We start from the raw sequence: 57671 nt of genomic DNA, 5'->3' as shown, positions 1-57671 counted from the left end.
AGTAGATGTGAATAAGCTTACCCAACAAGTGACAGATAACTTAAGTTTAAATGCAATTGGTCGTGTTGAAGTTTCATTTGAAGAGCCATTAGTGCTTGATAATTATCAAGAAAATGCCGATATGGGCGGACTTATTTTTATTGATAGGTTAAGCAATGTCACGGTAGGCGCTGGGCTTATCCGAGAAACTCGAAACGCTCCGACGCACACGACTACGCAATATGATGTTTTTGAAGTTGAACTTAATCAGCTTATCCGTCGTCATTTTCCTCATTGGGGAGCAAGAGATCTTCTTGGAGGAAAATAAAGATGATAAGCGAAGATATTGTCTGGCATTCTCATACAATTGGATTAAACGATCGTGAATCACAGCAAGCACACAAAGGATGTGTGCTTTGGTTTACTGGGCTATCAGGATCAGGTAAATCCACGCTTGCTGATGCATTAGAGCAAGCACTTTATCAACACTCTGATTCGCCAATTCGCACCTATTTATTAGATGGTGATAATTTACGTCATGGATTATGCTGTGATCTTGGGTTTAGCGAAGAAGATCGGCATGAAAACATCCGCCGTGTTGGTGAAGTGGCTAAATTAATGGTAGATGCCGGGCTGATTGTTTTAACTGCATTTATCTCTCCTTATCGAGAAGACAGACAAAAAGTTAGAGGACGCTTTGAGCAAGGTCGATTTATTGAAATCTTCGTTGATACTCCACTTCATATTTGCGAAGCTCGGGATCCTAAAGGGCTTTATCAAAAAGCAAGACGCGGTGAAATAAAGCAGTTTTCAGGTATAGATTCGCCTTATGAACAGCCTATTGAACCTGAATTACATTTAGACGGCACACGCCCTATCAATATTCTTATTCAGCATATCCTTACCTATCTACAGCAAAATCATATCTACCGTTAATTTTAAAGTGAAATACAATTATCTCTACACAAACACCTCATAAAAGGGGGGAATGTGTAGAGACGCGAGAGTGTTATTTGTATGAAATACATTTATCATCACGCGAGTGTAAAATATTATTAAGACTTTTCACCCAGAACTGATTTATTTATCAATTAACCTTATTGAGCCTTATCTTTATAAGAAAAAATTAAGCCTTAATCTGAATATTACAGAAATTACCCACGTTTATAGTGAGGAGAATAGGAATAATAATGTAATATATTCCAGCGCTTTTGTGGCGTCTGTGGTTGAGTTGTGGGATGATTAGCCCATTAATCTTGGGGGTGGTAATGGGGAAATTAACAGTCTTACTTCTGATTTTACTTGGCTGGCTACAATACTCATTGTGGTTAGGTAAAAATGGTATCCATGATTACAACAAAGTAAGTCAAGAAGTTGCCTCTGCATTGGCGCAAAATACGCAGTTAAAAGAGCGTAATGATCGTCTATTTGCAGAGATTGATGACCTCAATGGCGGGCAAGAAGCCTTAGAAGAGCGCGCTCGTAGTGAATTAGGGATGATTAAACCTAATGAGACTTTTTTCCGTATTGTGAATGATAAGTCTCAACCACGTCGTTAATTTATTGAATTAATAGTGTGTCCTGATACAAATACTATAATGAATATAACAAACTCAACTCTTCCTATTGTTGCCGTTATTCCGGCAGCTGGTATCGGAAGTCGAATGCAATCAATCTGTCCAAAACAATATTTGAAGATTGGTGGATTGACTATTCTTGAACATACCATTAAAGCTTTATTAAAACACCCACGCATAACGCAAATTATTGTGGCCATTAGCCCTGATGATCATTATTTTAAAACTTTATCTTTAGCGCAAGATGAAAGGATCATTACGGTTAACGGTGGCGGAGAGCGCGCAGACTCTGTATTATCGGGTTTAGAGTATGTCACTCAGCATTTTTCTGAAAAGACTTGGGCGCTTGTCCACGATGCAGCAAGGCCTTGCTTACATTTTGGCGATCTTGATCATCTTATTAAATTAATTGATGAAAATTTCTCGGATCCTCATTTTTGTGGTGGCATTCTCGCCACCCCTGTTCGTGATACGATGAAGCGTAGTCATCAACAAGACAACCATATTGAACAAACAGTAGAAAGAACAACATTATGGCATGCTTTAACGCCACAGTTCTTTCCTGCCTCATTATTAAAACAAAATATAGAAAATGCACTCTCACAAAAAGCGACTATTACTGATGAAGCATCAGCAATGGAATTTGCTGGATATGAGCCGTTATTAGTGAAAGGGCGTGCAGATAATATCAAAGTAACTCAGCCAGAAGATTTGGCACTTGCAGAGTTTTTTCTGTCACGCCAAATCACCAATATAAGGAACACACAATAAAATGAGAATTGGACACGGTTATGACGTACATAAATTCGGTGGTGAAGGTCCTATTATTATTGGCGGCGTCAGAGTTCCTTATGAGCAAGGATTGTTAGCCCACTCTGATGGCGATGTCGTATTACATGCAGTAACTGATGCTATTTTAGGCGCTATGGCAATGGGAGACATTGGCACATTGTTCCCTGATACTGATCTGGCATATAAAGGGGCAGATAGTCGGGTACTACTTCGTGACGCTTTTTCACGTGTAAGAGCAAAAGGTTACCGAATTGGTAATTTGGATGTCACAATTATTGCTCAAACACCAAAAATGTTACCTCATACACCACAAATGCGTGTCAATATTGCAGAAGATCTTCATTGTCATGTTGATGATATCAATGTGAAAGCGACAACAACCGAAAAACTTGGATTTGTGGGTAGAAAAGAAGGTATTGCCTGTGAAGCTGTTGTTTTATTAAAAAAAGAGTCATTACCTGAATGAGTGAATTACCAGAACTCCATTGGTTACATGGAAAACCACAAGCAACAGGTTTATTGAAATCAATTCCTGAAGATTTTATTGTCTGTGAAGATCTTGGTTTCACTCTTGATGGTGAAGGCGAGCATGTCATGGTGAAAGTGAGAAAAACAGGGTGCAACACCGTTGTTGTTGCTGAAAAGCTGGCAAAATTTGTGGGTATTCACCCTCGAGAGGCAAGCTATGCTGGGCTAAAAGATAAGAATGCTGTTACTGAACAGTGGTTTTGTCTGCGTATGCCAGGCAAAGAGATGCCCGATTTTAGTCAATTCGCTTTAGACGGTTGCGAAATTTTAGAAACGACTCGTCAACAACGTAAATTACGTATAGGAACACTAAAAGGTAATCACTTTACATTGGTGTTGCGAAACATTTCAGACCGTACCTTTGTCGATACTCGATTAGCACAAATTAAAACTAAAGGTATTCCTAACTATTTTGGTGCACAACGATTTGGCCGTAATGGTGAAAATTTACGCCAAGCGATGCGTTGGGCAATGGATGAAATTCGTGTTAAAGAGCGTGGTAAACGCAGTTTTTATCTTTCAGCAGCACGCAGTGCCATGTTCAATCATCTTGTCAGTAAAAGATTGGAATGTGATTTATATTCAAAAGTGATGATTGGTGATGCAATGCAACTTCATGGACGAGGCAGTTGGTTTGTTGTGGATGAAACTGAAATTACGCAAACACAAACTCGTTATGAAGAGCACGATGTTCATATTACTGCGCCTTTACCGGGTAAGGGTGATTTAGGGACGCAAGCAAAAGCATTGGATTTTGAAACTGAAAATTTGGCAGAATATGAAACATTATGGTCATTGGCTCGACAAGAGCGAGTTGACAATACAAGACGTGCTATCAATGTGTTACCAGAAAATCTGTCATGGCATTGGGTAGACGACACTACTGTTTCTCTGTCATTTTTTTTACCCGCAGGAAGCTTTGCAACTAGCGTTGTACGTGAATTAATTTTATTAGGGAAGGATGATGCTGAAAATATTGGTGAGTAATGACGATGGTGTGATGTCGAAAGGGATACAGACCCTCGCTAAAGCATTACGCCAGCGTTATGATGTACAAATTGTTGCACCTGATCGTAATCGTAGTGCTGCTTCTAACTCTTTAACTATTGACCGACCATTACGTAAGCAAGAGCTGGAAAATGGTGATATCGCTATTGTTGAAGGAACACCAACAGATTGTGTTTATCTTGGTGTAAACAATTTAGTGCGTCCTCGTCCTGATATTGTTGTTTCTGGTATTAACCATGGCCCTAATTTAGGTGATGATGTTATTTACTCTGGTACAGTGGCAGCCGCAACAGAAGGGCGCTTTTTAGGCTTACCAGCAATAGCTGTCTCATTAGATGGTGAAATACACTTTGAGACAGCGGCTCAAGTGACTTGTGAAGTACTGACAATGTTACAACAAGTACCTTTAAGAGCGGGAAATATTCTCAATATTAATGTGCCAGATATTCCACTGGATGAAATCAAAGGTTTCCGTATCACACGTTGTGGGAGTCGTCATGCTTCACAGCACGTTTATACCCACACTGATCCTAGAGGAAATAACCTTTATTGGATTGGGCCTCCAGGCGAAAAAAACGATGTAGGCCCTGATACAGATTTTGCCGCTGTTGACGAAGGTTATGTGTCGATTACACCCTTACATGTCGATTTAACAGCATACAAAGCACTTGATTTACTACAAAATTGGTTAAATAAAGCAGAGGTCAAAAAAACATGTTAAGTCGGTCAATGAAAGACTTACTGACAATGTTAAAACAGCATGGCATCAAGGATGAAAGCTTGCTGGAAGCAATGAGTAAAGTACCCAGAGAGCTCTTCATTGATGAAGCGCTCTCTCATAAGGCTTATGAGAATACGGCTTTGCCTATTGGTAATGGTCAAACTATTTCACAGCCTTATATTGTTGCTAAAATGACAACACTACTAGAATTACAAAGTACGGATTCTGTTTTAGAAATTGGAACAGGATCAGGGTATCAAACTGCCATTTTAGCAAATTTAGTTCATCATGTTAGCTCTGTTGAGCGTATAAAAATATTGCAATGGCAAGCTAAGCGGCGTTTTAAGCATCTTGATTTACATAATATTTCTACACGCCATGGTGATGGATGGGAAGGATGGTCATCAAAAGCCCCGTTTAATGCCATAATAGTGACAGCATGTGCAACAGAAGTACCACAACAATTATTGATGCAATTAGCCGATGGTGGCAGGATGATAATACCTGTAGGCGAACAGCAACAAATATTGAAGTTTATCCGACGTTTAGGTAATGATTTTCACTATCAATCTATAGAATCGGTTAGATTTGTTCCTTTAATTTCGGGTGAGTTAGCATAACTTCCAGATAAATCTGACCGCTTTTTATTACAGCTTTTTAATAGCTTGTCGTAATCTGCACTAATATATGAAACATTTTCAAAAAATTGCAGTCTTTTTGTTTAACTCGACAAATTGCTAGACGCTAATGCCTTTTTAAAGGGAGAAGGAAGTATGAATTCAGAAAGCCCAATTAAGCATGTCCGCTGGGCAATCATGTGTTCGGTAATTGGATTTGCATTAACAGGCTGTGCAGATACACCTTATCGTCCTGCACCCATTACCTCTGTAAATGATAGCTCTTCAAATAATACGGCTTCGACCGCGCCTGTGATGACTAGTAGCAATGCAACACCGATTGAAAGAACAACTCCTTTACAATCGTCACCTCCTCCTTCCATTAAGGTGAATAGTACTGCATCGAATAGTGGCACATATCAGCCTCAAAATCAGCCTCGTGCACAAACATCAGTTGCATCTCAAAACGTGGGTACAGATGGTTCTGGCCGTATTGTATATAACCGCAATTATGACAGTATTCCTAAAGGGAATTACAGCGGTAATACCTACACAGTAAAACGAGGTGATACCATGTTCTATATCGCTTGGATAACAGATAGCGATGTAAAAGAGCTGGCTTCAATGAATAACATTCCTGAACCTTATAGTTTAAATGTGGGGCAAGTGCTGAATATAGGTAACCGTCAAGTCAATACGGGAACCAATACAAATATAAATAAATCCGTTATCGATCAACCAAGTAGTGCTGGTGTGCAAACAACACAAACGAAGCCGACTAATAACACCTCAATGGGGCCATTGATCACTAAGCCAGCAACGACAACACCGCCGAAGACGACGACTCCACCACCAACAACTAATACAAGTACTACAACGGCAACACCGACAGCCGTTTCAGGTAAGTGGATTTGGCCAGCACAAGGTAAGATCATCGAAAGCTATTCAAGTGCGCCAGGGGGAAATAAAGGTATCGATATTGCTGGTACTAAAGGTTCTCCAATTGTTGCAACTGCAGCGGGTAAAGTAGTTTATGCAGGTAGCGCATTACGTGGTTATGGTAATCTTGTTATCATTAAACATAATGATGAATATCTCAGTGCATATGCGCATAACGACACCATTTTGGTACGTGAGCAACAAAATGTGAATGCAGGTCAGCAGATTGCCACTATGGGGAGTTCAGGAACAAGCTCTGTCCGGCTACACTTTGAAATCCGTTATAAAGAAAAATCACTCAATCCAATGAGCTATTTACCTAAAAAATAAGTAAGTGATTTTTAACACGTATAGTGAATAATCCTAAAATTAAGCCCTCTTCTTTACAAAAGAAGAGGGCTTTTTGTTATCCGTAATTAATTAAAATATTGAAACAAAATACATTTTAACTAAGTAAAACTGCTTAATTAAAGATAAGTAAAAATGAGAGTTCTATATAAAATTATAGATAACGTTTAATTAGACGGTTGATTCTCAACCAATGAATGCGTATGCTAAAAATTGTTATATAAAAAATGAATAAAGATTCGCTGTTACTAAAGGATGAACTATAAAATAACCCCTTGTTTGTAAGGGTATTTTCTTTATTAGATTATCTTTTTAATAATAGTTAATAATATAAATTATTTGGTGTTATTTTATTATTCTGGATTTTTATTTGTTTTTTGAGATACAAATAGTTACAGCTAGCACATTAAATAGAGTAATTTTACACATAGATAAATATACGTAAAATATAATAAAAAAACTGTTAATAACCTGTACTCAATAGCTAAGTTATATATTGAATAAAGAATGATAAAATTAACAGTAAAATAGATTATGTTATCTTTTATTTTGTAATTCGTTACAAGGGAAAATCAGTAACCCGTTGTGTCGTGACACAGCGATAAACTGGTAAACAGACACTAATCAAACGTCGTTTACCTAAATTATCAAGGGTAGGAGCAGCTGATGAGCCAAAGTACGCTAAGAGTAGACGAGTTATATACAGATGAAATTGAAGAGAACATGGAAGAGTTCGATGAAGTTGCTGCAAAAGAGGCAGAAAATGAGTCTGATGCTCAAGACGAAATTGAACTTATTGAAGGAGTCAACCAGCGTGCGCTCGATGCCACTCAGCTTTATTTAGGAGAAATTGGTTATTCTCCGTTGCTGACCGCTGAGGAAGAAGTTTTTTTTGCCCGTAGAGCGTTGCGTGGTGATATTCCTTCAAGACAACGAATGATAGAAAGTAATCTACGTTTAGTTGTTAAGATATCTCGTCGTTATACAAACCGAGGTCTTGCCCTGCTTGATTTGATTGAAGAAGGGAATTTAGGACTAATTCGCGCGGTTGAAAAATTCGATCCTGAAAAAGGTTTCCGCTTTTCAACTTATGCGACATGGTGGATACGTCAAACGATAGAACGTGCCATTATGAATCAAACTCGTACCATTCGCCTTCCTATTCATATCGTTAAAGAGCTGAATGTTTATTTAAGAACTGCGAGAGAATTAGCACATAAGCTTGATCATGAGCCTAGTGTTGAGGAAATTGCACAAACACTTGATAAACCAGTTGAAGATGTGAGTAAGATGTTACGTTTAAACGAACGTATTACTTCTGTCGATACCCCAATTGGGGGCGATTCAGATAAGGCCTTACTTGATATCATCTCTGATGAAAATGAAGAAGGGCCTGAGGCGACAATTCAAAATAATAACCTCAAGGAAAATATCATAAAGTGGTTATTTGAATTGAATCCTAAGCAACGTGAAGTATTAGCACGTCGTTTTGGGTTATTAGGCTACGAAGCTGAAACTTTAGAAGATGTTGGTAGAGAGATTGGTCTGACAAGAGAAAGAGTTCGTCAAATCCAAGTGGAAGGATTACGTCGGCTAAAAGACATTCTGCAAAGTCAGGGGTTATGTATTGAAGCGCTTTTCAAAGCATAATTAGCCATCCTTGCTCTGTTTATAGCTTTAATTGACAAATTGTTATTACCAAAGCCGATTAGTGGATTTACTAATCGGCTTTTCTTTATCTTGTATTATGCGACTTAAAACGATAAAACAAGAACGCAGTCTTGCACCTTATTAGCCTGATGACAGTAATAAAGGAAGATATGAAAGATTATTTTTTAAACGTTAAATTAGAACGTTGCGATTTTAACCAAAGTAAAATCTCCCCGAATGGAATGGTGAGATTAATAGCATCAGGTAAAAACTTCTATCTTAATGAAGAGGATTTTTCTAATTCTCAAGATTTTCTTAAACGATTAAAACAAGGTGATGAGCTTAAAATCTGTGCTGAATTATTGAAGGATGGCAGTTTTTGGGTGCAATGGATTTATCATGATACTAAAGGAAGGCTTGAGCCTGAAAGAACATTCACGCTAACAGCAAAACAACAAAAATGGTTATTGCTTGCATTTATTCTGACGCTTGTTGGCGGTTATTGGAGCTATTTTTCGATCCTCTATCTTGAAGTGAATTTCTTTATCGTTGTTTCTATGGTTATTGCATGTGGTGCAGTGATGGCGGGGATCAGTTATATCGGAGAAAAAGCTTATCGCTATTTTCAGCGCACCAGACCCAAACATAGAAAGAGAATAAAGGCGTTAGATAAAGTTATCGCCAAGCAAGCCTTGATAGCGCCAGATGGCGAGCGCCTCATTATTACTGGAATAAAATCAGCACCATTACCTTCATTGCCTGTGATTAAAAAATCGTTTCCTCAAATAAAGCAAAGTAAAGTACAACGAGTTCGAGGAATAATACAAATTCATAGTAGTAATAGAATTAAAATGCATCACCGCAACGGCGAGACGGTGATAATGCAAGTATCCTGCCTGATTGATAATCATCCTTTCGTATTAAGTTATAGAGAGCGCTTATTTTATTCTGATCATAATCTGTTTCTTGCTGATGGTGATGATGTTGAACTGTTCTTTTGGCAAGCTGAAGATAAGCACTCAGGGCCTGTTGTTTTGGGGGTTTATAATCATACAGATAATGGTGCTTATACAATATCAGGACAAATATATATTGGTCACCAGCGTACATATCGTTTATCACTGTTAATAGTCGCATTAGTCAGTGTTTTTATTTTCTCAATGGTCGCAAGTTTCTCTATTTCTGATGTTTATGATAACGGCAATTATTGGGATAAATGGGATTGGTATTCTATTGGTGATAGCTTTTTAGGTATGGGAATTATCTATGGCTTAATCATGAGTGGCATTGCTTTTTTAACTGCCTTATTTTCAAATCTTTATATTTTGTTATCAGAAAAAGGTAATAGCAGTTATCAAACCTATTTTTTACTTCAGCAGCAATGTGTTGAAAGCAAACAACCCCTGTATATTACGGAGTTGCGCCAATGAATCCTTTTTTCCGTAAGCCTTTTATCATTATCACAAGTTTATTTATTTTAAGCTTACTGCTTTTTTATGGCGTGCTTTTTCATGGATTCGCCTCTAAATGGCAATGGAAAAATGAAAGCTCTTCTGAGTTATCTTCATACCCTTATTCTCACTATGATTGGCGTAATACTTTTTATGCTTCTAGCGGAATATTAATTAAAACTGAATCTGATCGTGGCCGATATGATGTAGATATTTATGGCAGACTTCACCGCCAAGATAACCAGAGAAAATATACGCTGTATTTTTCTGATAAAGAAGGCTTGCGCTTTGTATCACAAGGTCAAGGTAGCTTTTATAACGCATATTGTGTTGCCGATAAATGTGTTTTATTTACAGAGCAGGGACGGCAAACTATAGATTTAACAGAGTTTACAGTAGCAGACTTAATTCCTTGGCAAGAGGCTAACAATGGTTATTATCGTTTTCCTTTAGCGATTATTGGGGGAAAATTATTATATTCAGAGTCTACATCGCAATTAGTGTTAGTTGACAATAAAACGATAACGACAAGTTTAGATGAAGGGGAGAGTTGGGAATATTCAGTTAATACAGAAGATCTGGTGAAGCAATATTACGCTGAAGATTTCGGTGAGTTTACACAATTTCATTACGCTTTATCAGATGATTCCCTCATTATTTTTTATAACCACCATTACACAACAAATACCTTAGAAATCACACTAAATTTAGTGAATAAAGAAGTGACAAAAACACGCTGGCTTCCTTTGCGTGTTAAAGAAGTTGCCCAAAATGCTAATGGTGATATTTATCTTATTACTCAACATGCTTATCGAGATCTCTATTCTGTTGTTCGACGTCAATCTGATGGCAATTTAAACACTTTTTATGAAAGTGGTTATAAATATATAAATGATTTAATGGTAAGTAATGACAGTTTAATTCTAAATAAAGGTTATAACGATGATAAGGTCACACTAGTTTTTTCATTAAAAACAAATGGCTATACAATTTATGAGAAAATTACTGACGATATGATATTTAATCCTGCTTTATCATCATTTGTTCGCTTATTTGACAATTATGGTGATGAAGACACTTTATTGTTATTGGGTGAGCGACTGAAATATAGCCATGCTTCAATTAATTAATGTTGTATTTATCTTTGATTATCTTCATTTGAAAAATTAGAAAGTAAGCCATAAAAAAGCTCTGTGAATTCAAACAGAGCTTTTTTGCTGTCGGTATTTAGTATTTATGATGGTTTATTTTGACATCTCTTTTAATCGATAAAGTTGTTCTAACGCTTGTCGTGGCGTTAGAGTATCAGGATCGATTTTATCCAAAGCTAATTCAATCGCTGATGGTTCAGCTTCTGTTAATAGCATCAGTTGTGATGTTTCAACGTGACCTGATCCAGAGTGACCTGATAGCATTTCAAGCTCTTTTAACTTTTGTTTAGCTCGGCGAATAACTTCTTTGGGGACACCTGCTAATGCAGCTACAGCTAAGCCATAACTTTTACTTGCGGCACCTTCTTGAACGCTGTGCATAAAGGCAATAGTGTCACCATGTTCGACCGCATCTAAGTGAATATTTGCTGTACCTTCTAATTTTTCAGGTAATGTGGTTAATTCAAAATAGTGTGTCGCGAAGAGTGTCATTGCTTTTATACGATTTGCTAAATTCTCAGCACAAGCCCAGGCTAAGGATAATCCGTCATAAGTTGATGTACCCCGACCAATTTCATCCATTAACACCAAGCTATTTTCAGTCGCGTTGTGCAAAATGTTAGCTGTTTCGGTCATTTCCACCATAAAGGTAGAGCGACCAGAAGCAAGATCATCAGAAGCCCCTACACGGGTAAAGATCCGATCAATTGGACCAATTAATGCTTTTTCTGCAGGAACAAAGCTACCTATGTAGGCAAGTAAAGTAATTAATGCAGCTTGGCGCATATAAGTACTTTTTCCGCCCATATTCGGCCCTGTAATGATCAGTAAACGGCGCTGAGGCGCCAATTGTAATGGGTTAGAAATAAAAGGTTCACTAAGAACTTGTTCAACAACAGGGTGGCGTCCCCCTGTAATTTGGATACCGGCTTTCTCCGTTAATTCAGGGCGAATGTAATTTAATGATTCAGCGCGCTCTGCAAGGTTAGAGAGGACGTCTGTTTCTGCTAAAGCTTCTGCGCTGATTTGTAATGCTGTAAGGTGTGGCAATAATTTTTCAAAAATCTCTTCATAGAGCATTTTTTCAATTGCCAACGCCTTACCTTTTGAGGTTAGGACTTTATCTTCGTACTCTTTTAACTCAGGGATGATATAGCGTTCAGCATTCTTCAATGTTTGACGACGAACATAGTGCATTGGCACTAAATTGCTTTGCCCGCGACTGACTTGAATGTAATAGCCATGTACACCATTAAAACCCACTTTTAATGTATCAATGCCCCATTTTTCACGTTCACGAATTTCAAGTTTATCAAGATAATCACTTGCACCATCGGCTAATGCTCGCCATTCATCTAATTCGGCATTATAACCAGAGGCAATAACACCTCCGTCACGGACTAATACCGGGGGCGTTTCCACAATGGCATTTTCAAGTAATTCACATAATTCATCAAACTGGCTAATACGCTTTTGTAATTCTTTAATGTAAGGCATATCAGCTTGTTCAAGCACTTGATGAATATCGTGATATTGCTGAAAAGCATGGCGCATACGAGAGAGATCACGAGGGCGTGCAGAACGTAATGCTAAACGTGCTAATACACGTTCTAAATCGCCGATTTGGCGTAAAAAAGGCTGTAACTCAAAATAGAAAGGCTGTAATGCACTAATGGCATCCTGACGTTTAATCAGTTGTTCACGTTGGCGTAATGGCGTGTGTATCCAACGTTTTAGCATACGGCTTCCCATAGGGGTAACACAAAGGTCAAGTACAGATGCCAGTGTGTTATCAGTCCCACCTGCAAGATTTTGTGTTAATTCAAGATTGCGACGAGTAGCCGCATCTAAAATAATCGAATCTTGAGGACGTTCCATGGTAATACTACGAATGTGAGGTAAAGACGTCCGTTGTGTATCTTTTACATATTGCAATAAACATCCCGCGGCGCAGAGTGCGAGATGTGCATTTTCAACACCAAACCCCGTTAAATCACGAGTACCAAATTGTAGATTAAGCTGTTGTTTTGCTGTTTCAAGTTCAAATTCCCAAATAGGACGGCGACGCAGTCCTTGTTGACGCTCAATCAATGCCATTGATTCAAAGGTTTCTGGGTAGAGTAATTCTGCTGGGTGGGTACGTTGTAGCTCGGCGATCATGCTTTCACTATCTGGCATTTCAGTGACACGAAAACGCCCTGAAGTGATGTCTAACGTTGCATAACCAAATGCACCATTTTTATCTTGCCAAATAGCAGCTAACAGATTGTCTTGACGCTCTTCAAGTAAGGCCTCATCAGTAACGGTACCTGGTGTTACAATACGAATAACCTTGCGCTCAACGGGGCCTTTGCTTGTTGCGGGATCGCCAATTTGTTCACAAATAGCGACGGATTCCCCCAATTGCACTAATTTAGCGAGATAATTTTCAACGGCATGATGAGGGACTCCCGCCATAGGGATAGGTTGGCCTGCGGACTGACCTCGCTTTGTTAATGAAATATCTAATAAACGAGAGGCTTTTTTAGCATCATCAAAAAACAGTTCATAAAAGTCACCCATACGATAGAACAGTAAGATTTCAGGATGCTCTGCTTTTATCTTCAGATACTGCTGCATCATTGGTGTGTGGGAGTCTAAGTGTCGAATGTCAGTCATGTTGTTGTCTGTCTTAAGGTATTGAATTTTGAGTTATTTGTGAAAATTTGTTATTGCACGGAATGTCGTTTTATTTCACAAGCATGGTTCGATCATATCACAAGGTACAGTCCGTTGTTTTAATGATATAAATATCTTTTTAAGCCAAAAGCCAAATAGTTTTATTCACTAGGATAGGTAATTTTGATGATAAAGGAAACAGCGTATTAATTGGCGCTGAAGCGAACATTACCTTCTACAGCGTATTGCAAAAATGGGATATAACTATCAAAGGAATACCTCCTCGTCTATTATCACCATCACGTAAAACTATTTATACATTAAGGTGGGCTTTATCAGCAAATACACAATTATATTTAATACAACAACGAATAATGATAGCAGCGTGATTTACCGGTTTGTTGATGATTATTTAGGAAACAGGACAAATTAGTACTCAATAAAGTAGTCACTATTATATTCATGCAGTAGGTAATAAAGAACGCAAGAGAACATGGAATATTCGCGCTGACATTATTGGTGTGATTAATCAACAAGCAATAGAAGCTCATTCATATTGGTATTAAAGTTTATAGGTTTGACTTAATAAGTATCTTAACGCCAAAATATTAATGTCTATCGTTATCTTATTCTAACTATTATTACTCTATATTGTTGCGATATAATTATTAGGTAAAATACTGAAAAATTTATTTTATCTTGTGAGCAAGGAAGAAATAATCAGTATGAAAACTCGAATTGTAAAATTAGCTTTATTAGGTGTATTAGCATTTCCGTTAGTAGGATGTAGTGATGCAACACCTAACTGTAATAGCACTGAAGCTAAAAATTTAGTGATTGATATTACAAAAGATGAATTACGTGATCAAAAAATGGCTGCGTTGATTGATCAAGTTAAGATCAAAGTAGAAAGCGTACGTACTCGTGAGCATGATGAAAAAAGAGATACTTACTCATGTGCAGCTGAACTTTCTTTTGAGGGCAAAGGTGGTAAAAATTCGATCCCAATTACCTATACCATTGAAAGTACTGATGACGGCAAAGAATTTTATGTTAATGTATTTGGTTTGTAATTGTGCCTGAAATAAAGCCATCATAGATGGCTTTTTATGTTTAGTGAGTAAAATATCTGGCTAATTCTTTATAAATTAAGAGAATTTTGATTTATTTCTTATGTTAGGTTAAATCATCTAAAAATTCGGCTGATGGAACAAAGAATAATGTGCCTGTTACAGGGGTACTGAATTTAAGTAATTTATCCGTATGACCTTCAGGTGTGCCTGTAAACATATTTTCTAGCATACGATTGGTTGTCGAAAAATAGCGAGCATAGCCAATAAAATAAGTACCATATTCATTTTTTGATGGGTTAGAAAAAGGCATATTGGCTCTGACAATTTTTAAATCTTCGCCGTTTTCATCTTGAATATTGGTGACAACATTATGAGAACCTGGCTCTTTTTCTTCATCGGTTAATTCCACATCATTGAATTTATGTCTACCAATGACTTTTTCTTGTTCGATGAGGGGTTGCTTTTCCCATTCTTCCATATCGTGAATATATTTTTGTACAAAAGCGTAACTGCCACCGCTGAATTCAGGATCTTCATCACCAATTACAGCATAAGAAACACGCTCATCTTCATATTCAGGGTTTTCAGTTCCATCGACAAAACCAATTATAGAACGCCCATCAAAATATCTAAATCCATGCACTTCATCGACAGGTGTAACAATATTCTTTAGCTTTTGGCTGATGATAGACGCTAATTCGTAACAAGCAGAAACTTTGAGAGCTCGAATATGGAAAAAGAGATCACCAGGTGTAGAAACAGCGGTATAAGTCTCACCTTTGATTTCTTTAAACGTATTCAGCTCTTTTGGCTTGGATTGATTAGGGAATAATGCTGTCCATGCATTTGCACCAAATCCTATTACACAACTGGTTTCTAATTCAGGAAAGCGCGTTCTCATACTACGTATAAGACCAGAAAAATTATTACAAAAATCGATCAGAATCCTGCGGCTTTCAGGTAAAAGGGTGAGATTAAAAACTAAAAAATAAGCATTCTCGCAGGGTGATTTCGTGACATCTTGGTATTTCATAATGATCCCTAAATGACGAACAATGAATGAATAGTAATTAAGTCATATTTAAAAAATATTATTTTTTAGTTTTACACCAAAACGCTCTCTATTACAAAGAGAGGGGCTTTTTGTTTTGATTTTTATGAATAAACAGTATCGAAAAGGCGATTAGTTTCTCTGTTTTTATAATGCTAATAAACTATATTAATTAATATTTTCATGGCGTTGATAAACTAAAGAGAGAGCAGGATGTTGCCATAAACTTGCTGGTGTGACAGTGGTTCTCTCCCATGGTATTAGTCCAATAAACCATAGTTTCCAAAATTGTAATTTAGCATTAGGATTTTTACTTAATAATTTTTGGAAGGTTTCGATTTCTCCGATACGAATAGAAAGTGCTGATTTATAAATGTCGAAAATAAATTTAGAGCAAAACTGGCGGGGAGAGTCGTATTTAAAACCCGTGTGATAAAGCTTATTTAACTTTTTGGGAACTTGTACGATAAGTGTATTTTTTTGTTCATCAGATAATTGTGTCGTTAAACGGCGTATTGCATAGCACTTATCTGATGAGCGATTAATAAAACGTGTTAATGACGTTGTTGTTGAGAGTGGAATACGGCTTTCTGCCACTAAATAATCTTCCCCATTATGGTCTATGATAATGCCAACATGATTACTCCAGCATAAAGAAGCGGAGGAAATTTGACGAAATAAAAAGGTACCAATACAGGTAAATACGATATCACCAACTTCTAATCTTTGTGGATAATCAATTTTTAACATCATTATATTACCTATTTAATAGAAGTAATAATTATCATTCTTTGACTCTAATAAATAGATAGGATTTCTATTTGATAACTCAATGACTTTAAAATAAAAGTGACTTCTAATTTAATGTAACCTTAATTTTTAGAAGGATGTTATTCATAATTAGAGTATTAAAAATAATGACTTGATTAATTTAATTGTTCATCTGGAATATTATATTTTACGACAACACTATTTTTATAAAGTAATTCAGACGTCAGTAACTTAGGGAAAGCACCCACATTATTTTTAGTATAAATGTCTCGCCAGATTTCATTGCAGCGATATACGTGCTCTCCTTTTTTGATAAAAGCAGAGGATTTTTCGTAGAGATGGTAACGGTATTTCCTCACTTCATCACAAAGGAGTTCACCTTCTAACTGATGTTCAGCGACATGTAATCTAATTTGATAATCATAAGGTGTTGGATTATATAAAACTAAATCCACATAATTATAGAAGATAGCCGCACCGGATCCGAAAGGAAGAACTCTTCCTTCATCAGGGAAGGGATCAAAACTGTGATTAGCTTTTTCAATTACTTTTAATTCAGAATGTAGTGCTAACCAATGAATTAAATTACTTGCCTGACAAATTCCTCCACCAACACCTTTTTTGGCTTCACCGTAAGAAAGTTGCATACCATCAATAAAACCTCGTTTATAACTCGGTTTTCCAACTAAATAACAAAAAGAGAAATATTCACCAGGGCGGATGATGACACCATCAAGCGCTTTTTCAACTAGTTTAAGATTTTTTATCTTATTGTATTGTAATTGAAGATCAGTATCGCCACGACGGCTAATTAATTTAGATGTGTGTTTGATATAACGGAAAGGAAGCCGTTGTTCTTGTTGAACATTTTTGCTGTATTTTCGTCCAGAAAACCGCCAGCTCAGCGAACGAAATAAACGTCGCTGAGCCACTCTCAACATATAAAGAATAGGGTGATAAGATGAAAGTGTTTTGCGCATAAAATCCTTTTAAATGATGTTACAGAAAGGAGGAAAATAGAGGGTGTATCATAACGATTTAACAAAAATATTGATACGCGAATATCCCTAAAATAGAGTAAATAAGAGATTAGATAATCAATTTACTTATTGATATCTTTAGTTAAAATTTTGGCTTGAGATTGTAAGACAGATAAAAAATTCTTAGTGGCAGGAGAGATATACTTTTCTTTATGATGAAAATAACGAATGCCCCGACTAAATTGAATATCATCAAAAGGAATCTCACATAAAAGGCCTGATTCTAATTCTTGCAAAATAGATAAGCGAGATAAAACGGAAATTCCTAATCCATGAATAACACCTTGCTTGATCCCTTCTAAACTATTTATTTCCATTACATTTTTAATCTCTTTATTATTTTCTTTGATCCTATCTAATAAAAAATCACGAGTGGCAGAGTGCTCTGGTTTGATCAGAAAAACTTCGGATGCAATATCAGAAAATCTACAATGTTTCTTTTGAGCTAACCAATGTTTTGGAGAGCAAATAAGTACGAGAGGATCGATAAGAAAGGTATCAAGGTGATATTCAGTCGGATCTAAATAGATATGATCTGACATGATTAAAAACTCTAATTCTTGAGTATCAAGTTTATGGATAAGTTGTGTTGAACTTGAAATATCCATGCTGAGTTTGACGTCTGGATACTGTTTTCTAAATTGCGCCATAATTTGTGGTAATAGGTAAACACCAACAAAATGGCTAGCACCAAACTTAATTTCACCTTTAGAGGGATCATCAAATTGTCGCATATGCTCGGCAGAGGATTTAACTAGATTAATAATCTGGGTTGCGTATTGTTGATACACCTTACCTTGCGGCGTTAAATAAAGCCGGTTGTTGATCCTTTCAAACAATGTTGTTTGTAACTCTTCTTCTAATTTTCGAATTTTAATACTCACACTGGGCTGAGTGCAAAATAGGCGCTCTGCGGTTTCGGTAACATTAAAACCGTCTGCGAGTAAGAGGAAGGCATCAAGTTGGCTTAAATTCATAGCAAGACCATAAATTATTTTTATAGTTATAATATAATAATACAATTATCTTTATACCTCAATATTTCTATACTGAACTTCCCACCCTACATATTAAGAGGAATCGGTTATGGAAAAGACTGCGAAGCGAGATGATATCGCTAAACCAGCGCCATCATCACCAAAAAAAAATGGTAAGAAAATCACATTAAAAACAATAGGAATACCTTTAGCTTTATTGGTATTACTGGCTTTGTTTTTTATGCCAACGCCTGATGGATTAAGTATTGAAGGACAAAAAGCGATTGCTATTTTCTGTGCTGCATTAATTCTATGGGTCTGTGGCTCTTTACCCATTTATTTAACATCAATGCTAGTGATTGTGTTACTGCCAATGACTGGCACGGTAACAAAAGAAAAAGTCGTTTTTGGTACATTAGGTTATGACGTTATTTGGTTAATGGTCTCCGCATTTGTTTTAACCTCAGCCATGATCAAATCAAATATTGCTAGACGCTTTGCGTTATGGATGATCACCAACTTTGGTCAAACACCTAAAAAAGCGCTCTTTGTTCTTGTATTAATAAATTTTTGTATTGTGTTTTTTGTTCCTTCAACAACGGCAAGGGCAACGTTAATGGTGCCTATTTGTATGATTTTGCTTGAAGTGCATAAGGCTATTCCAGGGAAAAGTAATTATGGAAAATTAATGATGTTACAGGGAGTTCAGGCTGATGCTTTAGCGACATCGGGTGTCATGACAGGAACTGCTGCTAATATTATTGCGGTTGGATTTATCAATTCACAAGCGGGAGGATCTATTGGTTATATTGATTGGTTAATTGCATCCTTCCCATTAGCTTTAATAGGGATGACTCTTTCATTCTTTGTCGGATTAAAGCTTTTCTCTTTTAAAGGCGAAGTTGATTTTGAAGGTTCTTTGAAAAAATTAAAAAAAGAGCGTTCAGAACTTGGCTTTTTAACACTTAATGAGAAAAAAGCTATGTATATCTTCTTGATGACAGTCTTTTTATGGGCAACAGAAAGTTATCATCAGGATGTCGTAGGGTTTAAAATTAGTGTCTATATGACGGCTGTTATTGCCGCTATTCTTTGTTTAATGCCCCGTATAGGTTTATTAACTTGGAATGAAGCCAATATCAAATGGGATCTAATGATATTTGCAGCAGGGGCTTATGCGGCAGGTAATACTTTAGAGTCAACGCAAGGAGCACAATGGTTAATCGGTAAAATGGTTTATGGACTTGGGCTCGAAAATATGAGTACTACCATGGTCTATATTGTGGTTGTCTTTATCTGTATGTACAGCCATTTGATTTTTACCAGTAAGACGGTGAAAACAACCATTTTAATTCCAGCTATTATTGCACTTGCTAAAACATTAGGTATGGATCCCGTTACATTAGCATTAGCAGCATCATTTACACTGACTTATACCATTACTTTACCACCTCACTCAAAAGTAAATACCATCTATTTTTCAACAGGTTATTTTAGTGTATTAGAGCAAATGAAATACGGGTTAATTACGTGTTTTATTGGAGCATCAGTAATTTCTATCGCGATATTTACTTGGTTCCAAATTCTTGGATATGGCTTATAACCCATTAAATTAAGGAATAATAATGAGACTAATTTTATTAAGACATGGTGAAACCTTATGGAATATGGAATCGCGCTTACAAGGACATGCTAACTCGTGTTTATCGCCAAAAGGTATTAATCAAGCAATAGCGATAAAAGAGAGTATTAAATTATTATCACCCGCTCGGATTATTACGTCAGATTTAGGCCGAACAGTTCAAACAGCCGAAATTGTTGGTCATCCAGAAGCTGTAAAAGAACCGTTATTGCGTGAATTAAATATGGGAGAATGGACAGGGCAACGAAAACCAGAACTCATAAGGCATCAGGCTGATAAATATAAAAATTGGCGAGCTGGGACATATACGCCACCTAAAGGTGAAAATTGGTTTGATTTTTGCGATCGTATCGGTACCACCTTACAAAGGTGGGTACATAAAGAGGATAGTGATTTATTAGCTGTCGTGCATAGTGGTGTTATTCGAGCAGCTTGCAAAGTATTTTTAAATCTATCACCTGAATTCTTATTACCGGCAACACCAGGTACAATAACAATATTAAATTTTGACTCTAATGCGAGTAAGGCACCCAAATTAGAAGCTTATAACATTGGCTCTTATATGCCAGATAAGAATGTCGCTGATTAAATATTAATAAGAATTGATTATCAAATTAATTGTAGTGTTTTAATTTTATAAATATATTTAAGTGAATTACTCAGATATTAAATCAGAGCAAGGGGAACCTTGCTCTTTTTTTATGTAAAAAATTTGAATCATATATTTTATATACAATATTTTTTTATTCTTTTGACGTTCAAGTTGTAACTGATAAGTTAAATCAAATTTTGTTCAAAAATAATACGTTAAGGTTTTAAAGTAATCAAAATTGAATGAAAAATATCATATATTATTAAGCAAAAATAATATTTTTTTAATTCACACTATATGAGTTACAAAATAAAATAAAAAATTCTTTATTAATAAAAAATAGTGTTTAACTTTTATTTTGATTTAACAATGTTGTATCAAGATATGAAAATTTTAAATAATTAAAAATAAAGTTCATTAGTTAACTAATAAAGAGTTTATCTAGTTTTAAATCCTGATTTAAATCAAAATATTGAATATTATACCGCTATAACCAAAACTTGTTTATTGTAAAAAACAATTAGATAATACTCATATATTGAGTTAATTGCTTATTTGATGTTGATGAGTGGATTAATCAATATATTAAAATAATATTAATAAATATATTAAGAATGACCTATTGGAGAAAAATAAATGAAGAAAAGTTTACTTGCAATGTTTATTGCTAGTAGTTCTATTTTTGTAGTTAATAATGCATTAGCTGCAGATGGCACTATTGATTTTACAGGTGAAATTATAGATAACGCTTGTGAATTAGCTGCGGGTTCTGATGCATTAAAGGTGAATTTAGGTAAGGTATCTAAAACAGCATTACCAAGTACAGGTAGTACCGCTGCAGCAACAAAGTTTACAATTAAATTAATTAATTGTCCTGCTACAGTGAGTAGTGCTGCTGTAAAATTTGATGCGGAATCTTATTCTGGTGACGATAGTGTTATCGCTTTGAAAAAAGAAACAGGTGTAGCTTCAGGTGTGGGTATTCAAATTACAGATGATACAAATACGGTCGTTCCATTATTTACTGCTTCTAAAGTTTATCCATTAAAAACTGGTGCTGGTGTAGTAAATAATTTGGATTTCCGTGCTCGTTATATCGCAAAATCCGATACTGTAACTGCAGGTCCTGCAAATGGTAATGCAACATTTACTATTAATTATAATTAATATTATCTAAAAAATAAAAAGGTTTAAAGGGAATTGAACCTTTTTACTCTATTGATGGTGAAGATATGAAGTTTATTATCTATTCTTTTATTTGTTTGTTTGTTTTTTTTAATACAGCAAATGCTGGTGTTGTTATTGGTGGTACTCGCGTTATTTATGATGAAGGGAAAAAAGACGTCAGTATTAGTGTGGAAAATCCTGATAATATTCCCTATTTAATTCAATCTTGGGTTGATGATATTAATGAGAAAAAACAATCAAACTTTGTTATAACGCCTCCATTATTCAGATTAAATGGTAGTAATACAAATGCATTAAGAATATTTTTAACTGAAAATAATTTGCCTAGTGATAGAGAATCACTATTTTGGTTAAATATAAAAACAATTCCAGCGACAGAGAGAACAGAAAATTCTTTACAAATTGCATTTAAGACTCAGATGAAATTAATTTTTAGACCTAAAGAGCTAAAAAATGTCAACTTTGTAGAAGAGCAGAAAAAGTTAGAGTGGTCAAAAGTGGGAAATAAAATAAATGTAAAAAACCCAACCCCTTATTTTTTTAATTTTCAAATGATTAAGTTTAACAATAAGGCTGTTGAGGATGTTTCTTATGTCGCCCCTTACTCAGTAAAATCATTTGATATTAATAGTGAAGAGGTACATGGCACTATCAATTGGGAAGTTATTAATGATTATGGTGCGATTACTGATTTATCAGAGATAAAAATATAATCTTCTATAAACTTAGGTTTTAATATGAAAATGAATAAGATATGTATTAGCCTATTTTTATATTTAGGCTATACAGCCTCGTTATATGCAAATAGTTCTAATTTAGATAATGTTTATTTTGATCCTGATTTTTTAGAATTACCCAATAAAAGTACGATTGACTTATCTCACTTTGAAAATAATGAACAATTAGCGGGTACGTATTATGTTGATGTTTATGTTAATACTGATTTAATTTCTACTGAAAATATTAAATTTGAAAAGAAAGATAATGGTAATTTAATACCTTGTTTATCAGTAAATGATCTTACTAAATTTGGCATTAAAACTGAAGATTACTCTGGTTTAAATAAAGAAGAAAATAGTTGTGTAAATTTATCAGTGATCCCTAATGCAAAAAGTAATTTTGAGTTTAACTCTCAACGTTTGTATTTAAGTATTCCTCAAATAGCATTAAATAAAAAACCTAGAGGGTTTGTTGAACTGAGTAATATAGATAATGGTATTACAGCGCTATTATTAAATTACAGTTATAGTGGTTCAAAAAATTATGATCGTAAAAGTAATGGGTCAGACACAACATCAAATTACATTAATTTAAGACCAGGAATAAATATAGGCCCTTGGCGTTTGAGAAATTATACCACCTGGTCTAATAGTGATGAAAAATCGAGCAAGTGGGATACTGTTTATACTTATTTATCGCGAAGCATTAACCGAATTAAAAGCCAATTAATTTTAGGGGATGGTGTATCACCTTCATCTGTTTTTGACAGTGTGCCTTTTAGAGGGGGACAGCTTTCTACAGATGATGATATGTATCCTGAGAGTTTACGTGGATACGCACCTGTTGTGCGCGGTATCGCACGTAGTAATGCTCAGATAACGATTAGGCAAAATGGTTATACGATTTATCAAACAGAAGTCGCCGCAGGGCCTTTTGAGATTAATGATTTATATCCCACAGGGAGTAGTGGAGATTTATACGTCACAATAAAAGAATCTAATGGGAGTGAACAGCATCAAATCGTACCATTTGCTTCTTTGCCTGTTTTACAGCGTGAAGGTTATTTATCTTATAGCATCACAGGAGGTGAGTATCGTGCTTATGACAGCGATATTGAAAAACAGAAATTTGGCCAATTTACATTAATTTATGGTTTACCTTATGGAACAACAGTCTATGGGGGAAGCCAGCTGAGCAATAACTATCAATCATATTCTATTGGTGCGGGAAAAAATTTAGGGGCATTTGGTGCAATATCCATTGATGTTATACAGGCAAATTCAACATTAAATAATGGTAACACATCACATGGACAGTCTTATCGTTTTAGATATAACAAAAACCTAAATACGACAGGAACAAATATTGCGTTAGCAGGGTATCGCTATTCGACTGACGGATATTATAGTTTATCGGAGGTTTTTGATGAATATCGGAATGGCGCCAATGCGCCAGAAATTGAACGCCGTCGTAATCGTGCGGAAATTACGATTAATCAAAATCTGGGTGAGCGGTACGGCTCTCTTTCTGTAGGGTATGTAAGAGAAGATTATTGGAATAGCGATAGAAAAACGCAGTCAGCGACGCTGGGTTATAACAATAGTTGGCAAGGGATTAGTTATGGTTTGAATTATACCTATAATAAAAATACAAATACTTATTCTTATAAATCAAGTAACTATTCTAAAAGTGAGAATGAGCATCAATTAGCGCTTTCAGTAAGTGTGCCGTTTAGTGTCTTTGACGATACTTTTTATTATAACTTTAATACAAATAATAGTAGTCAGAGTTCGAGTACGGGAAGTGTGGGATTATCCGCATCTCAATTAAATAATCGATTAAATTGGAGTCTACAGCAAGCATTTACGAATCAAGATCAAGGATCTTCTGGTAATTTAAACGCATCGTATAAGGGTAAATACGGTGAAGTGACTGGAGGCAGTGGATATAGTAAGGATAACTATAATTTATATTATGGCATTAATGGTAGTTTAGTTGCTCATTCAGGGGGGGTAGTTTTGGGTCAACAACTTGGTGAAACTGCTGCTATTGTTGATATTCCTGATGCAGGTAATGTGACAATTTTAAATCAATCTGGGGTAGAAACTAACAGTTATGGTTATGCTTTAGTGCCTTATATTACTCCATATCGTAAAAATGCAATTGATATTGATACTACAGCATTACCGGAAAATACAGAAATGGCATTAACGAGTCAGACCGTTTCCCCTAGTCGTGGTGCATTAGTAAAAGCAAAATTCTCTGCGAATGTCGGATATCGTGCATTAATTACGTTAACACTAGAAAATGATGAGTTAATTCCTTTTGGAGCGCAGGTGATTTTTAAAGATAATCCTCAATTGAATAGCATTGTAGGTAATGATGGTGAAGTTTATTTATCTGGATTAAGTGGAAAAGGTGAGTTTATTGTTAAGTATAATGATAAACAATGTAGTGCAAATTATAATTTATTAAATGATTCTCATTATTTAGGTCTCTATAAGACTACCGTAGTTTGTCATAAATAAATAACATAAATATTTTATTCATCCAATTATAGTATTACAGCTAATTAAAATATAGCTGTCGATATCTGCTACGTGTAGGAAATAAGAATGGAAAAGATAATTAATCAGTTATTTTTAATAAACGCTCTAATAATAAGCCCTATATCTTGGGCTTCAGACAGTGTTAATTTAAATTTTACTGGCAATATTAGGATCGCTACATGCAATGTTTCGAGTGGCGATAATATAAATGTTGATTTGAAAAATATACCAGCAGCTAATTTTGAAAAGGCAAATTCAGCTTCTAGCTGGAATATGTTTAATATAGAGTTTCAAAACTGCTCCACGGCAATTAATCAAATAAAGCTTACGTTTTCAGGTATATCTGATGTGGCTGACTCGAGTAGTTTATACAAAAATCAAGGAAGTGCTGAAAATATCGCAGTGCAATTAGAGAATTGGACGGGTACGATAAAACTAGGGAATCAACAATCGCTATTCCTTACATTAAATGGGCAGACTAGCATTAAATTGGGATTACGAACACGAGCGTTTAGTCCATCAGGAAAGGGATCGCCAGGCACAATATCAGCAAAAGTGACTGCAAATATTATCTATTTATAAAAGAGAAATAATATGAAAGCGATAATTTTTTTACTTCTATTTTTTTCATCTTTTACAATGGCGAGTACTGTAAATATTAATATTTATGGAACAGTGACAGTATCGCCTTGTGAGATTGAGAATAAGAACTATTTAATTGACTTTAAGAAAGTAAATATTAGAGAGTTACAAAATAATCAGAACACAGATTGGATCGATTTTTCAATAAAATTAAAAAATTGTCCAGTAAGTACAAAAAAAGCAACGATAACGATAGCTGGTACTGCTGATCCTAATAATGGAAATTATTTTATCAATAATGGAACTGCAAAAAATATCGCATTAAATTTAATAGAAAATAAAAATAAAACGATAGTAAAAAATGGAACTAAATTAGAGGCAATAATTAATAGCCAAACCAAAATGGCTGAATATCTTTTAGCAGCAAGATTAATTAAAACCGGCAATGGAATGAGTACAGGAACATTTAAAAGTCATCTTGAATTTACATTAATTTATAATTAAAAACTACTTAACCTAGGAGTAGAAAGTGATTAATCGCTATCCTGTATCAAAAGTAATAGGTAGGAAAATTACTTATTATAGGAAAATGAAGGGGATTTCGTTAGATGAATTGGCATCACTCATTGGAGTTAGCCAACAGCAACAATCAAGATATGAACGGGGGATTAATAGAATTAGCCTGGATAGACTTAATCAATATGCAGAGATATTTAATATCCATATAAAAGACTTTTTTATTTTAGATGAAAAAGATAATTGTGAAATTAAAACTATTCTTTTAAAAAAAGAATGAGGCTAAAAATGGGAAATATAATAATTAAGCCATTATTATTAAGTGGAGTGTTAATTTATTCTACTTACTCTACTGCTGCATGCATACAGAATCCTAATTATAAAAATATTATTGTTAATGTACCCAATCGAGTTTTTAATATTCAATATGACGATCTGACGACAAGAACACTTGATACAATTAAACTTTCGTATCTTCCACCCTACACAGCATCATATGAAGGGGATAATGGTCTCTGTGGAAATGCTATTATTACTGGGCGTTTTATTAATGGATGGACACCTAATTCTAATAAGATAGCAGCAACCAATATCCCTGGTATTGGAATAAGAGTAAAAATGACTAATATTGGTCATATAAATACTAGTTTCGTCAAAGATAATGAAAGACAAAAATATATAATTAATAACCCAACTTGGGTTGTTGAGATTATAAAAACAGGCAGAGTAACTCAATCGAATACATTAATGGGAGGGAATTTAGCACGTATGGAGCAAAATAATACATTGCCTAATACTAGTCGATGGATTTTATCAACATTGAGAATACCAATTGGTTCAATAAAAGTAAATTCACTAAAGTGTACAACAAAATCAAACAATTATAATATTAATTTGGGAACATGGTATGACACTCAGTTTAAAAATATCGGCGATGTTAGCCAAAATGTTAATATTCCAATTACGTTAAGTTGTGCCGCGGGAACCAATATTAAAGCAACGGTGACAAGTAGTGCCGGATATATTGATGCAAACACAGGAAAATTAAATTTATCGGGCTCTAACCGTGCAACAGGTATTGGCATTCAAATAGTCAATAGTAATAATACCCCAATAAAATTAAATACAAAACTTAATTTACAAAACAATGTTTCTTCTGGTGATTATATTTTTAATTGGAAAGCGCGTTATATCAAGACGAGTAATAAGATAACAGCAGGCACTGCAAATTCAGTAGCAACAGTAAATATTTTATATGAATAATATATTTTATTTATTTTGAGGATGTTTTTATGAATAAGAAAATATCAAGATTAGTTGGAAAAAAGATCCGAAAATTGAGAGAAATGTATTGTATGACTGGAGATGAGCTCGGTGCATTACTTGGCGTTAGTCAGCAACATCAATCTCGTTATGAAAATGGAGATACTAATATTCATGCTGAAACACTGTATCGTTTGTCTTATCTTTTTGATGTTGAACCGGAATATTTTTTAAGTGATTTGCTTATTGAAGATAATAAGCTTGATAAAGATAAAGTCGATAATAAAAAAAATCACTATATGGCTGAAGTATTATTCATACAATAAATTTATTAATAATGCCTAAGATGATTTATCATTTGGATAAATGGTGTAATCATGAGTACTTAGGCATTAATGCTCCTATAGTGTAGATATTTATTCTTACCAATATCCTAACAGTTTCCACCATACACTACCCAACGTTATCCAAACGATAAGGTTAACAACACTCATCACAAAGCCAGTTTTCCACCATTCGCCCAATGTGGCGTAACCTGAACCAAAAATAATGGGCGCAGTACCTGTACCATAATGGGTTAATGACATCATTAATGAAGATGAGAATGCCAAAATAAGCCCTAATAACATTGGTGGTGCGCCAAGTGCTAAACCTGCGGCATAAAACGCGGCAAACATTGCGGTAATATGCGCGGTGGTACTGGCAAAAAAGTAGTGAGAATAAACATAAATTAGTACCAGTAATATCATGCCACTGACCCAACTTATTCCCATACTATCAATACTTGCCCCTACGCTGAGTGACAACCATTTAATCAATCCTAATTTTCCTAAGAAGGATGCCATCATTACTAAGGCAGAGAACCAAACAACGGTATCCCATGCACCTTTGTTTTTTAAAATATCATCCCAATTTAAAACACCTGTACATAATAAAATCGATAAGCCAATAAATGCGGCTGTTGTGGCATTAACACTGAACGCATCACCAAATAACAATGCAGGTACACCCGCCCACATAATTAATAATAAGGCGAAGACTGCAAGGGTTATTTTCTCAGGTAATGAAATAGGCCCTAATTGCGCTAAACGCTCTTTAGCAAAATGGGGGGCATTTGGGGTACTGGTTATTTCTGGCTTATAAAGCAGATAAATAACGATAGGCATTAATATTAATGAAACGATAGCGGGTACAAAAGCCGCAATTGCCCACATAGACCAACTAAGCTCATGTGTAGGATCAGTTTCACTGATAATTAAACTCACAATTAGTGGGTTAGGAGCTGTTGCCGTAATAAACATGGCAGAAGTAATTGGATTTATATTGTAGTTCACTAAAGAGAGGTAACGACCTATTTTTCCACTTGTGCCATCTTCTGCTTTAGAGTTAAAACTGTCTGAAATAGAACGCATAATTGGGTGAATAATCCCACCACCACGTGCGGTATTACTTGGAGTTACAGGGGCTAATATTGTTTCAGCAATAGCCAATGAATAGGCTATTCCAATGGTTCTTTTGCCAAATAGTGAAATAAAATAATAACCAATTCTAGCACCGAGTCCGGTTTTATTTAGGCTCATTGAAACCATAATGGAAATACCAATTAACCAAATAAGATCATTGGAAAATCCACTTAATGCATCACCGATAGCGGCTTTAGTTGAATTAGGATTAGTAACACCTGTAACAGCGACTAATGCGATAGCAATAATAGAAACAGCACCGATAGGAAGTGCTTTACCAATAATGGCGGCGATAGTACCAACAAAAAGGGCTAATAAATGCCAAGCATTGGGATCAACGCCTTCTGGAATGGGAATAAAAAACCAGATAACCAGGGTGATAGAGATGGCGATTAATGTCGGTATGGGTCTTAATGGAGTCAATTTGTTCATCAGGTTATTCCATTAGGTTGCAGGTTAAATAAATAATCGGAAGTAAAAGGTAAAGCTAATAAGTATTTTTATTAAATACGATGTTATTAACATATTATTAAATATTCATTGATTGATGTCATAAAAATAAAATTATTTATTAACTTATTTTTAAAAATAAATTTTTTATGTAACCTAGTGTTATTAAAATACAATGTGATTATGTATCTTTATGTTTTTATAAAATATTTTCTTTATGGGTATTACTCTATAAAAATAGATTAGGGAATTATAATGAAATTTATTTTACCTGCCGTATTATCTTCATTATTACTTGTGCCAGCAGTACAAGCCAATGAATATAAACTTGAACCAACGCATACTAAGGCAATGTTTTATATTGACCATTTTGATACTTCAACTAACAGTGGTGGTTTCTATGAAATTGAAGGTGATTTAACATACTCACCAGAAAAGAATATAGGAAAAATAAACGTTTCTATTCCAGTTAAAACACTAAATACGGGATTAACGGCATTTGATAATCATGTGAAAAGTGTAGATATCTTAGATACAGATAAATACCCAACAATTCAGTTTTCTTCAGCAAAATGGTATTTCTCGATAATAAACCCACATCCATTGAAGGGCTATTAACGATGAAAGGAAAAACATTGCCAGTTAAATTAACAACAACCAAATTTAATTGTTATGAAAGTCCTGTATTTAATGCGCCAGTCTGTGGTGGTGATTTTGAAACAACCATTAAACGTTCAGATTGGAGCGTGGATTTTTTGGTCAAAGAAGGGATGGCTGATAATATGACATTAAAAATTCAAGTTGAAGCTATTAAGCAATAAATTAAGTCATATTTTATAGAAAAGACCTTATTAAATATGAGGCTTTTTTGTTTTTTTATAATAATAAATATAATTTAAGTTAAAGTGTTAAATTCTAAAAATAGGGATGAAAAGAGGTTTATTTTTAATTCTTGATAATAATGATTTATTGCTGTATGTTATAAAATTGTTGCTTCGTTTTTATTTCCTATTGTTTTTTATAGCTTTTATTGAACTAGTTTTGTTTCCTATCCGTTAAATTCTACTTTTTATTTTTGATTTTATTTTTAGAATAATAAAATTTCCTCATAATAATTTATTTAATAAATATCGTCATATTAAATAAAAATTTTTTACAATAAATAAGTGTGACTTCAATCACTCTACATTTCAATATTTCTTCAGTATGTTTATATGCAGAGATTCAAAATTAATAAATCAGACATTTATTTATATTGCTTAATAGTTTAAGCAAATAGGCTTCTTATTATCAAAAAAACGAAATGCAAATAGATATGTGTTGTTACATATATTAAATGCGTTAAGGATATCATAATGATCCATGCTTTTATTAAAAAAGGGAGCTTTCAGGATTCCGTTAGCCTGATGATTATTTCCCGAAAATTAAGTGAAGCCCCTGAAGTGGAAGAAATTTCCGTCATGATGGGAACACCAGCGAATAAATCTCTTCTTGATGTCACCGGTTTTTGGCATGACATGTTTAACGAAGCAACGCCGAATGACATTTGTGTTTCGATTAAAGCGGAATCAGACGATCCTGCGATTATCGACATGATTTCTACTGCGTTAGAAGAAGCACTAGCAGAAATTGCAAGCGGTCAAAAAGGCGGTAACAAATTAACGACAGTACGTAGCTGGCGTACCGCTAAACAAAAAAGCACTAATGCCAATATGTTACTTATCTCTATTGCTGGTGAATATGCCGCGGAATTGGCTGACACGGGCTTAGATGATGGTTGTAACGTCATGCTGTTCTCTGACAACGTTTCTATTACAGATGAAAAAGCACTAAAAGAAAAAGCTGCAGCAAAAGGTTTGATTGTGATGGGGCCTGACTGTGGTACGGCAAATATTGCAGGCGCACCTCTTGCTTTCGCTAACATTGCACCTAAAGGCTCTATTGGTATTGTTGGCGCATCAGGTACGGGTATTCAAGAAATTACCTCTCAAATCGTTTTACAACGCCAAGGTATTTCTCATTCAATTGGTTTAGGTGGACGTGATTTAACCGAGGAAATTGGTGGTATCAGTGCTGTAACTGCTATCAATATGCTAGCGGCAGATCCTAATACGCGTGTTATTGCTTTTGTTTCTAAGCCACCCGCGCCTGCTGTTCGTCAAAAAATTATTGCTGAAATGAAACGCCATAATAAACCGATTGTGGCGCAATTCTTAGGCACAACACCTGAGAAATTCCAAGACGACAATATTTATTTTACTCGCACGTTAGATGAAACGGCGCGCATTGCGGCTGAATTAGCGCGTGTTGAAGATATCGCGGCTGAGTTACCAAAAGTTACAGGTAAGAAAATCATTGGTCTTTATGCCGGTGGTACGCTAGCGGCTGAGTGCGCCATGTTGTTATCCGAAAAACTTAATGTTGAAGTCGATAATGAACATAAGCAAGGCACAATGCTAGATGCTGATGGTCATAAAATCATCGATATGGGTGATGATTTTTATACACAGGGTAAACCACACCCAATGATTGACCCATCTACACGTAACAAATTTATCAGTGAGCTAAGCAATAAAACAGAGGCTGGCGTGTTACTGGTTGATTTTGTTATTGGTTATGGTGCAACTCAAGATCCTGCCGGCGCGTTAATTCAAGAAATCAAAAAACTGAATGAAAAACGTGGCGAAGCCAATCCATTAATCACCATCGCAACCATTACTGGTACTGAAGATGATCCGCAAAACCGTAGCGAACAGCAAAAACAGCTAAAAGAAGCGGGCATTATTGTCATGGATACGTTGCCAGAAGCGGTTTTATTAGCAAAAGAATTAATCCAGCCACATCCAGCAGAAGCACATGCTGAAGTGTCACCACTGCTTAACGGGATCTCTGTGATCAACGCTGGTCTACGTAGTTTTGCAGACGATCTGCAATCAAGTGGGACTCCTGTTGTGCATTATCAGTGGGCACCTGTCGCAGGTGGCAATAAAAAACTGGCTGAAATATTAAAGAAATTGAAATAAGGAATTGCAGATATGTATTCAACTATCGAACAAGCGAATGAAGCAGTTATCGAACGTATCCGTGAAGCCCGTCCTCACTGGTGTGATGTTAATTTAGCTAAAGAAATTGTACCAACTTTAGAGACAGGTAAAAAATTACTTCATGCAGGCCCTCCTGTAACTTGGGAGGAAATGAGTGGCCCTGTTCGCGGTGCATGTATTGGTGCTTCTTTATTTGAAGGCTGGGCAGAAACTGAAGAACAAGCATTAGTGATGTTAGAGGCGGGGGAAATTGAGTTTATTCCTTGCCATAACGTAAATGCAGTAGGCCCTATGGGAGGGATTACTTCTGCTCATATGCCAATGTTAGTCATCAAAAACCACATTCATGGTAACTATGCTTACTGCAATATGAACGAAGGTATCGGTAAAGTGATGCGCTTTGGTGCTTACGGCCCAGATGTGCAAGAGCGCCTACATTGGATGAAAAATAGCTTAGCGCCAGTATTAAAAGCAGCGATTGCTACTTTTGAAAATGGTATCGATTTGACTGCAATTATGGGGCAAGCCATTACGATGGGGGATGAATTCCACCAACGTAATATTGCAGCTTCAGCCCTGTTACTGCGTCAATTGGCACCAGTATTAAGCACATTAGATTTTGAAGATGCTGAAATCACAAAAGTAACTAAATTCCTGAGCATTACAGACCAATTCTTCCTGAACTTAGCAATGGCTTATTGTAAAGCTGCGATGGATGCAGGTGCTCAAATCAAACAAGGCACTATCGTTACCGTTATGACCCGTAATGGTAGCAACTTTGGTATCAAAATCAGTGGAATGGGCGACCAATGGTTTACGGCTCCAGTGAATACACCACAAGGTCTGTTCTTCTCTGGTTTTAGTCAAGCAGATGCAAACCCAGATATCGGTGACAGTGCAATTACTGAAACTTTTGGTATTGGTGGCGCAGCCATGGTTGCAGCACCGGGTGTGACTCGTTTTGTTGGTGCATCAGGAGGTATGGATGCCGCGCGAGAAGTGACTGAAGAAATGGCTGAGATCTACCTTGCGCGTAACATGATGTTGCAAATTCCAACTTGGGATTTCCAAGGTGCGTGTTTAGGTTTAGATGCTCGTCGCGTTGTTGAAACGGGGATTACGCCACTGATTAATACGGGGATTGCGCATAAAGATCCGGGTGTCGGTCAGATAGGCGCAGGAACGGTACGCGCACCTTTAGGTTGTTTTGAGAAAGCGATTGTTGCACTGGCAGAAGAGTTAGGTATCGATGCTTAATCGTGCGTTGTAACGATAAATCACAGCAATAAAGGGGGCATTATGCAAATTCAAGCACTTCAAACCAGCCAACATATTACTGACTTTGAAAGTGAGATTAAATGTGTGGGCATTTATGATCATGCTTTGAATTTCATTTGCCCTCAACAACGTTTAATCACTTTTCATCGTGAAGGAAGAGGATTAAGCCCGATGGGATGGTTACTGAAACAAGATGATTTTGACTATTTTGCAAAACAGTGTCATCCCTCGGTCATGATGAGTCTAAAAGATCATCAAGCAATACTCGCCAATAAACTTACTCTACTAGCAGGTCAAGGTGAGAATTTGCGTTTACAAGATAAAGCGGAATTAGATTTGCGTTGGTTAGAAAGTTTTTTTTCTCTGCTTTCACCCTCAATTACAACAGGGTTATATGGACCATTGAAAAATTATCGCCAAATCGCGCAGCTCAGTGAAATTAAATTATTAATTAAGCTATTTCATAATCAGTTAGTGGGCAATGCTGTTAACTGGGCTATTTTTACAGGGAAAGGCCCCGGATTAACGCCAAGTTCAGATGATATGCTAGTAGGAATGTTATTTGCACATTATTTAGCAGAACCAGAAAAAAAACTTAATTATTTTTTTAATAGCACTCCTCCTTTATCTGAATTGACCACCGTTGTCAGTAAGCATTATTTGGAATATGCCACCCAGGGAATATTTTCTACCTATCTCATTCAACTAGGTAAAAAAATAAAGAATAAAGAGATTATTTTTAAGGATATGTTGGAAATACTCTCTATTGGTCATCATTCCGGTGCAGATACATTACTGGGATTATGGATTGGTTACCAAACTAAAAAACAACAACAGCATATTGGTTAATTTTTTTTAATAAAAGAATTTATATAAACATTCGGATACGGATAATTATGAAAACAATTGTTATTGCTTTAGGCGGAAATGCATTATTGCAACGCGGAGAAATTTTATCTGCTGAAAATCAATATAAAAATATTGAATTAATGTCAGAGACAATTAATAAATTAGCAAAAGAGTACCGTGTTGTATTAGTACACGGCAATGGGCCTCAAGTTGGATTGCTTGCACTACAAAACCTGGCATATCAAGATGTTCCTGCATATCCGTTGGATATTCTAGTGGCTGAAAGCCAAGGTATGATTGGTTATATGATGATGCAAAAAATTAATCAAAATAATCCAGAACAAGCAATTACAACGGTAATGACGCGTGTTTCTGTTGATATTAATGATGAAGCATTTAACGATCCAAGTAAATTTATTGGCCCTATTTATGATGAGGCAGATAAAGAAGAATTGATTGCGAAGTATCAATGGACATTTAAACAAGACGGTAAACATTACCGCCGTGTTGTACCGTCACCAACACCGAAAAAAATTATTGATATCGAAGCGGTAAGACTTTTATTAGATAAAGGTCATGTTGTTATTTGTGGTGGTGGTGGTGGTATTCCAGTTAACAACACAAATAATGAATTTATTGGTAGTGAAGCTGTTATTGATAAAGATTTAACAGCGGCTTTAATTTCTCGTGAATTAAATGCAGAGCACTTTGTTATTTTAACAGAGGCTGATGCTATTTATAAAAATTGGGGTACACCAGAACAAGCCGCAATTCGTGAAGCAACACCAGAAGAACTTGCACCAATGGCTGTCGCTGATGGCGCAATGGGACCAAAAATTATGGCGGTGAGTGATTTTGTTAATGCAACTGGGCAACAAGCACATATTGGTGCATTACAAAATATTCAACAAGTTATTGAAGGTCAGTCTGGCACTTTAATTTATAAGTCTTAATAAAAATGCTTTCAGGAGCGTCATTATGAACGATGCACAAGTGAATGAGAAAGGCAAAGTCCCTTATTGGGTCAAACTGACCATTATCTTCTTCTTTGGTTGGATTGCACTTTATGGTAGCCGCGCCATTGTCGGCCCATTAATGGTAAATATTGGTGCTGAGTTTGATCTTACTAAAGCTCAACTTGGTTCTATCATGAGTATTTTCTTTATCGGATATACTGCACTCAATATTCCATCAGGCATGATTGGTGACTATTTAGGTAAGAAAAAAGTATTAGTAACAGGGGTTGTGCTCTTTGGTGGATTTACCATTATTGCGGGGATGATGCCAACTTACGTGACCTTTATGTTTGCATGGGTCATGGTGGGGATCTTCCAAGGTTTCTATTATGGTCCTCAATATGGTTTATCTTCAGAAGCGATACCGAAACATCGTATCACGTTAGGTAGTGCAATTATCAATAGTGGTATGGCATTTGGTCTGTCTATTGGTTATTACATCTCAAGTATTTCTGTTGGTGAGATGGGAATGAGTTGGCGTGCGCCATTCTACATTATTGGTGTTCCTATTATCATCATCGGTTTGGTGATGCTATGGATCATTAAAGATAAACCCAAAGCACAGCCTGCAACAGAAGCGGGTGCACCAAAACAGAAAGTTAAGCTGACATTTAAAGATTTATTCGGCAACCGTAACATTAACCTTGCATATGTTACCATCTTCTGTTCAATCTATGGCTTCTTCGTATTAGTAACTTGGTTGCCGTACTACTTAGAAACTGAGCGTGGAATTACAGGGACACAAATTTCAACTATCGCATCATTAATGCCGTGGTTTGCTATTCCTGGTTCACTTCTTTTTAGCTGGGTTTCAGATAAAATTGGTCGTCGCAAACCTGTATTACTGGTCATGTTACCTCTGTCATTAGTCGCTATTCTTGCTGTGCCAATGTCAGAGTCAATGCCTGTGTTAATTGGTGCTCTGATCCTTTATGGTATTGTGGGTAAAATCAGTACAAACCCGGTTCTTGTTGCTGTTGTTGCTGATAACTCACCACGACACGCACTAGGTACATCGTTTGGTGTTTATAACTGTATTGGTATGCTAGGTTCTGTCTTTGCACCGACATTAACTGGTTTCTTATCAGATAAAACAGGTAGCATGGACTCTGGTTTCTACTTTGCCGCTATTCTGATTTGTATTGGTATTGTGGCAAGCCTCTTTATTAAAGAAAGCAACAACAATAATGAAGAAGTAAAAGCGTAATTTAGTATTAGATCATTTTTGAATAAATAATAAAAGGGCAAACTTCGGTTTGCCTTTTTAATTTAAAGGATCGTAAAACGATTGTACGCTGGGATGATTCTGCTTGAACAATTCCACTAAATAACTTACCACAGCGCCTTTTTTATCTTCACACCATGCTAAAGAAAGTGGTGAATTATGGCGACGGTTTTTTACTTCTTTAGCAATTAGCTGTCCACTATCAATAAGCGGTTTGCATAAACTTAATGGTAAAAATCCGATACCGACGCCTTTTAAATGACAAGCTAATTTTGTGTGTAAATCAGGTACACGGATTTCATGCTGACCTGATAAGCGCCATGCTGTGCGTTTAGAAAGATGTCGGGAAGTATCTTCTACATTAACTGCGGAATACATTCGCATTTGATCATCACTTAATACCCCACTGATATTGGCTAAAGGATGATTAGGTGCGACAACAAATTGCCATTGAATTTCGCCCATGGCACAAATATTAATATTATTCTTAAGGGATTCATTACCAGTAACCCCGATAGCAAAATGATAATCCTCGTTAATAAGCGCATCCCAAACGCCCATATAAACTTGGCGAGTAATATGAAATTGTGTTGAAGGGAAACGTTGATGAAGGCAAGCCAGCATACTGGCAACAGCAGTGCGATCATAAAGTAGATTATTAATAACAATATTCACTTGGTGTTCGACACCTGCATTCATTTGTTGAAGCTCAACAGGCATCGATTCTAACCATACAATCCATTGGCGGCATTTTTCTAGTAAGTATTCACCCGCTGGCGTTAAGGTCACGGTTCTTGTTGTACGATTAAAAAGTTGAGTACCAATATTTTCTTCTAATGTTTTAATACGGTAACTAATGGCCGCTGATGTTTTATGAAGCACATCGGCCGCTTTCGTAAAACTTTGGCAATCGGCGACCTGTATAAAAGTACGGATCATTTCTTGGTCTAACATATTTTTTGTCCTGGTGGTGAAAAAGGTAAAATTTCAGCAGATAATGCTGAACTAAACAAAGCTTACCTATTTTTTCTAAGGTCTATACTGCAAAGTAAGACAATTTCTTATCGTGTTAATGGATGTTATTATTTTTGGCTTGTTGTTGTGTGCCGTATGAAATTTTGATTATTTATAGATAAGCGATAAAGCATACTAACAAAAATTTCACCAGATGATGGGAGCAAATAAGAATATCTATATTCCATTTGTGTGATTGCTTTCACGTTTCACTCATCCTTTTACCGATGGCCTTAAGATATCAGTAAAAGGTGGTGAAAGTCAGGACAAAAAATCTTTCAATAAGATGTAGAAAAGGAGATTAAGCTACTTTAAATGGGTAAGTAAAAAAGAGTAGATGAGTCAGATTAAGCGTAAAATGAAACGCAGTTGAAACCCAAATCCGACCACTCCACATCCAAGCCAAGCCATAAATAACCCCCGCGAGAGATGCGAAGATAACCAACAGTACCCCTCCAGCAAAGTGTGCAAAGCCAAAAATAATGGCTGCTATTAACAGAGCAACATAAGGAGGAAGGTAACGTGATAAGGTTTGTTGAATAACACCTCTAAATAATGCTTCTTCAGCAAGAGAGACAAAAAAGAGGTTTGCCAGAATAAATGCAGGTAACCAGTGTGGTAAGTGAAGCTCAATAGCTAACCCCCCTAATTTTACGGCAACGAGTAATAATACAGGGATTGCAATAAGCAACATTAACCATTGCAATTTATTCGCTTCTTTTAATGGATTACAGACAAAAAGGGTAGGAATAAAAATGAGAAAAATAAAAGGCAACAATGCTTTATCCGCATTGAAGTAAAACGAAAAAGGGACGCTTTTTATTCCTATAGGGGTATGTGAAAGGTAACGTAAATTGTTAAAACCAGGAATAAGGTGAAAAGCTAAACCACTGGCAATAATAATAAGAGCAAGAATGATAATTGCCCGAAGCAGTGGTTGTGTTTTATAACGGGAATAGGCAAGAGCTAGTAACAGAATACTAAAGATAATTGGTAAAGTTTGCCATGCAATAATGCCTGTTATAAATGCGCTAAGTGTTGTAACTGCAAGTGTAATAAGTGCAAGTGTGCGATTAAAACCCAAAAATGACAAAGATAAAGCAAGAAGTAACCAAGTGATCATAATTATAAAGGATCTAAAATGAAAAGGGGCGCTAGGGTAAAAGATAGCAGTCTTCTAGGCTATCATTATAAATAAAAAAGTAGAGAAATCAGACCTCTTTAATTGCTATAATTTTATTTAATCTATTGATTTATATGTAATATAAATAATATTGATTTTTGCTCTAAAATTAAAACAAATGTTTAATTTATATAATGATAATCAATGATTGATATTAAATGGGTATGGAGAAAAAAGAGAATATCAAATGCCGATAGCTTTAATATCGGCATTTTAGTCTATATTGGGCTAGTTTATTTTTGATTAAACCAAGTAGAACTAAACGTAAAAATAGCGAATGACATGGAAGAAAATAGGCGCTGCAAAACAGAGGGAATCCATTCTATCCATCATACCACCATGACCTTCTATCATTGTGCCAAAATCTTTTACGCCACTGTCCCTTTTTATTGCCGACATACATAAGCCACCTGCAAAACCCGCCAATGTAATCGCTAAAGAGAGTAAAAAGGCTGCCCACCATGAAAAAGGTGTTGCCCACCACAACATCATTCCGATTAGGCTGGCGGAAATAATGCCACCGAAAAAACCTTCAATGGTTTTATTTGGACTTAATTTAGGCACGATAGGATGTTTGCCAAATAATTTACCAAAGACATATTGAAGTACATCAGAAACTTGTACCACTATCATTAAAAAGAGCAGTAAGTTGATATTACGGCCTTCAAAACCTTCGATTGGTAACATTAACAGTGCGGGGGCATAACTTAGGCAATAAATTGCTATCATCACACTCCATTGCACTTTTGCCATACGCTCTAAGAAATGGCGGGTATCACCGGAAAGCGCCATACGTGTTGGGATTAATAAAAAAGCGTAAACAGGGATAAATACAGCCATTAAATTATACCACTGCACGCCAACAAGAACGTATTGGATAGGCAAGATCACGAAGAAGCACCAAAATAATGCTTCATGATCGCCTCGGTGTGTTGGGGTTAATGTAATGAGTTCACGAAGAGCAAGCCATGAAATAATTGTAAACAGTATGACAGAGCCAATTACACCAATACCGATTGCAACGCCTGCAATAATACACATTACCCACCAAGCGTTGATCCTTGAATTAAGGTTAGTAATTGTTGAGGTAGGGCCTTTAATTGCTGCGAGAATAGCCCCAATGATGCTGGCAACAATTAAGAAAGAGAAGAGTCCGATAAATATCCAGAGGACTTCATTATTAATACGTTCCATTGTGTAACTCCTCTAATGCACTTTTTGCTCTTATCAGAAACTCTTGTTTACTTTCATTTTCATGAGTGGATGCTATGGGGGCACCAAAAATGGCACTGCAAATAACAGGAACAACTAAGTGAGAACCTTTCGGGAGTACTCGATTTAAGTTTTCAAGATAAATAGGGACTAATTGAACATTGGGATTTTTACGAGAAAGATGCCAAAGACCTGCTTTAAAATCTTGAATAGATTCGCCATTGCCCCTTGTGCCTTCAGGGAAAATAATTAGGGATTCACCTTGATCTAAAATATCTTGCATGATAGCCAATGCATTGACTTTATTCGACGTTGATGATGTGTTTCTGTCCATTATTTGGTTAGGTATCTTTTCATCTTGGCTATTTTCTTCTGTGAAATTCATTTTAGTCGCATGACGAGGAATAAGGATCGCTCTAAAAATACGGCGAGATAAATAACGTCGTAGGCGATTTTTATTCCAGTAATCTTCAGCTGCAACGGGATGTACATAAGGGCGAATATTGGGTGTAAGACAAGACCAAATGACTAAGCCATCAAGATGGCTAGAGTGGTTAGCGTAATAAATACAAGGTGTATCCTTCGCAATGGGAGAGGTCTGTTTTGCACGAATTCCAGTTAGAAAACGGCAGATAGAAACTAATACAGATGAGACCACTTTTGCGTCTAAAGCAAGTTTTCCATTTTTCATTAATTAGGCACCTTGTGCTAAATCCCGTAAAATTCGACGGGTTCTGAAAATTGTAGTAAGTGTTGAACCTAAAATAATAATCCATAATGCAATAAAAAAGAGCCATATTCCCCAAAGGTTAGGAATCAAAGCGGCAATAACAGCAACCGAAGTGAGTAAAGCCATTCGATGTTGTTTCGCCATGGGGCCTGTAAAGTGTTGATCTAATCCACAGCTTCCACCTAATACTCGAACATAAGCGGTCATGACCGCAAAAAACGCACCTACCCAGCCTAAAGTTATCGCCATCGAAAAGTCAGCGGATAATCCATAGCCCACACCTAAAATAATCAGAGTATCTGCAATTCTGTCTGGTAATTCGTTATAAACAGCCCCAACAGGGCTTTTCATTCCGCCTTCAACAGCAACCATACCATCTAATAAATTACAAATAAGACGACCTTGGATCATTAATGCACCAAAGATCAACAAAAATGAGCGTAATAGACCATGAGAATAAGAAAGGGCAAAGAAGAGTAATAAGCTAGCAAGTAATGCAAATATAATGCTAAACACCGAAATACCATTGGGTGTTGCTCCTTTTTGCTGTAAGTAGCGACTACATTTTGTTGCCCAGTTTGTTTGTCTTGCTTTTATAGGACGGCGATTTTTATCTTGGTTATTCATTTTTTTTGTAAAAAAGCGAGTTAGGTGGATATAGCATAAGACTATTTGTTCAAAGTGAGAATAAGAAAAAACGTATAAGTTTATCTTATATTTCAAAGATACGAATTTATTCCATATTTAATAATCAAATTAAGACTATACATAAATTATCAATAAATATTTACTTTTCTAAGGGTTAGTACTTATCCCATGATAAGAGGTTATACTTACCTTGAGAGATCATTTAATGATAATCTTTATTGGAGTATTATTAAGTAGAAATGATAAATAATGTATTACATTAATTAAACTATAAAGAGAATAAATTTCTTAAGTAAGAGGGAGTATAAAGGGTAATAATAATTATTATTTCTTATTTTACTGCTAAAATGACGGTAATTAAAACACACTAGTTAGAATTTTCTTATTAAAAAAATTTTGTTTAAGTCAAAAATAAAATCGCATAAAAAATCTTTAAATGAACATAAAAAAAGAGACAAGGATTTCTTTTGTATTATTTTTTAATCGTTAATAATTTTCTTCGTGAAATAAGAATAAAGAATAATAAGAATTAAAAATGAGAAGATTCATATTTATAAAAAGTAAAAAATGATTTATATCAAATGAAATGCTTCATCTATTCTTATATTACTATTATTAATAAAAAACAGTGATTATAGTTATTAATAATAGCGATTATGAGAATAAAATATACAAGTGTTTTAAATTGAAATTAAGCGAACACTAATGAAAGGGTGGCATCAAAATAAGTTGCCGCCCCTTCTATCGTAGAATGGAGTCTAACGTATTAATTATTCCCATATTAGGTACAAATCATCCAAAATAGAATGTTTTTAGAAGTACAGTTTTCTCTCATTAATAGAAAATAATGAAAATTGAACAGGCTATATCGTTATATCGTAGATATTAAACCTATTGATAAATAAAATTCACATGAGTAAATCAGCCAGCTTTTAAGTCATATTTCTTAAAGAAATCATATTCTTGAACCAATTGTGGTAGTGATCTTATTTTCAATTTTGTATACATATTTGAGCGATGTACTTCAACAGTACGAGGTGATAGCGAAAGTTTTTCTGCCGCTTCTTTACTCGTATTTCCCTCAAGGATCATCTCCATAACTTCTTTTTCTCTATTTGATAACTTACCAAATTTATCTTTTAAAGATATATATGTTCGAAATTGCTCTACTTCACTTTCATAATGTAGAAAGGATTCAGAGACAATATTAAGAAGCTCATTTACATTCAAAGGGCGAGTTAAATATTCAAAAGCGCCTGATTTAAATGCACTACGACAACTCTCAATGGAACTATCCCCAGAAATAATAATAACAGGGATGATGTTTTTCAATTTGTTGAGTTCTTTAATCAGTGCAATTGATGGTGCAGCACTGTTTTTTGTATTAATGATGATACACTCTTTATGCGCTCCTTTTGTTGAAGAAAAATAGTATTTCAAGAAAGCCTGTTCATTTGAATAGGTTTTCACATTAGCTGCTAAAGAAGAAAGAACAGCTTTAAGTTGAACTTTTGTACTGTCATCTTCAAAAGTGATTAAGTGGATTATTGATTCCATATGTTGCTCCTGGTTTTACTCAGCTCTTAACTAAAAAGTGAATAAGTAACGAAATTTGACTAATTTATAAGTTTTTTGTGTAGGGTAACATTCACGTAACGGAGCCATATTCAGAATATATCAAATTAAAAATGATTAATACTTCTGTATTATATTATAGATAAAATATCAGAACTTTGTTTTGTTTCAATATTTGTATTTTATAGATAAGAATAATTTATTTCTATAATGGATTTTCGGATAACTATTATTAATTGTAACTAAGTTTTTTACCGTAAGTGATTTTAACTATATTAAACGCAGTTAATAAGTAAAAAAATAATATATTTAGGTGCTTATTGGTAACGAATTTAATCGTAGTATTTAGTTACAATAAAATTCCTTTTGTGTTTGGTTGACTTTACTTCTTGTAAAATAGAACTTTATTTATATCTAACCTTGTTAATAACTTCATCGATCCAATACTGGGGGGTATCACTGAAAAAGGTAGCCCGACCTGAATCTATTTCTTTTATGATAGTCTTAAAGGCGATTAATAATCCTGCGTTATTAATACCAAAGACACTGAAATTTAATCAAAATACTATTGATCAATGTATCTATGTTCCAGATTATTCTGCATGAAAAATTTATGATGAGACACAACGTCTCTTCAATTGATGATGTTTTGAAAACAGATACCAGAGAGATATCATTTCTTATTGAAATAATCCCCCCTTAATCGAATGACAAGAAAATTTAGGGAGCGTTCATTTGTTGTCAATCTGATGGCACAGGATTGTTACAAAAAGACCCTTTAGTAACTTTTAGATCAGTGTTTTGACGCTATTATCTACACTATAATGGGGTTACGTATTCTATATCTGGATCTGGTTGCTGTTTTAGGATATGGCAATATGATGGAGTGCTGTTTTATTCGCTATTAACAACGATTCAATTACCTTGCTAATTAGCTGAACACGACGTTCTGTCAAAATTATGTTTTGTCATCGAGATAGCACTAGTATTTTTTTAAGTAGTCGATGCTATTTAACCGCGACTATTTACCTGATAACAACGTTACTTCACCACTCATAGCAAAAAGGTAAAAAACATGTGTCTTGTGGTGAAAAGACAATTACACATTCCTTTTCTTGATTAATGGAGAAGAAATCCAGGCACTCACTTATAGAGGTGTTATTAGTATGGATTGATGTGCAATATCTTCCTTTAATCGTTATGAATTGTGATAAAAACAGAATATAGTGAAGAAAAATAAATGCTTATCTTCAGGAGAGATTATGAAAGTCTGGTCTTTAGGTGATGCTGTTGTTGACCTGATCCCATTACAAAATATGCAATATGAGGCGTGTGCAGGTGGTGCTCCAGTTAATGTTGCTACTGGTGTAGCCAAGCTTGGTCAACAAAGTGGTTTTATTGGACGTGTTGGGGAAGATGCGTTCGGCCATTTTATGCAAAAAACATTGTTTGATTTGGGGGTTGATACTCGTGCAATGGAGTTTGATGAGTTTCACCGAACCAGTACTGTTCTTGTTTCTTTACAAGAAAATGGTGAGCGTGATTTCACCTTTTTAGTTGCCGAATCCGCTGATCAATTTTTAACAGAAAAGTCATTACCAATATTCGAAAAAGATATTTTGCATTTTTGTTCTTTGGCATTAGTGAATCCTATTTGTCGCTCAACCTTGGATACAGCAATCAATCGCATTAAAGAGACAGATTCATTGTTAAGTTTTGATATTAACTTACGTCCTCAAATGTGGCGTGATCACGAAGAAATGCGCAAAGTTATCGATGATTATGCACATAAAGCCGATATCTTGAAACTATCGGAAGATGAACTTACGTGGATGACTCAAGAAGTAACATTGGATCATGCACTAAAAAAATTAGAAGGTTATCCTGCGCGTTTAAAAGTGATCACACAGGGCTCTAAAGGATGTTTAGTGTTAACTCCAAACACTCAGGTCGCATTTAGTGCCTTTACCGTTGAATGTATAGATACAACTGGGGCGGGTGATGCTTTTATGTCTGGTTTGTTAGCCGCACTTGCTGAATATGGTTTTGCTGAAGATGAACAATACTTATCAAAAATAGTGACGCAAGCAGCTGCTTGTGGCGCTTTAGCGACAACTCAAAAAGGGGCAATAGCCGCTGCACCGAGTCGTAAAAAATTACAGGATTTTGTTCAGCAACAACCACCTTTACATGTCAGGGACATTTTCTAACAACGTACTGATTTTTTCTGGTTGCGGTTTACAGTGGTTTTCCTTAATCGTATTTTCTTTCTCGCCATTAATAATTACTTTTTTCGAAGTGGTTATTAATGGCGTTTTTTATATCTTCTATGCGGTAGGGCGGATGTTTAATCAATCAGCGATGCTGATCATATTGTTTTATCTATTTTAAGCGTATGATATTAAATCATATCGACTTTTATTAATGGAATATTAAATGTGGGCTCAATCGGGGGCAGTATTAGCCATTTTTTCTTATATTCTTTGGGGGATCACACCTCTGTTTTATCGGCTTTTACCCGGCGCTCAACCGTTAGAAATGTTAGCTCAGCGTTTAATTTGGTCTATTCCTTTATTATTGCTGGTACGACTTTTTATTAAGAATAGAACTCAATGGCGCGCGATTTTCCAGGATAAACGTTCTGTTTTTATGTGTTTATTTAGTTCAATGGCTATGGCGGTTTCTTGGTGTACGTTTACTTATGCATTAACACATCAACAAGTATTAGAAGCGAGCTTGGGGTATTTTATTAATCCTCTTTTCTCGATTTTATTAGGTGTGATATTTCTTAAAGAAAAGCTTAATCCAGCAGAAAAATGGGCTGTTACCTTAATTTGTGCGGGTGTGGGATATCAGTTGTGGATGTATGGTGAGTTACCTATTTTAGCTATTATGATGGGAGGTGCATTTGCTGTATATGGGCTAATTCGTAAGTTTATTCGTTTTGATGTAATAACGTCTTTATTTATGGAAACGCTCTGGTTGATGCCATTAGCAATAGGTGTGACTGTTTGGTTTTTTATAACAGATAAAAGTGCACTTCCTTCAGCTGATAATTTGACTCGTTTTTATTATGTTTTAACAGCACCGGTTACAATATTACCATTATTATTTTTTACAGCAGCAGTGAAACGAACGACGTTAACAGTCATTGGATTAGCACAATATATAGAACCTACTATTCAATTTTTACTGGCTGTTTTCTTATTTCATGAAGCTTTTGATGAAGTTAAAGGTGTCAGTTTTTCTCTGATTTGGTTGGGACTTTTATGCTGTATTCTTGCACTGATCCGAAAACGTCTTAATTATCTAAAAATCCAAAAAGGGAAACGTAGTCAAACATTGTGATTTTTCACTTTTTTGTTTGATTATTTTTTTGTCTGACTATTTTTCTATCACGTAAAATCCGTTATGCTATATAAAAGCAATCGTTTGCGTTATTGCAATTTTTATTAATGGTGAGGATAGATAATGACTGTGCTGGGTACGGCTCTTACTGCAAATGCAACAAAAGTGATGTTATTAGGGGCAGGTGAGTTAGGTAAAGAAGTCGCTATAGAGTGTCAACGCTTAGGCGTTGAAGTTATTGCGGTTGATCGCTATTCCAATGCACCAGCCATGCATGTCGCACATCGTCATTATGTTGTAAATATGCTTGATAGCAATGCATTAAAGCTAGTTATTGAACAAGAGCAACCTGATTTTATTGTTCCAGAAATTGAAGCTATTGCAACAACGTTACTGGTTGAGTTAGAACAAAAAGGGCAAAAAATTGTTCCTTGCGCGCGTGCTGTAAAACTGACGATGGACAGAGAAGGGATCCGTCGTTTAGCTTCGGAAACGCTACTTTTACCGACCTCAAATTATCAATTTGTTGATGATGAAGTGAGTTTTAAAAAAGCTGCTTTAGAAATAGGTTTTCCTTGTATTGTCAAACCTGTTATGAGTTCATCAGGTAAAGGGCAAAGTGTTATTCGTAACCAAAATGATTTAGCTCATGCTTGGGCTTATTCGCAAGAAGGCGGTAGAGCAGGGAAAGGACGGGTTATTGTTGAAAAAATGATCCCCTTTGATTTTGAGATAACCTTACTTACTATTCATGCTGTCGATGGCATTCATTTTTGTGCTCCAATTGGTCATCGACAAGAAAAAGGAGATTATCGTGAATCATGGCAACCTCAAAAAATGAGTGATATTGCACTTGCTAAAGCAAAGAATATCGCGAGCAAAATAGTTGAGAACTTAGGTGGTTATGGTTTATTTGGTGTGGAATTATTTGTGCAGGGCGATGAAGTATTTTTTAATGAAGTCTCTCCTCGTCCTCATGATACGGGATTAGTGACACTCATTTCACAGGACTTATCAGAGTTTGCGCTTCATGTCCGTGCTTTTTTAGGTTATCCCATTGGGGGGATTAGACAATTAGGTAATTGTGCTTCAGCAGTTATTCTACCAGCGCTTTATAGTACAAATATTATCTATTCCGGTATTGAAAAAGCATTAAAAGCGAATCGCCAGATCCGCCTTTTCGCTAAGCCTGAAATTGCGGGCTCTCGTCGTTTAGGGGTAGTGCTTGCCCACGCTGATACAATAAAACAAGCACTCGATGAGGCCAAAGATGGCGCTCATGCGATAGTTGTGGATGATGCTAAATAATAATATATCATCAGTTATCTATTTTACTGCTAAGTAAATACCATCAACTTAGCGGTAAAAATCCAGCTTTAATAAAATAGTCTTTTGCATAAGGGGATAAAATTTCCTGATATAAGCTATAAGCTTGTGAATGAATAAGTGTTGCACAATAGTGAGCCGTGACATTAAAAGGTTTTGGAATAGTGAATATTTTTAATTCAGGAAATTCACTTAATTGTTTTTGATAGTGCTGGTAACCAATAAAGGCATCCGCTTGATGTGTGGTAATTAAATAGTGAGCAGCTATTCTACCTTGAGGAATGGTAAGTGAATGCTCACCTCCAACCAAAGAAAGAGCTCGCATCTTTAATGCCTGACTTAACTTTGGGTCAATCTGCGCAATATTATCAAACAGTTGCCAACTATAATCCCCTGATGGATCTGCTTTTGGTGTGGATATCCCTAATTTTAATACGGTATTTGATAATACGCTAAGCCAGTTATCTTCTTCATTTACATCATTACGCCGAGCTGTAATACAAAGCTGATTGGCAATAAAAGGAGCATATTGTAGTGCAAAACCTTTATTGATTAATTGCTGTGCGTTATTCTCATCAGCAGAAAGAAATAAATGACAAACTTCCCCCTGTTCAATACGTTGGCGTAATAATCCTGCTGGCCCAAATGTAAGTGTCCACTTTTCACTAGTTTTTTGCTGATAATGCTCAATAAAAGCAGGTAGCGTTGCTTTTAAGCTACCCGCTGCAAAAAGGGAAAATGTCATTGTGCTATATCCTACTCTTTCCCTTGATATTGCGTGCGATAGAATTTTTGATACCAATCATTAGCGGCTTTTGGCATATCGATATCGCTAAATTTTTCAGGATATAATTTTTTAGCCATCCACAACTCACCAATTGCCATGGCTTCTGGCATTGGATACCCCCATGCTTTTGCATATTCAGGCATTAAATAGATTCGATTATTTTTAACGGCACTAATGACTTGCCAGCGTGTATCTTGTTTTATTTCATCAACGACTTGTGGGTATCTGTCTTGAACAAAGATAACTTCAGGATCCCAAGCAATAACTTGTTCAAGAGAAACTTGTTTATACCCTTTGACGGTTGATGCCGCGACATTGAATGCGCCCGCGTGCTCCATCATCAAGCCGGTATACTTACCTGAGCCATAAGTGGTTAAGTCAGGGTTTGCCATATAGGCTCGTACACGTTGTTCTTTAGAAATATCTTGTAAGCGCTGACTTACGTGCTCACGTTGTTTAAAAGTATCATTTACTAAGGCTTTTGCATTTTCTGATTTATTGACGATGTCGCCAATCAGTAAAATTCCCTCTTTTAGCCCTTCGTTATAGGCTTGCTCTTCATTTTGTAATGTTGGATTAAGTGTTGATTTATCATCATTAATTTCTTTACGTAATGAAATAGCGACCACTGGAATACCAAGAGTTGAGATCTTATCGATCATTTCTTTAGGAGCATAATTAGTGACAAAAACAACTTGAGGTTGCAGTTTTACTAGGCTTTCAGCATCGAAACGAGTGAGATCGCCTACTTTGGGTATATTTTCCAGTGATGGCGCTAATTGCGCATAGCCATCACCTAATTGTTGTTTCCAGTTAGACATTACACCAACAATTTTATCTGTAGCATCAAGTTGAACCAGTAAGTTCAGCGTTTGATGTTGTAAAACAACAGTTCTTTCTACTTTATCTGGAATGGTTACGGTACGACCAATTTGGTCTACGATTTGTCTGTCTGCGTAAGAAAGTGACGAGAGAAAAAATAAGCCAATACCAAATAAACCGTATTGTAATAAAGATTTCATAATAATAAACCTGAGTAAATATCGCTGTATAATAAAATATACAACAAGTATTATTTTAGCTCAAACTTTAATCCTATAAGTTCTTTTATTGTTTTTATTGGCTTAATTTTTTACGTTACCCTTGAAACTTGCTTAACTATCCCCACTTTTTACTCATATTGATTTTTTTCGCCAAATTAGGATTAATTGAGGTAAAAATGAGTATGAAAGGTCAGGAAACAAGAGGATTTCAGTCAGAAGTTAAACAACTTCTTCAATTAATGATCCATTCTCTTTACTCCAATAAAGAAATTTTCCTTCGCGAATTGATTTCTAACGCATCAGATGCGGCTGATAAATTGCGTTTCCGTGCATTATCAGATGCAACTCTTTATGAAAATAACGGTGAATTACATGTTCGCATTTCCACTGATAAAGAGAATCGAACTCTGACTATCAGTGATAATGGTATTGGTATGACTCGCGATGAAGTCATTGATAATCTAGGTACTATCGCAAAATCAGGTACCAAATCATTTTTAGAATCTATCGGACAAGATCAAGCTAAAGATAGCCAATTAATTGGTCAGTTTGGTGTCGGATTCTATTCTGCGTTTATCGTTGCAGATAAAGTGACAGTACGCACTCGTGCAGCTGGCGAAAGTGCAGATAAAGGTGTTTTTTGGGAGTCTGAAGGCGAGGGTGATTACACCGTTGCTGATATTGAAAAAGCAGATCGCGGGACTGAAATTACGCTTCATTTACGTGAAGGTGAAGATGAGTATCTAGACGATTGGCGTCTGCGTAGCATTATTAGTAAATATTCCGACCATATTTCTTTGCCTGTTGAAATTGAAACGAAAAATGAAGAAGACGGCACAGTAACTTGGGAGAAAATTAATAAGGCGCAAGCACTTTGGACTCGTAATAAAGCTGAAGTAAGTGATGATGAATATAAAGAGTTTTATAAGCATATCTCTCATGACTTTGCTGATCCATTAAGCTGGGTACACAACCGCGTTGAAGGTAAACAAGAATACACAAGTTTATTATATGTGCCTTCAAAAGCGCCTTGGGATTTATGGAATCGTGAACAGCGTCATGGCTTAAAACTGTATGTACAGCGTGTTTTTATTATGGATGAAGCTGAGCAGTTTATGCCTAATTACCTACGTTTTATTCGTGGGTTAGTTGATTCTAATGATTTACCACTAAACGTTTCGCGTGAAATTCTGCAAGACAGCTCTGTTACACGTAACTTACGTAGTGCATTAACTAAACGTGCATTGCAAATGTTACAAAAACTGGCAGAGAATAAGCCTGAAGAGTATCAAGCATTCTGGAAAGAGTTTGGTTTAGTCTTAAAAGAAGGCCCAGCAGAAGACTCATCTAACATTGAAACTATTGCTAAGTTACTACGTTTTGCATCAACACATAACGACAGTGATGCTCAAACCGTTTCACTGGAAGATTATGTTAGTCGCATGGTGGACGGTCAGGAAAAAATCTATTACATCACCGCTGATAGCTACGCTGCTGCAAAAAATAGCCCTCATTTAGAGCTGTTCCGCAAAAAAGGCATCGAAGTATTGCTGTTATCAGATCGTATTGATGAATGGATGATGAATTATCTGACAGAGTTTGATGGCAAATCATTCCAGTCTGTTAGTAAAGCAGATGAATCTCTTGATAAACTGGCTGATGAAGAAAAGCAAGCTGAACAAGAAGAAACAGATAAACAATTAGCACCTTTCGTTGAACGCATTAAAACGTTGTTAGGTGACAAAGTGAAAGAGGTGAAATTAACACACCGCTTAACGGATACACCTGCGATTGTGACAACCAGTGCGGATGAAATGACCACACAAATGGCTAAATTGTTTGCAGCTGCAGGACAAGCCGTACCTGAAGTGAAATATAACTTTGAGTTAAACCCAAATCACCCATTAGTGAAACAAACATCAGAGTTAACCGATGATGCTTTATTTGCTGATTGGGTAAATTTATTACTGGATCAGGCATTATTTGCTGAAAGAGGCTCTTTGGAAGATCCAAACCAGTTTATTCGCTTAGTGAATCAACTTTTAGTTCAAAAAGCGTAACTGTTTTCGTTTTCAAACATTTAAACCACGTTTCTCTGAAAAGAGAGCGTGGTTTTTTCTTTTTCGACAAAAATAAAATGCAATCGCTACCGTGATTTCTTGAGCGATGACCTCACAAAATGGTATGGTAATGCGTTTTCGAGTTTAAATATAAAAAATTAAATGCAAGGGGATTTACGCGATGCGTATCATTCTGCTAGGCGCTCCAGGCGCTGGTAAAGGCACTCAGGCTCAATTCATTAAAGAAAACTATGGTATCCCGCAGATTTCAACTGGTGATATGTTACGTGCGGCGGTTAGCGCAGGTACAGAACTAGGACTGAAAGCCAAAGCGTTAATGGACAATGGTCAGTTAGTTACTGACGAATTAGTGATTGCGTTAGTTAAAGAGCGCATCAAACAAGACGATTGCCGTAATGGTTTCTTGTTGGATGGGTTCCCAAGAACAATTCCACAAGCTGATGCAATGAAAGAAGCAGGTATCAACGTGGATTTCGTACTGGAATTCGCTGTACCTGATGAAATCATTGTTGAACGTATTATTGGCCGTCGTGTTCATGCACCATCAGGTCGTGTTTATCATGTGAAATTTAATCCACCTAAAGTGGAAAATCGTGATGACGTGACAGGTGAAGAATTAACAACACGTAAAGATGACCAAGAAGAAACTGTTCGTAAACGTTTAGTTGAGTACCATACTCAAACTGCACCGTTAGTTTCTTATTACCAAAATGAAGCTAAAGCAAGCAATGCGAAATACTTCAAAGTTGATGGTACACAAAAAGTAAGCGAAATTAACGCTGAACTGAAAAGTATCCTTGGCTAATTTCGTCATTGTGATGACTAATCCCGGTTGAGCCGGGATTTTTTTTATCTAAATAAAATAGGGGAAAAGAACAATCCAATAAATTGACAAGCACAATCTATTATTTTCCTTTATTCTTCTACTCTTTGGTTATCCTAATAAAATAACTCTAAGGAGTCATAGTATGAATTATGCTAAGTATGGTGTTCTTTTGGTTAATCTTGGCACACCTGATGAGCCGACAACGGGTGCTGTTCGGCGTTATTTAGCACAATTTCTTAGCGATCCTCGTGTTGTTGATGTTTCTCCTTTGATTTGGAAACCAATATTACAAGGGGCGATATTACCGTTTCGCTCACCTAAAGTGGCTAAGTTATACCAACAGATTTGGATGGATGAAGGATCACCACTTTTAGTTTACAGCCGAGCGCAACAACGTGCTGTCGCTGAGCGATTACCTAATATCCCCGTAGAGTTAGGGATGTGTTATGGCAATCCATCGCTAAATGAAGGGGTTGAAAAGTTATTACAACAAGGTGTTGAAAAGATTATTTTGTTACCGCTGTATCCTCAATACTCTTGCTCCACTTCTGCTGCGGTATTTGATGGTGTTAGTCGCATTTTTAAAGATATGCGCACAATACCTTCTCTTCACTTTATTCGCAGTTATCCTACTCATCCGCTTTATATCAAAGCGCTTGTCACCTCTATTGAGAAAAGTTTTCAGCAATATGGCAAACCCGATCGTTTAATTCTCTCTTTTCATGGTATTCCTGAGCGCTTTATCAAAACGGGCGATATTTATTATGATGAGTGTTGCCTCACAACAGAAAAGCTAAAACAGCAATTAGAAGAACAGTTAGGTTATCCTAAAGAGCAAGTTATGTTGACATTCCAGTCCCGTTTTGGTCGCGAACCTTGGTTATCACCTTATACTGATAAAACCATGGAAAAACTGGGAAGTGAAGGCATTAAACACGTTCAAGTTGTCTGTCCAGGTTTTTCATCTGATTGCTTAGAAACATTAGAAGAAATTAACGAACAGAACCGCGAATTCTTTATTCATGGTGGTGGCCAACAGTATGAATATATTCCGGCATTAAATGATGATCCAACGCATATTGACCTGCTAGAAGCGTTGATCCGTGAGGTATGCAAAAAATAGTTACTGAATTCTATAAATAAAATTATCGGATTTGATGATATATTAATTTGATCATATTTCAGTTATATATAAACTTATCTTTTCTCATTTTTTAAGTGTTTTAGTGTTAGTCACTAAAAATGCTGATAAACGGACACTGCATTACATAAATTTAGGCAGGAAAATGAATAGTAAGCTTTCAAAACCACAATCTTCAGAAATTGATAAAGGGCAATTTGACGACTTTTATCTAAAACAGAATGATGAAATCGATCTTTTTGAATTATTTTCTGTTATTTATAAATCGAAATTTGTCATTATTGGTATCACGTTGTTATTTGCTATCGTTGGCTTTACTGTTGCAAGCTTTTTGCCACAAAAATGGACAAGTCAAGCTGCAATTACCAAGCCAATGCTCGATGAAATGAAGCAATTAAGAGCGACATTGACAGAGCTAAGCCTTGTAGATGTTGATACGGGTGTTAATGGCTCCTCCGTTTATCAAAAGTTTATCAATAACTATAACTCTCGTGTATTACGTGAAGAGTATTTGGTCAGTACAGATTATTACAAAAGCTTAATTGCTAAAATGGAAAATCCAACACCTCTGGATAAACGTCGATTAATTGAATCTATTGTAACGAAAGATATTAATTTAAAAGCTTCAGATGATAAAAAGAGTGAAGAAGAGTTTAGTGGTGAAATTAATCTAAGCTTCACTGCCCCAACGTCTGAAGAGGCTTATGATTTGCTGTCTGGTTATATTCGTTTTATTTCTACAAAAGTACGTATGGAAGTGAAAGATGAAATTGATGACCAAATTGAGCGTAAATTAAGTTTTGCTCAAAAAGCGTATGAAATGGATTTAGAACGTATTGCTAATGCACGTAATGTGAATGTGCAACGTTTGAAATATGCGTTAGAAATTGCTAATGCTGCTGGGGTTAAAAAACCAATTTCAAGCGAAGGCGCACAAATTAAAGATGATCCTGATTACTCTATTGCTATGGGGGCTGATGCATTAAGTAGTAAATTAGCTATCACCGAAGCTATCACTGATCCAACTACAGTCAGCACTGATCTGAAAAACCGCTTATATAACATGAAACAGTTAGAAAAAGTGAAATTAGATGAGCTTCAATTTGTCCCCTTCAAATATATGTTGAAGCCTTACGAACCTACTAAAAAAGATGCACCTAAGCGAGCTCTGATCCTAGTGGGAGCAGCCTTTGTTGGCTTCATTCTTTCTGTTATGGGTGTTTTACTGAGCTATATGGCAAGAAGCCGTCGTAAAACCGCATAAAAATATCTCTAAATAAGTAGGTGTACTGACGTACACCTACTGTCTCTCCTATAATATTGTGTTAACATTGCGCATCTTTTTTAGCTTTGTAGCATCGTTCACAATGAAATTCCCTGGCAAACGAAAATCCAAACACTATTTTCCCGTTAGTTTACGAGATCCTTTATTACAACCCATTATCAATATGACGGAGAGCGAATCCTCTCGCGCCTATATCGTTGGCATTGACCAAACATTGGTTGATATCGAGGCGAAAGTTGATGAAGCGTTTATTACCCGTTATAACTTGAGTCAGGGACACTCTCTCGTTATTGAAGATGATGTCGCAGAAGCGCTTTATCGTGAATTAACCGATAATAACTTAATCACTCACGAATTTGCGGGTGGCACTATCGGTAACACGCTCCATAACTATTCTGTATTAGCTGATGATCGCTCTGTATTATTGGGTACCATGTGTAACAATATTCAGATAGGTAGTTATGCTTATCGTTATTTATGCAACACCTCTAGCCGTACTGATCTGAATTACCTTCAAGGTGTTGATGGTGCTATTGGGCGCTGTTTTACGTTGATCACGGAAAATGGTGAACGGACTTTTGCTATTAGCCCAGGTCAAATGAATCAACTTGAGCCTGAAAGTATTCCAGAAGAGGTGATTGCAGAAGCTTCAGCACTTGTATTGACGGCTTATTTAGTGCGTTGTAAACCTGGTGAACCAATGCCTTTAGCCACCATGAAAGCGATTGAATACGCGAAAAAACATGATGTCCCCGTAGTGCTAACATTAGGTACAAAATACGTTATTGCTGATGATCCGCAATGGTGGCGTGATTTTCTCAAAGAGCATGTGTCTGTTGTGGCAATGAATGAAGATGAAGCGTTTGAGTTAACAGGGCATGCTGATCCTCTGCTGGCTTCTGATGTTGCTTTAGAATGGGTTGATTTAGTGCTTTGCACTGCGGGTCCTGCAGGGCTTTATATGGGCGGTTATACGGAGCATGATTTTAAACGCCAAACAACACATCCTTTGTTACCAGGTGCCATTGCTGAATTTAATCGTTATGAGTTTAGTCGTGCAATGCGCCGTAAAGATTGTGAAGAGCCTGAAAAAGTTTACTCTCATATTGAACCTTATATGGGGGGGCCTGAGAAAATCATGAATACAAATGGGGCGGGTGATGCTGCATTGTCAGCATTGTTGCATGATATTACGGCGAATAGCTATCACCGGATTAACGTACCAAATTCGAGTAAGCATCCTCGGACTTATTTAACTTATTCTTCTTTAGCGCAAGTGTGCAAATACGCTAATCGAGTGAGTTATCAAGTGCTCAGTCAACATTCTCCACGTTTGACTCGTGGTTTACCTGAAAAAGAAGATAGCTTAGAAGAAGCCTATTGGGAACGTTAAGTTTATATTGTTTCTAAGTCTTGTTTTTATCAGTGTGAAATAAAAAAACCTATCAATGAATGTTGATAGGTTTTTTATTTACTTAAAATAAATATGTTTAAGTTGTTATATATATTGTCTTATTGCGCCGCACTTGGCGAAATAATTTGCTGACCATTTTCTGGGGTATCATCAATAGCACAACCAAACTCGACTTCTTTCACTAACATATCAGCCATCGCAGTTGCTGTTTGATCTTCATCGATAATGACGTGATTTGCGCCTTTCTCAAGGATAAAAGAAGCCTCTTCATCGTAGTTAGCACGAACAATAATATCGTCGAAATGAGCGCGAACAATGATATTTAAATCAGGGTTCATACTTCTCGCGGTTTCTGCAATATCTGCGGCCTCATAACCATTAGGGATCGTTAGTAATAAAGATTTGGCACAATCAATACGGGCTAAAGCAAGTGATTCTTTTGTTGATGCATTACCCAGTACCGTATTTAAGCTTTTCTCTTTTAATTCTGCGAATTTATTACGGCTATTTTCGATAATAACCAATGGAATAGATTGAGCTAATAATTTTTCAGAAAGCATACTGCCTGCGCGTCCATACCCAACGATAATGGCGTGACCACAAATATCAACAGGTACTGGCATCTCTTCTTCAAGCTCTTCTTGTTGTAGTTGTTCCATTTCTTCTTTGGTTTCTGTTTTTGCCAGATAACGGTCTAATAAAGAGAACAATACTGGGTTGAGCATAATAGAAACCAAAGCACCGGCTAAAACAAGATTACGCGCATCTGGCTCTAAGACATTGAGTGCAACACCAAGACCAGCAAGAATAAAAGCAAACTCACCAATTTGAGCAAGGCTGGCTGCGATCGTTAAGGCTGTTCGACGAGAATGCCCAAACATTCGTACAAGCACTAGTGCGGCTACAGATTTACCAATAATAATGATCGCGAGCGTAGCTAAGATACCGAGTGGATGTTCAATTAAGACCATTGGATCAAATAACATGCCAACAGATACAAAGAACAGAACCGCAAAAGCGTCACGTAGTGGCAAGGTATCTTGAGCCGCTCGATGGCTTAAATCTGATTCATTGAGCACCATACCTGCAAAGAATGCACCTAATGCGAAAGAGGCATCAAACAAGGTTACAGCGGCATAAGCGATACCCAAGGCGAGAGCTAATACACATAACGTAAAGAGTTCGCGAGAGCCAGTAGCCGCAGTTTTGGCTAAAATCCAAGGAATAAGCTTACGGCCGACAATCATCATGATTAAGATAAAGGCAACGACTTTACCAATCGTGATACCTAAATTAATCATCAGTTGAGAAATACTGGTTTGGTCACTACTTTCCAGCATATTGGCTGCA

General features: G+C 36.0%; 51 protein-coding genes and 1 pseudogene (2 of these 52 only partly in view). 37 read left to right on the top strand and 15 right to left on the bottom strand.

Translation table 11 applies throughout. The features are described from left to right. The 12 genes from cysN to GWJ05_RS09200 form a co-directional block, all read left to right on the top strand. Positions 1-307, top strand: the 3' end of a protein-coding gene (cysN, locus tag GWJ05_RS09255) for a sulfate adenylyltransferase subunit CysN (RefSeq protein ID WP_036934797.1). It extends 1145 nt beyond the left edge of the window; only the last 307 of its 1452 coding nucleotides appear in the window; its start codon lies beyond the left edge, outside the window; it ends in the stop codon at positions 305-307. Between the two features lie 2 nt (positions 308-309). Then, complete coding sequence (cysC, locus tag GWJ05_RS09250) at positions 310-915, top strand: adenylyl-sulfate kinase (RefSeq protein WP_052038449.1); 606 nt, start codon at positions 310-312, stop codon at positions 913-915. Positions 916-1247: 332 nt separating this feature from the next. Next, entirely contained in the window at positions 1248-1538 is a 291-nt protein-coding gene (ftsB, locus tag GWJ05_RS09245) for a cell division protein FtsB (RefSeq protein ID WP_036934791.1), read from the top strand. Positions 1539-1577: 39 nt separating this feature from the next. Further along, positions 1578-2327 (top strand): 2-C-methyl-D-erythritol 4-phosphate cytidylyltransferase, encoded by a 750-nt coding sequence (gene ispD / locus GWJ05_RS09240; RefSeq protein ID WP_036934790.1) that lies wholly within the window; start codon positions 1578-1580, stop codon positions 2325-2327. A 1-nt stretch (position 2328) separates the two neighbouring features. Continuing rightward, on the top strand, positions 2329-2814 hold the full coding sequence (gene ispF, locus GWJ05_RS09235; protein ID WP_036934789.1) for a 2-C-methyl-D-erythritol 2,4-cyclodiphosphate synthase: 486 nt from the start codon (positions 2329-2331) through the stop codon (positions 2812-2814). After that, positions 2811-3863, top strand: a complete 1053-nt coding sequence (gene truD, locus GWJ05_RS09230; protein ID WP_036934788.1) for a tRNA pseudouridine(13) synthase TruD — start codon at positions 2811-2813, stop codon at positions 3861-3863. The genes ispF and truD overlap by 4 nt, the downstream gene beginning before the upstream one ends. After that, positions 3841-4605 (top strand): 5'/3'-nucleotidase SurE, encoded by a 765-nt coding sequence (gene surE / locus GWJ05_RS09225; RefSeq protein ID WP_036934786.1) that lies wholly within the window; start codon positions 3841-3843, stop codon positions 4603-4605. The genes truD and surE overlap by 23 nt, the downstream gene beginning before the upstream one ends. Next, positions 4599-5225, top strand: coding sequence for a protein-L-isoaspartate(D-aspartate) O-methyltransferase (locus GWJ05_RS09220; RefSeq protein ID WP_161681370.1), 627 nt, complete (start codon positions 4599-4601; stop codon positions 5223-5225). The genes surE and GWJ05_RS09220 overlap by 7 nt, the downstream gene beginning before the upstream one ends. 153 nt (positions 5226-5378) lie before the next feature. Continuing rightward, on the top strand, positions 5379-6491 hold the full coding sequence (nlpD, locus tag GWJ05_RS09215; protein WP_036934782.1) for a murein hydrolase activator NlpD: 1113 nt from the start codon (positions 5379-5381) through the stop codon (positions 6489-6491). 684 nt (positions 6492-7175) lie between these two features. Then, complete coding sequence (gene rpoS / locus GWJ05_RS09210; RefSeq protein ID WP_023582671.1) at positions 7176-8159, top strand: RNA polymerase sigma factor RpoS; 984 nt, start codon at positions 7176-7178, stop codon at positions 8157-8159. A gap of 170 nt (positions 8160-8329) precedes the next feature. Next, on the top strand, positions 8330-9589 hold the full coding sequence (locus tag GWJ05_RS09205) for a hypothetical protein (protein WP_036934779.1): 1260 nt from the start codon (positions 8330-8332) through the stop codon (positions 9587-9589). Continuing rightward, the gene (locus tag GWJ05_RS09200; protein WP_036934778.1) at positions 9586-10740 is read left to right on the top strand and encodes a hypothetical protein; all 1155 of its coding nucleotides are present in this window, start codon (positions 9586-9588) and stop codon (positions 10738-10740) included. The genes GWJ05_RS09205 and GWJ05_RS09200 overlap by 4 nt, the downstream gene beginning before the upstream one ends. A 114-nt stretch (positions 10741-10854) precedes the next feature. Here GWJ05_RS09200 and mutS read toward each other — a convergent pair whose 3' ends face one another. After that, entirely contained in the window at positions 10855-13419 is a 2565-nt protein-coding gene (gene mutS, locus GWJ05_RS09195) for a DNA mismatch repair protein MutS (protein WP_036934776.1), read from the bottom strand. Between the two features lie 725 nt (positions 13420-14144). On the opposite strand from mutS, the gene GWJ05_RS09190 reads away from it, so the two are divergent. Beyond that, a complete protein-coding gene (locus tag GWJ05_RS09190) occupies positions 14145-14492 on the top strand; it encodes a hypothetical protein (RefSeq protein WP_036934775.1) in 348 nt (115 codons plus the stop codon). 103 nt (positions 14493-14595) lie between these two features. Here the strand turns inward: GWJ05_RS09190 and GWJ05_RS09185 are convergent, their stop codons facing one another. The 4 genes from GWJ05_RS09185 to GWJ05_RS09170 all read right to left on the bottom strand — a co-directional run bounded on the left by GWJ05_RS09185 (position 14596) and on the right by GWJ05_RS09170 (position 18331). Continuing rightward, positions 14596-15525, bottom strand: coding sequence for a Dyp-type peroxidase (locus GWJ05_RS09185; protein WP_036934774.1), 930 nt, complete (start codon positions 15523-15525; stop codon positions 14596-14598). 186 nt (positions 15526-15711) lie between these two features. Beyond that, on the bottom strand, positions 15712-16293 hold the full coding sequence (locus tag GWJ05_RS09180) for a YebB family permuted papain-like enzyme (protein WP_087803301.1): 582 nt from the start codon (positions 16291-16293) through the stop codon (positions 15712-15714). A 176-nt stretch (positions 16294-16469) separates the two neighbouring features. Then, positions 16470-17294, bottom strand: coding sequence for a VanW family protein (locus tag GWJ05_RS09175; RefSeq protein WP_036934773.1), 825 nt, complete (start codon positions 17292-17294; stop codon positions 16470-16472). Between the two features lie 122 nt (positions 17295-17416). Next, complete coding sequence (locus tag GWJ05_RS09170; protein WP_036934772.1) at positions 17417-18331, bottom strand: LysR family transcriptional regulator; 915 nt, start codon at positions 18329-18331, stop codon at positions 17417-17419. Positions 18332-18440: 109 nt separating this feature from the next. On the opposite strand from GWJ05_RS09170, the gene GWJ05_RS09165 reads away from it, so the two are divergent. The 10 genes from GWJ05_RS09165 to GWJ05_RS09120 all read left to right on the top strand — a co-directional run bounded on the left by GWJ05_RS09165 (position 18441) and on the right by GWJ05_RS09120 (position 27709). Further along, positions 18441-19934 carry an SLC13 family permease gene (locus tag GWJ05_RS09165; protein WP_052038448.1) on the top strand — a complete coding sequence of 498 codons (1494 nt, stop codon included), beginning with the start codon at positions 18441-18443 and terminating at the stop codon, positions 19932-19934. Between the two features lie 22 nt (positions 19935-19956). Continuing rightward, positions 19957-20562 (top strand): histidine phosphatase family protein, encoded by a 606-nt coding sequence (locus GWJ05_RS09160; protein ID WP_036934771.1) that lies wholly within the window; start codon positions 19957-19959, stop codon positions 20560-20562. Positions 20563-21201: 639 nt separating this feature from the next. Beyond that, a complete protein-coding gene (locus tag GWJ05_RS09155) occupies positions 21202-21732 on the top strand; it encodes a fimbrial protein (protein WP_036934770.1) in 531 nt (176 codons plus the stop codon). Positions 21733-21797: 65 nt separating this feature from the next. Beyond that, entirely contained in the window at positions 21798-22466 is a 669-nt protein-coding gene (locus GWJ05_RS09150; protein WP_036934768.1) for a fimbrial biogenesis chaperone, read from the top strand. Positions 22467-22490: 24 nt separating this feature from the next. Then, the gene (locus tag GWJ05_RS09145) at positions 22491-25001 is read left to right on the top strand and encodes a fimbria/pilus outer membrane usher protein (RefSeq protein WP_036934766.1); all 2511 of its coding nucleotides are present in this window, start codon (positions 22491-22493) and stop codon (positions 24999-25001) included. An 87-nt stretch (positions 25002-25088) separates the two neighbouring features. After that, a complete protein-coding gene (locus GWJ05_RS09140; protein ID WP_036934764.1) occupies positions 25089-25604 on the top strand; it encodes a fimbrial protein in 516 nt (171 codons plus the stop codon). 12 nt (positions 25605-25616) lie between these two features. Further along, a complete protein-coding gene (locus GWJ05_RS09135) occupies positions 25617-26108 on the top strand; it encodes a fimbrial protein (RefSeq protein ID WP_036934762.1) in 492 nt (163 codons plus the stop codon). A gap of 25 nt (positions 26109-26133) precedes the next feature. Continuing rightward, entirely contained in the window at positions 26134-26400 is a 267-nt protein-coding gene (locus GWJ05_RS09130) for a helix-turn-helix domain-containing protein (RefSeq protein WP_179951909.1), read from the top strand. An 8-nt stretch (positions 26401-26408) separates the two neighbouring features. Further along, on the top strand, positions 26409-27383 hold the full coding sequence (locus tag GWJ05_RS09125; RefSeq protein ID WP_036934760.1) for a fimbrial protein: 975 nt from the start codon (positions 26409-26411) through the stop codon (positions 27381-27383). A 29-nt stretch (positions 27384-27412) separates the two neighbouring features. Continuing rightward, on the top strand, positions 27413-27709 hold the full coding sequence (locus tag GWJ05_RS09120; RefSeq protein ID WP_036934759.1) for a helix-turn-helix domain-containing protein: 297 nt from the start codon (positions 27413-27415) through the stop codon (positions 27707-27709). Between the two features lie 96 nt (positions 27710-27805). Here the strand turns inward: GWJ05_RS09120 and GWJ05_RS09115 are convergent, their stop codons facing one another. Next, on the bottom strand, positions 27806-29278 hold the full coding sequence (locus GWJ05_RS09115) for an anion permease (protein ID WP_036934758.1): 1473 nt from the start codon (positions 29276-29278) through the stop codon (positions 27806-27808). 273 nt (positions 29279-29551) lie between these two features. Between GWJ05_RS09115 and GWJ05_RS09110 the strand changes: the two are divergent. The 6 genes and pseudogenes from GWJ05_RS09110 to GWJ05_RS09085 all read left to right on the top strand — a co-directional run bounded on the left by GWJ05_RS09110 (position 29552) and on the right by GWJ05_RS09085 (position 36690). Next, positions 29552-30117: pseudogene (locus GWJ05_RS09110) on the top strand (YceI family protein). A gap of 534 nt (positions 30118-30651) precedes the next feature. Beyond that, entirely contained in the window at positions 30652-32319 is a 1668-nt protein-coding gene (locus GWJ05_RS09105) for an acyl-CoA synthetase FdrA (RefSeq protein ID WP_087803062.1), read from the top strand. Between the two features lie 12 nt (positions 32320-32331). Next, positions 32332-33597: a DUF1116 domain-containing protein gene (locus tag GWJ05_RS09100; RefSeq protein WP_161681369.1), complete on the top strand. Its 1266-nt coding sequence runs from the start codon at positions 32332-32334 to the stop codon at positions 33595-33597. A 42-nt stretch (positions 33598-33639) separates the two neighbouring features. After that, positions 33640-34467 (top strand): DUF2877 domain-containing protein, encoded by an 828-nt coding sequence (locus tag GWJ05_RS09095; protein ID WP_036934753.1) that lies wholly within the window; start codon positions 33640-33642, stop codon positions 34465-34467. Positions 34468-34514: 47 nt separating this feature from the next. Continuing rightward, complete coding sequence (locus tag GWJ05_RS09090; protein WP_036934752.1) at positions 34515-35420, top strand: carbamate kinase; 906 nt, start codon at positions 34515-34517, stop codon at positions 35418-35420. Positions 35421-35445: 25 nt separating this feature from the next. After that, positions 35446-36690 (top strand): MFS transporter, encoded by a 1245-nt coding sequence (locus GWJ05_RS09085; RefSeq protein WP_036934750.1) that lies wholly within the window; start codon positions 35446-35448, stop codon positions 36688-36690. Between the two features lie 57 nt (positions 36691-36747). On the opposite strand, the gene allS is transcribed toward GWJ05_RS09085, so the two are convergent. The 6 genes from allS to GWJ05_RS09055 all read right to left on the bottom strand — a co-directional run bounded on the left by allS (position 36748) and on the right by GWJ05_RS09055 (position 43052). After that, positions 36748-37662, bottom strand: a complete 915-nt coding sequence (gene allS, locus GWJ05_RS09080; RefSeq protein ID WP_036934748.1) for an HTH-type transcriptional activator AllS — start codon at positions 37660-37662, stop codon at positions 36748-36750. Positions 37663-38023: 361 nt separating this feature from the next. Beyond that, positions 38024-38845 carry a CPBP family intramembrane glutamic endopeptidase gene (locus tag GWJ05_RS09075; RefSeq protein ID WP_036934746.1) on the bottom strand — a complete coding sequence of 274 codons (822 nt, stop codon included), beginning with the start codon at positions 38843-38845 and terminating at the stop codon, positions 38024-38026. A gap of 318 nt (positions 38846-39163) precedes the next feature. Further along, positions 39164-40099, bottom strand: coding sequence for a phosphatidate cytidylyltransferase (locus GWJ05_RS09070; protein WP_036934745.1), 936 nt, complete (start codon positions 40097-40099; stop codon positions 39164-39166). Further along, positions 40086-40808 carry a lysophospholipid acyltransferase family protein gene (locus GWJ05_RS09065; protein WP_036934744.1) on the bottom strand — a complete coding sequence of 241 codons (723 nt, stop codon included), beginning with the start codon at positions 40806-40808 and terminating at the stop codon, positions 40086-40088. The genes GWJ05_RS09070 and GWJ05_RS09065 overlap by 14 nt, the downstream gene beginning before the upstream one ends. 3 nt (positions 40809-40811) lie before the next feature. Then, positions 40812-41474: a CDP-alcohol phosphatidyltransferase family protein gene (locus tag GWJ05_RS09060; RefSeq protein ID WP_036934743.1), complete on the bottom strand. Its 663-nt coding sequence runs from the start codon at positions 41472-41474 to the stop codon at positions 40812-40814. Between the two features lie 942 nt (positions 41475-42416). Next, a complete protein-coding gene (locus GWJ05_RS09055; protein ID WP_036934742.1) occupies positions 42417-43052 on the bottom strand; it encodes a response regulator transcription factor in 636 nt (211 codons plus the stop codon). A gap of 1280 nt (positions 43053-44332) precedes the next feature. On the opposite strand from GWJ05_RS09055, the gene GWJ05_RS09050 reads away from it, so the two are divergent. The 3 genes from GWJ05_RS09050 (at position 44333) to purT (ending at position 47726) form a co-directional block, all read left to right on the top strand. Further along, the gene (locus tag GWJ05_RS09050; RefSeq protein ID WP_036934741.1) at positions 44333-45280 is read left to right on the top strand and encodes an aminoimidazole riboside kinase; all 948 of its coding nucleotides are present in this window, start codon (positions 44333-44335) and stop codon (positions 45278-45280) included. Between the two features lie 226 nt (positions 45281-45506). Beyond that, the gene (rarD, locus tag GWJ05_RS09045; RefSeq protein WP_036934740.1) at positions 45507-46418 is read left to right on the top strand and encodes an EamA family transporter RarD; all 912 of its coding nucleotides are present in this window, start codon (positions 45507-45509) and stop codon (positions 46416-46418) included. A 123-nt stretch (positions 46419-46541) separates the two neighbouring features. Further along, positions 46542-47726: a formate-dependent phosphoribosylglycinamide formyltransferase gene (gene purT / locus GWJ05_RS09040; RefSeq protein ID WP_036934739.1), complete on the top strand. Its 1185-nt coding sequence runs from the start codon at positions 46542-46544 to the stop codon at positions 47724-47726. 43 nt (positions 47727-47769) lie between these two features. Here the strand turns inward: purT and GWJ05_RS09035 are convergent, their stop codons facing one another. Further along, a complete protein-coding gene (locus tag GWJ05_RS09035) occupies positions 47770-48489 on the bottom strand; it encodes a substrate-binding domain-containing protein (protein WP_036934737.1) in 720 nt (239 codons plus the stop codon). Between the two features lie 11 nt (positions 48490-48500). Beyond that, positions 48501-49553, bottom strand: a complete 1053-nt coding sequence (locus tag GWJ05_RS09030) for an ABC transporter substrate-binding protein (protein WP_115370706.1) — start codon at positions 49551-49553, stop codon at positions 48501-48503. Positions 49554-49750: 197 nt separating this feature from the next. Between GWJ05_RS09030 and htpG the strand changes: the two genes are divergently transcribed. The 5 genes from htpG to GWJ05_RS09005 all read left to right on the top strand — a co-directional run bounded on the left by htpG (position 49751) and on the right by GWJ05_RS09005 (position 56300). After that, entirely contained in the window at positions 49751-51634 is a 1884-nt protein-coding gene (gene htpG / locus GWJ05_RS09025) for a molecular chaperone HtpG (protein ID WP_036934733.1), read from the top strand. A gap of 181 nt (positions 51635-51815) precedes the next feature. Further along, positions 51816-52460, top strand: coding sequence for an adenylate kinase (adk, locus tag GWJ05_RS09020; protein ID WP_036934729.1), 645 nt, complete (start codon positions 51816-51818; stop codon positions 52458-52460). A gap of 163 nt (positions 52461-52623) precedes the next feature. Further along, positions 52624-53604 carry a ferrochelatase gene (gene hemH, locus GWJ05_RS09015; protein WP_036934727.1) on the top strand — a complete coding sequence of 327 codons (981 nt, stop codon included), beginning with the start codon at positions 52624-52626 and terminating at the stop codon, positions 53602-53604. 163 nt (positions 53605-53767) lie between these two features. Next, positions 53768-54886, top strand: a complete 1119-nt coding sequence (gene wzz(fepE) / locus GWJ05_RS09010; protein ID WP_036934725.1) for an LPS O-antigen length regulator Wzz(fepE) — start codon at positions 53768-53770, stop codon at positions 54884-54886. A 103-nt stretch (positions 54887-54989) separates the two neighbouring features. Next, the gene (locus GWJ05_RS09005) at positions 54990-56300 is read left to right on the top strand and encodes an inosine/guanosine kinase (RefSeq protein WP_036934723.1); all 1311 of its coding nucleotides are present in this window, start codon (positions 54990-54992) and stop codon (positions 56298-56300) included. A gap of 119 nt (positions 56301-56419) precedes the next feature. Here GWJ05_RS09005 and ybaL read toward each other — a convergent pair whose 3' ends face one another. Further along, positions 56420-57671 carry the 3' portion of a YbaL family putative K(+) efflux transporter gene (gene ybaL / locus GWJ05_RS09000; protein ID WP_036934721.1) on the bottom strand. The gene runs 509 nt beyond the window's last position, so 1252 of the gene's 1761 nt are visible here — the last part of the coding sequence; its start codon lies beyond the right edge, outside the window; the stop codon is at positions 56420-56422.

This window comes from Proteus sp. G2626 (genome assembly GCF_009915985.1).
GTDB classification, from domain to species: domain Bacteria; phylum Pseudomonadota; class Gammaproteobacteria; order Enterobacterales; family Enterobacteriaceae; genus Proteus; species Proteus vulgaris.
The sequence above is the reverse complement of the archived record's forward strand: the minus strand, read 5'-3'. Positions and strand labels throughout refer to the sequence as shown.

Excerpts from the sequence above, each read along its gene's own strand:
- cysC (WP_052038449.1), top strand. The coding sequence starts at position 310 with ATGATAAGCGAAGATATTGTCTGGCATTCTCATACAATTGGATTAAAC.
- ftsB (WP_036934791.1), top strand. The coding sequence starts at position 1,248 with ATGGGGAAATTAACAGTCTTACTTCTGATTTTACTTGGCTGGCTACAA.
- ispD (WP_036934790.1), top strand. The coding sequence starts at position 1,578 with ATGAATATAACAAACTCAACTCTTCCTATTGTTGCCGTTATTCCGGCA.
- ispF (WP_036934789.1), top strand. The coding sequence starts at position 2,329 with ATGAGAATTGGACACGGTTATGACGTACATAAATTCGGTGGTGAAGGT.
- truD (WP_036934788.1), top strand. The coding sequence starts at position 2,811 with ATGAGTGAATTACCAGAACTCCATTGGTTACATGGAAAACCACAAGCA.
- surE (WP_036934786.1), top strand. The coding sequence starts at position 3,841 with ATGCTGAAAATATTGGTGAGTAATGACGATGGTGTGATGTCGAAAGGG.
- GWJ05_RS09220 (WP_161681370.1), top strand. The coding sequence starts at position 4,599 with ATGTTAAGTCGGTCAATGAAAGACTTACTGACAATGTTAAAACAGCAT.
- nlpD (WP_036934782.1), top strand. The coding sequence starts at position 5,379 with ATGAATTCAGAAAGCCCAATTAAGCATGTCCGCTGGGCAATCATGTGT.
- rpoS (WP_023582671.1), top strand. The coding sequence starts at position 7,176 with ATGAGCCAAAGTACGCTAAGAGTAGACGAGTTATATACAGATGAAATT.
- GWJ05_RS09205 (WP_036934779.1), top strand. The coding sequence starts at position 8,330 with ATGAAAGATTATTTTTTAAACGTTAAATTAGAACGTTGCGATTTTAAC.
- GWJ05_RS09200 (WP_036934778.1), top strand. The coding sequence starts at position 9,586 with ATGAATCCTTTTTTCCGTAAGCCTTTTATCATTATCACAAGTTTATTT.
- mutS (WP_036934776.1), bottom strand. The coding sequence starts at position 13,419 with ATGACTGACATTCGACACTTAGACTCCCACACACCAATGATGCAGCAG.
- GWJ05_RS09190 (WP_036934775.1), top strand. The coding sequence starts at position 14,145 with ATGAAAACTCGAATTGTAAAATTAGCTTTATTAGGTGTATTAGCATTT.
- GWJ05_RS09185 (WP_036934774.1), bottom strand. The coding sequence starts at position 15,525 with ATGAAATACCAAGATGTCACGAAATCACCCTGCGAGAATGCTTATTTT.
- GWJ05_RS09180 (WP_087803301.1), bottom strand. The coding sequence starts at position 16,293 with ATGTTAAAAATTGATTATCCACAAAGATTAGAAGTTGGTGATATCGTA.
- GWJ05_RS09175 (WP_036934773.1), bottom strand. The coding sequence starts at position 17,294 with ATGCGCAAAACACTTTCATCTTATCACCCTATTCTTTATATGTTGAGA.
- GWJ05_RS09170 (WP_036934772.1), bottom strand. The coding sequence starts at position 18,331 with ATGAATTTAAGCCAACTTGATGCCTTCCTCTTACTCGCAGACGGTTTT.
- GWJ05_RS09165 (WP_052038448.1), top strand. The coding sequence starts at position 18,441 with ATGGAAAAGACTGCGAAGCGAGATGATATCGCTAAACCAGCGCCATCA.
- GWJ05_RS09160 (WP_036934771.1), top strand. The coding sequence starts at position 19,957 with ATGAGACTAATTTTATTAAGACATGGTGAAACCTTATGGAATATGGAA.
- GWJ05_RS09155 (WP_036934770.1), top strand. The coding sequence starts at position 21,202 with ATGAAGAAAAGTTTACTTGCAATGTTTATTGCTAGTAGTTCTATTTTT.
- GWJ05_RS09150 (WP_036934768.1), top strand. The coding sequence starts at position 21,798 with ATGAAGTTTATTATCTATTCTTTTATTTGTTTGTTTGTTTTTTTTAAT.
- GWJ05_RS09145 (WP_036934766.1), top strand. The coding sequence starts at position 22,491 with ATGAAAATGAATAAGATATGTATTAGCCTATTTTTATATTTAGGCTAT.
- GWJ05_RS09140 (WP_036934764.1), top strand. The coding sequence starts at position 25,089 with ATGGAAAAGATAATTAATCAGTTATTTTTAATAAACGCTCTAATAATA.
- GWJ05_RS09135 (WP_036934762.1), top strand. The coding sequence starts at position 25,617 with ATGAAAGCGATAATTTTTTTACTTCTATTTTTTTCATCTTTTACAATG.
- GWJ05_RS09125 (WP_036934760.1), top strand. The coding sequence starts at position 26,409 with ATGGGAAATATAATAATTAAGCCATTATTATTAAGTGGAGTGTTAATT.
- GWJ05_RS09120 (WP_036934759.1), top strand. The coding sequence starts at position 27,413 with ATGAATAAGAAAATATCAAGATTAGTTGGAAAAAAGATCCGAAAATTG.
- GWJ05_RS09115 (WP_036934758.1), bottom strand. The coding sequence starts at position 29,278 with ATGAACAAATTGACTCCATTAAGACCCATACCGACATTAATCGCCATC.
- GWJ05_RS09105 (WP_087803062.1), top strand. The coding sequence starts at position 30,652 with ATGATCCATGCTTTTATTAAAAAAGGGAGCTTTCAGGATTCCGTTAGC.
- GWJ05_RS09100 (WP_161681369.1), top strand. The coding sequence starts at position 32,332 with ATGTATTCAACTATCGAACAAGCGAATGAAGCAGTTATCGAACGTATC.
- GWJ05_RS09095 (WP_036934753.1), top strand. The coding sequence starts at position 33,640 with ATGCAAATTCAAGCACTTCAAACCAGCCAACATATTACTGACTTTGAA.
- GWJ05_RS09090 (WP_036934752.1), top strand. The coding sequence starts at position 34,515 with ATGAAAACAATTGTTATTGCTTTAGGCGGAAATGCATTATTGCAACGC.
- GWJ05_RS09085 (WP_036934750.1), top strand. The coding sequence starts at position 35,446 with ATGAACGATGCACAAGTGAATGAGAAAGGCAAAGTCCCTTATTGGGTC.
- allS (WP_036934748.1), bottom strand. The coding sequence starts at position 37,662 with ATGTTAGACCAAGAAATGATCCGTACTTTTATACAGGTCGCCGATTGC.
- GWJ05_RS09075 (WP_036934746.1), bottom strand. The coding sequence starts at position 38,845 with ATGATCACTTGGTTACTTCTTGCTTTATCTTTGTCATTTTTGGGTTTT.
- GWJ05_RS09070 (WP_036934745.1), bottom strand. The coding sequence starts at position 40,099 with ATGGAACGTATTAATAATGAAGTCCTCTGGATATTTATCGGACTCTTC.
- GWJ05_RS09065 (WP_036934744.1), bottom strand. The coding sequence starts at position 40,808 with ATGAAAAATGGAAAACTTGCTTTAGACGCAAAAGTGGTCTCATCTGTA.
- GWJ05_RS09060 (WP_036934743.1), bottom strand. The coding sequence starts at position 41,474 with ATGAATAACCAAGATAAAAATCGCCGTCCTATAAAAGCAAGACAAACA.
- GWJ05_RS09055 (WP_036934742.1), bottom strand. The coding sequence starts at position 43,052 with ATGGAATCAATAATCCACTTAATCACTTTTGAAGATGACAGTACAAAA.
- GWJ05_RS09050 (WP_036934741.1), top strand. The coding sequence starts at position 44,333 with ATGAAAGTCTGGTCTTTAGGTGATGCTGTTGTTGACCTGATCCCATTA.
- rarD (WP_036934740.1), top strand. The coding sequence starts at position 45,507 with ATGTGGGCTCAATCGGGGGCAGTATTAGCCATTTTTTCTTATATTCTT.
- purT (WP_036934739.1), top strand. The coding sequence starts at position 46,542 with ATGACTGTGCTGGGTACGGCTCTTACTGCAAATGCAACAAAAGTGATG.
- GWJ05_RS09035 (WP_036934737.1), bottom strand. The coding sequence starts at position 48,489 with ATGACATTTTCCCTTTTTGCAGCGGGTAGCTTAAAAGCAACGCTACCT.
- GWJ05_RS09030 (WP_115370706.1), bottom strand. The coding sequence starts at position 49,553 with ATGAAATCTTTATTACAATACGGTTTATTTGGTATTGGCTTATTTTTT.
- htpG (WP_036934733.1), top strand. The coding sequence starts at position 49,751 with ATGAGTATGAAAGGTCAGGAAACAAGAGGATTTCAGTCAGAAGTTAAA.
- adk (WP_036934729.1), top strand. The coding sequence starts at position 51,816 with ATGCGTATCATTCTGCTAGGCGCTCCAGGCGCTGGTAAAGGCACTCAG.
- hemH (WP_036934727.1), top strand. The coding sequence starts at position 52,624 with ATGAATTATGCTAAGTATGGTGTTCTTTTGGTTAATCTTGGCACACCT.
- GWJ05_RS09005 (WP_036934723.1), top strand. The coding sequence starts at position 54,990 with ATGAAATTCCCTGGCAAACGAAAATCCAAACACTATTTTCCCGTTAGT.